The 57671-nt window shown below is 39.8% G+C and carries 48 protein-coding genes, 1 tRNA gene and 1 riboswitch; of the genes, 22 read left to right on the top strand and 27 right to left on the bottom strand.

The annotated features are described in order from the left end of the window. Nucleotides 1-248 precede the first annotated feature (248 nt). The 4 genes from ACTHN6_RS20460 to ACTHN6_RS20445 all read right to left on the bottom strand — a co-directional run bounded on the left by ACTHN6_RS20460 (nt 249) and on the right by ACTHN6_RS20445 (nt 6232). Complete coding sequence (locus ACTHN6_RS20460; RefSeq protein ID WP_440437639.1) at nt 249-2276, bottom strand: M13 family metallopeptidase; 2028 nt, start codon at nt 2274-2276, stop codon at nt 249-251. Nucleotides 2277-2351: 75 nt separating this feature from the next. Beyond that, nucleotides 2352-3053: a 16S rRNA (uracil(1498)-N(3))-methyltransferase gene (locus ACTHN6_RS20455; RefSeq protein WP_440437638.1), complete on the bottom strand. Its 702-nt coding sequence runs from the start codon at nt 3051-3053 to the stop codon at nt 2352-2354. 21 nt (nt 3054-3074) lie between these two features. Next, nucleotides 3075-4970 (bottom strand): eCIS core domain-containing protein, encoded by a 1896-nt coding sequence (locus tag ACTHN6_RS20450; protein ID WP_440437637.1) that lies wholly within the window; start codon nt 4968-4970, stop codon nt 3075-3077. A gap of 11 nt (nt 4971-4981) precedes the next feature. Further along, entirely contained in the window at nt 4982-6232 is a 1251-nt protein-coding gene (locus ACTHN6_RS20445; protein WP_440437636.1) for an eCIS core domain-containing protein, read from the bottom strand. A gap of 193 nt (nt 6233-6425) precedes the next feature. On the opposite strand from ACTHN6_RS20445, the gene ACTHN6_RS20440 reads away from it, so the two are divergent. Then, entirely contained in the window at nt 6426-9479 is a 3054-nt protein-coding gene (locus tag ACTHN6_RS20440; RefSeq protein ID WP_440437635.1) for a ligand-binding sensor domain-containing protein, read from the top strand. A 10-nt stretch (nt 9480-9489) separates the two neighbouring features. Here the strand turns inward: ACTHN6_RS20440 and ACTHN6_RS20435 are convergent, their stop codons facing one another. Next, on the bottom strand, nt 9490-11844 hold the full coding sequence (locus ACTHN6_RS20435; RefSeq protein WP_440437634.1) for a TonB-dependent receptor: 2355 nt from the start codon (nt 11842-11844) through the stop codon (nt 9490-9492). 60 nt (nt 11845-11904) lie between these two features. Further along, nucleotides 11905-12004: riboswitch (TPP riboswitch) on the bottom strand. 109 nt (nt 12005-12113) lie between these two features. Between ACTHN6_RS20435 and ACTHN6_RS20430 the strand changes: the two genes are divergently transcribed. The 3 genes from ACTHN6_RS20430 to ACTHN6_RS20420 all read left to right on the top strand — a co-directional run bounded on the left by ACTHN6_RS20430 (nt 12114) and on the right by ACTHN6_RS20420 (nt 13416). After that, the gene (locus ACTHN6_RS20430; RefSeq protein ID WP_440437633.1) at nt 12114-12944 is read left to right on the top strand and encodes a head GIN domain-containing protein; all 831 of its coding nucleotides are present in this window, start codon (nt 12114-12116) and stop codon (nt 12942-12944) included. 89 nt (nt 12945-13033) lie between these two features. Continuing rightward, nucleotides 13034-13105: transfer RNA gene (locus ACTHN6_RS20425), tRNA-Met, on the top strand. A gap of 53 nt (nt 13106-13158) precedes the next feature. Beyond that, entirely contained in the window at nt 13159-13416 is a 258-nt protein-coding gene (locus ACTHN6_RS20420; RefSeq protein WP_440437632.1) for a GIY-YIG nuclease family protein, read from the top strand. A 193-nt stretch (nt 13417-13609) separates the two neighbouring features. On the opposite strand, the gene pgi is transcribed toward ACTHN6_RS20420, so the two are convergent. Together pgi and ltaE are read right to left on the bottom strand one after the other, a co-directional pair. Further along, nucleotides 13610-15262: a glucose-6-phosphate isomerase gene (gene pgi, locus ACTHN6_RS20415; RefSeq protein ID WP_440437631.1), complete on the bottom strand. Its 1653-nt coding sequence runs from the start codon at nt 15260-15262 to the stop codon at nt 13610-13612. A gap of 27 nt (nt 15263-15289) precedes the next feature. After that, a complete protein-coding gene (ltaE, locus tag ACTHN6_RS20410; protein ID WP_440437630.1) occupies nt 15290-16309 on the bottom strand; it encodes a low-specificity L-threonine aldolase in 1020 nt (339 codons plus the stop codon). A 240-nt stretch (nt 16310-16549) separates the two neighbouring features. On the opposite strand from ltaE, the gene pfkA reads away from it, so the two are divergent. From pfkA to ACTHN6_RS20380, 6 genes are all read left to right on the top strand, one after another. After that, nucleotides 16550-17554, top strand: coding sequence for a 6-phosphofructokinase (gene pfkA, locus ACTHN6_RS20405; RefSeq protein WP_090656413.1), 1005 nt, complete (start codon nt 16550-16552; stop codon nt 17552-17554). A 35-nt stretch (nt 17555-17589) separates the two neighbouring features. Then, nucleotides 17590-19083 carry a pyruvate kinase gene (pyk, locus tag ACTHN6_RS20400; RefSeq protein WP_440437629.1) on the top strand — a complete coding sequence of 498 codons (1494 nt, stop codon included), beginning with the start codon at nt 17590-17592 and terminating at the stop codon, nt 19081-19083. Between the two features lie 137 nt (nt 19084-19220). Then, nucleotides 19221-20855 (top strand): beta-N-acetylhexosaminidase, encoded by a 1635-nt coding sequence (locus tag ACTHN6_RS20395; RefSeq protein ID WP_440437628.1) that lies wholly within the window; start codon nt 19221-19223, stop codon nt 20853-20855. 51 nt (nt 20856-20906) lie between these two features. Further along, entirely contained in the window at nt 20907-22805 is a 1899-nt protein-coding gene (gene nagB / locus ACTHN6_RS20390; RefSeq protein ID WP_440437627.1) for a glucosamine-6-phosphate deaminase, read from the top strand. A gap of 289 nt (nt 22806-23094) precedes the next feature. After that, complete coding sequence (gene cysS / locus ACTHN6_RS20385) at nt 23095-24603, top strand: cysteine--tRNA ligase (RefSeq protein WP_440437626.1); 1509 nt, start codon at nt 23095-23097, stop codon at nt 24601-24603. A gap of 99 nt (nt 24604-24702) precedes the next feature. Then, nucleotides 24703-26274, top strand: coding sequence for an FAD-dependent oxidoreductase (locus ACTHN6_RS20380; protein WP_440437625.1), 1572 nt, complete (start codon nt 24703-24705; stop codon nt 26272-26274). 116 nt (nt 26275-26390) lie between these two features. Here ACTHN6_RS20380 and ACTHN6_RS20375 read toward each other — a convergent pair whose 3' ends face one another. Then, a complete protein-coding gene (locus ACTHN6_RS20375) occupies nt 26391-27263 on the bottom strand; it encodes a cell division protein FtsX (protein WP_440437624.1) in 873 nt (290 codons plus the stop codon). Between the two features lie 258 nt (nt 27264-27521). On the opposite strand from ACTHN6_RS20375, the gene fbp reads away from it, so the two are divergent. After that, nucleotides 27522-28544: a class 1 fructose-bisphosphatase gene (fbp, locus tag ACTHN6_RS20370; RefSeq protein WP_440437623.1), complete on the top strand. Its 1023-nt coding sequence runs from the start codon at nt 27522-27524 to the stop codon at nt 28542-28544. A gap of 9 nt (nt 28545-28553) precedes the next feature. Next, nucleotides 28554-29573 carry a zinc-binding alcohol dehydrogenase family protein gene (locus ACTHN6_RS20365; protein WP_440437622.1) on the top strand — a complete coding sequence of 340 codons (1020 nt, stop codon included), beginning with the start codon at nt 28554-28556 and terminating at the stop codon, nt 29571-29573. 108 nt (nt 29574-29681) lie between these two features. Here the strand turns inward: ACTHN6_RS20365 and ACTHN6_RS20360 are convergent, their stop codons facing one another. Both ACTHN6_RS20360 and ACTHN6_RS20355 read right to left on the bottom strand, forming a co-directional pair. Continuing rightward, nucleotides 29682-30602, bottom strand: a complete 921-nt coding sequence (locus ACTHN6_RS20360) for an alpha/beta fold hydrolase (RefSeq protein ID WP_440437621.1) — start codon at nt 30600-30602, stop codon at nt 29682-29684. 220 nt (nt 30603-30822) lie between these two features. After that, nucleotides 30823-32163: an NAD(P)/FAD-dependent oxidoreductase gene (locus tag ACTHN6_RS20355; protein ID WP_440437620.1), complete on the bottom strand. Its 1341-nt coding sequence runs from the start codon at nt 32161-32163 to the stop codon at nt 30823-30825. A 149-nt stretch (nt 32164-32312) separates the two neighbouring features. Between ACTHN6_RS20355 and ACTHN6_RS20350 the strand changes: the two genes are divergently transcribed. Further along, complete coding sequence (locus ACTHN6_RS20350) at nt 32313-33365, top strand: N(4)-(beta-N-acetylglucosaminyl)-L-asparaginase (protein ID WP_440437619.1); 1053 nt, start codon at nt 32313-32315, stop codon at nt 33363-33365. A 2-nt stretch (nt 33366-33367) separates the two neighbouring features. Next, nucleotides 33368-34150, top strand: a complete 783-nt coding sequence (locus ACTHN6_RS20345) for a copper homeostasis protein CutC (RefSeq protein WP_440437618.1) — start codon at nt 33368-33370, stop codon at nt 34148-34150. Between the two features lie 289 nt (nt 34151-34439). On the opposite strand, the gene ACTHN6_RS20340 is transcribed toward ACTHN6_RS20345, so the two are convergent. The 5 genes from ACTHN6_RS20340 to ACTHN6_RS20320 all read right to left on the bottom strand — a co-directional run bounded on the left by ACTHN6_RS20340 (nt 34440) and on the right by ACTHN6_RS20320 (nt 38216). Continuing rightward, nucleotides 34440-35207, bottom strand: coding sequence for an alpha/beta hydrolase (locus ACTHN6_RS20340; protein WP_440437617.1), 768 nt, complete (start codon nt 35205-35207; stop codon nt 34440-34442). A 362-nt stretch (nt 35208-35569) separates the two neighbouring features. Next, the gene (locus tag ACTHN6_RS20335; RefSeq protein WP_090660228.1) at nt 35570-35797 is read right to left on the bottom strand and encodes a helix-turn-helix domain-containing protein; all 228 of its coding nucleotides are present in this window, start codon (nt 35795-35797) and stop codon (nt 35570-35572) included. Nucleotides 35798-35893: 96 nt separating this feature from the next. Further along, nucleotides 35894-36133, bottom strand: coding sequence for a hypothetical protein (locus ACTHN6_RS20330; protein WP_440437616.1), 240 nt, complete (start codon nt 36131-36133; stop codon nt 35894-35896). A 356-nt stretch (nt 36134-36489) separates the two neighbouring features. Further along, nucleotides 36490-37185, bottom strand: a complete 696-nt coding sequence (locus tag ACTHN6_RS20325) for a LytR/AlgR family response regulator transcription factor (RefSeq protein ID WP_440437615.1) — start codon at nt 37183-37185, stop codon at nt 36490-36492. Then, a complete protein-coding gene (locus ACTHN6_RS20320; RefSeq protein ID WP_440437614.1) occupies nt 37185-38216 on the bottom strand; it encodes a sensor histidine kinase in 1032 nt (343 codons plus the stop codon). Before ACTHN6_RS20320 ends, ACTHN6_RS20325 begins: the two co-directional genes overlap by 1 nt. Nucleotides 38217-38414: 198 nt before the next feature. On the opposite strand from ACTHN6_RS20320, the gene ACTHN6_RS20315 reads away from it, so the two are divergent. Continuing rightward, complete coding sequence (locus ACTHN6_RS20315) at nt 38415-39212, top strand: hypothetical protein (protein WP_440437613.1); 798 nt, start codon at nt 38415-38417, stop codon at nt 39210-39212. A gap of 83 nt (nt 39213-39295) precedes the next feature. Here ACTHN6_RS20315 and ACTHN6_RS20310 read toward each other — a convergent pair whose 3' ends face one another. Together ACTHN6_RS20310 and ACTHN6_RS20305 are read right to left on the bottom strand one after the other, a co-directional pair. Beyond that, nucleotides 39296-40165, bottom strand: a complete 870-nt coding sequence (locus ACTHN6_RS20310; protein WP_440437612.1) for an SDR family oxidoreductase — start codon at nt 40163-40165, stop codon at nt 39296-39298. Nucleotides 40166-40476: 311 nt separating this feature from the next. Continuing rightward, nucleotides 40477-41346, bottom strand: a complete 870-nt coding sequence (locus ACTHN6_RS20305; RefSeq protein WP_440437611.1) for an alpha/beta fold hydrolase — start codon at nt 41344-41346, stop codon at nt 40477-40479. Between the two features lie 736 nt (nt 41347-42082). Here ACTHN6_RS20305 and ACTHN6_RS20300 point away from each other — a divergent pair. Further along, the gene (locus ACTHN6_RS20300) at nt 42083-42583 is read left to right on the top strand and encodes a hypothetical protein (protein WP_440437610.1); all 501 of its coding nucleotides are present in this window, start codon (nt 42083-42085) and stop codon (nt 42581-42583) included. Between the two features lie 212 nt (nt 42584-42795). Further along, complete coding sequence (locus ACTHN6_RS20295; protein WP_440437609.1) at nt 42796-43122, top strand: hypothetical protein; 327 nt, start codon at nt 42796-42798, stop codon at nt 43120-43122. A gap of 162 nt (nt 43123-43284) precedes the next feature. Here the strand turns inward: ACTHN6_RS20295 and ACTHN6_RS20290 are convergent, their stop codons facing one another. From ACTHN6_RS20290 to ACTHN6_RS20255, 8 genes are all read right to left on the bottom strand, one after another. Further along, a complete protein-coding gene (locus ACTHN6_RS20290; RefSeq protein ID WP_440437608.1) occupies nt 43285-43590 on the bottom strand; it encodes a hypothetical protein in 306 nt (101 codons plus the stop codon). A gap of 15 nt (nt 43591-43605) precedes the next feature. Next, a complete protein-coding gene (locus tag ACTHN6_RS20285; RefSeq protein ID WP_440437607.1) occupies nt 43606-46626 on the bottom strand; it encodes a type I restriction endonuclease subunit R in 3021 nt (1006 codons plus the stop codon). Continuing rightward, entirely contained in the window at nt 46607-47833 is a 1227-nt protein-coding gene (locus ACTHN6_RS20280) for a restriction endonuclease subunit S (protein ID WP_440437606.1), read from the bottom strand. Before ACTHN6_RS20280 ends, ACTHN6_RS20285 begins: the two co-directional genes overlap by 20 nt. Further along, a complete protein-coding gene (locus ACTHN6_RS20275; RefSeq protein ID WP_440437605.1) occupies nt 47794-48864 on the bottom strand; it encodes a toll/interleukin-1 receptor domain-containing protein in 1071 nt (356 codons plus the stop codon). Before ACTHN6_RS20275 ends, ACTHN6_RS20280 begins: the two co-directional genes overlap by 40 nt. Beyond that, on the bottom strand, nt 48864-49766 hold the full coding sequence (locus tag ACTHN6_RS20270) for a Kiwa anti-phage protein KwaB-like domain-containing protein (protein ID WP_440437604.1): 903 nt from the start codon (nt 49764-49766) through the stop codon (nt 48864-48866). Before ACTHN6_RS20270 ends, ACTHN6_RS20275 begins: the two co-directional genes overlap by 1 nt. Beyond that, entirely contained in the window at nt 49753-50325 is a 573-nt protein-coding gene (locus tag ACTHN6_RS20265) for a hypothetical protein (protein WP_440437603.1), read from the bottom strand. The genes ACTHN6_RS20270 and ACTHN6_RS20265 overlap by 14 nt, the downstream gene beginning before the upstream one ends. Next, nucleotides 50312-52021 carry an N-6 DNA methylase gene (locus tag ACTHN6_RS20260; RefSeq protein ID WP_440437602.1) on the bottom strand — a complete coding sequence of 570 codons (1710 nt, stop codon included), beginning with the start codon at nt 52019-52021 and terminating at the stop codon, nt 50312-50314. Before ACTHN6_RS20260 ends, ACTHN6_RS20265 begins: the two co-directional genes overlap by 14 nt. Nucleotides 52022-52088: 67 nt before the next feature. Further along, nucleotides 52089-52505 (bottom strand): energy transducer TonB, encoded by a 417-nt coding sequence (locus ACTHN6_RS20255; RefSeq protein ID WP_440437601.1) that lies wholly within the window; start codon nt 52503-52505, stop codon nt 52089-52091. Nucleotides 52506-52595: 90 nt separating this feature from the next. Here ACTHN6_RS20255 and ACTHN6_RS20250 point away from each other — a divergent pair, with 90 nt between their 5' ends. The 4 genes from ACTHN6_RS20250 (at nt 52596) to ACTHN6_RS20235 (ending at nt 54438) form a co-directional block, all read left to right on the top strand. Next, entirely contained in the window at nt 52596-52937 is a 342-nt protein-coding gene (locus ACTHN6_RS20250; protein WP_440437600.1) for a hypothetical protein, read from the top strand. Nucleotides 52938-53160: 223 nt separating this feature from the next. Beyond that, on the top strand, nt 53161-53472 hold the full coding sequence (locus ACTHN6_RS20245) for a hypothetical protein (protein WP_440437599.1): 312 nt from the start codon (nt 53161-53163) through the stop codon (nt 53470-53472). Beyond that, nucleotides 53466-53660, top strand: coding sequence for a hypothetical protein (locus tag ACTHN6_RS20240; protein WP_440437598.1), 195 nt, complete (start codon nt 53466-53468; stop codon nt 53658-53660). The genes ACTHN6_RS20245 and ACTHN6_RS20240 overlap by 7 nt, the downstream gene beginning before the upstream one ends. A gap of 142 nt (nt 53661-53802) precedes the next feature. Beyond that, entirely contained in the window at nt 53803-54438 is a 636-nt protein-coding gene (locus ACTHN6_RS20235) for a DUF6266 family protein (RefSeq protein ID WP_440437597.1), read from the top strand. Nucleotides 54439-55106: 668 nt separating this feature from the next. Here the strand turns inward: ACTHN6_RS20235 and ACTHN6_RS20230 are convergent. Then, a complete protein-coding gene (locus ACTHN6_RS20230; protein ID WP_440437596.1) occupies nt 55107-55511 on the bottom strand; it encodes a hypothetical protein in 405 nt (134 codons plus the stop codon). A 214-nt stretch (nt 55512-55725) separates the two neighbouring features. Beyond that, nucleotides 55726-56148: a VOC family protein gene (locus tag ACTHN6_RS20225; RefSeq protein WP_440437595.1), complete on the bottom strand. Its 423-nt coding sequence runs from the start codon at nt 56146-56148 to the stop codon at nt 55726-55728. Between the two features lie 482 nt (nt 56149-56630). Between ACTHN6_RS20225 and ACTHN6_RS20220 the strand changes: the two genes are divergently transcribed. Then, the gene (locus ACTHN6_RS20220) at nt 56631-57164 is read left to right on the top strand and encodes a transposase (protein ID WP_440437594.1); all 534 of its coding nucleotides are present in this window, start codon (nt 56631-56633) and stop codon (nt 57162-57164) included. The last annotated feature ends 507 nt before the right edge of the window (nt 57165-57671 follow it).

Raw genomic sequence — 57671 nt, 5'->3', positions numbered from 1 at the left:
AATCATTATGTATTTTCAATTGCAGATGTAATGCTATAATAAATATTCTTAAAGGCTATAGCATTTCATTTTGCTGCGCGAAAGTAATGTGTTAAACAAATACGCCAAAATATTTTTTGAATAAATGACCAATGCTTAATTATTTTATCAGCTAAATGCACCTTCCATTGGGTGTTTCAAATAATCAATAGCCAGCATTCAATTTTAAAGAACAACCCAATCCCAATTACTCATTCCCGATTCTATTTTTACCAGATCCTAATCCGCTTATCTTCCGGTATAAACATTTTATCGCCGGGCTGCACATTAAATGCTTTATAAAAAGGATCAAAGTTAGCCAGCGGCCCGTTTACCCTGAATATGGCTGGAGAGTGGGGGTCAACATTTGCATAAAAGCGCATGGTTTCAGGCTTTAATTTTTCGCGCCATATTTGCCCTAAAGAAATAAAGAATCTTTGATCTGGCGTAAAACCATCAATCCGGGTTGTATCCTGGCCTTGTTTAGTCATTTTAAAGGCATCGTAAGCAATAGCGACGCCGCCAATATCTGCCATGTTTTCGCCCGTGGTTAATGCGCCGTTTACATGTATGCTGTCGATTATTACATAGCTGTTATATAAATCAATAACCTGTGTTGATTTTCCTACAAATTTTACACTGTCCTCTTTGCTCCACCAATTCTTAAGATTGCCGTCTTTATCATATTGTGCGCCCTGATCATCAAAACCATGCGTCATTTCATGGCCTATCACCATTCCAATGCCGCCATAGTTAATGGCATCATCAGCATCCGGATCAAAGAACGGGAATTGTAATATGCCTGCCGGGAAAACAATCTCATTAAATGTTGGGTTATAATAAGCGTTAATGGTTGGCGGCGACATTTCCCATTCTGTTTTATCAACCGGTTTGCCAATTTTATCTATTTGATATTGATATTCATTCTTGGCGCATGACAAAAGATTTTCAAAATATTTGTTGCGGGTTACGGTCACCTTGCTGTAATCCCTCCATTTATCGGTATAACCTATTTTCTTTAAGAATGCATTCAGCTTATCTTTTGCAACAGCTTTGGTGCTGTCGCTCATCCAGTCGAGGTTATCAATTCTTTTGGCAAATGCTTTTTGAAGATTGTTAACCATATCAAGCATTCTTTGTTTGGCATCTTCTGTAAAATATTTTTTTACATAAAGCTGGCCCAAAGCATCACCAAGCGTATTATCTGTATTTACTACCATGCGCTGCCAGCGTGGCCTTAATTTTTGCTGGCCGCTTAAGGCCTTACCGGCGTATTCAAACTTTGCATTTACAAAATCGCTGCTGAGCGCACTGGCTGCATCATTTAAAACATGGAACTTAAAATAAGACTTCCATGCATCAAGCGGTATTGATTGTAATAACTGGTTTAATTTACTATAATATTCAGGCTGGCTAACATTTACGGAATCTGCATGCACGCCAATGGTGGTTAATGTATTTTTCCATGCAAACACAGGCATTTGCCTATCTAAATCAGCCACCGCCATTTTATGATAATTACTTTGCGGGTCTCTTAACTGCACATTGGTTTTATGACTGGAGGCCAATTGTTTTTCCAGCTCATATACCTGCGCCACTTCTATGGCTGCTTTTGCAGAATCGCTGCCCGTGAGCATGAATAACTGCTTCATATAATTTTTATAAGCAGCCACTACTTTTGCATTGGATGAATCCGTTTTAAAATAATAATCGCGGTCTGGCAAACCAATGCCCGCCTGCGTATAAACGGCAATATTTATAGCACTGTTTTTTTCATCGGGGCTAACACCCTGCCCATACAGCGGGTTGCTGTTTTCCATTTCCAGTTTGTTTGCAAAAGCCATTATGCCGGCTGCATCTTTAATAGAATCAATCTGCTGCAGGTAAGGTTTTACGGGTTCATAACCACGTTGCTCAATAACAGCAGAATCCATTCCTGAGGCATAAAAATCAGCAACCTTTTGCTCAATGCTACCTGCTTTTTGTTCAGTTTTCGATACAGAATCCAGCAAGTCGTGCAGCTTGTCGCGTGTTCCATAATAAAGGTCATCAAACGCACCGATGCCGGATTCTGTTTCAGGAATGTGAACGGTGTCAAGCCATTTGCCATTGATAAATCGGAAAAAATTATCGCCGGGTTTTACGGCTGAATCCATATAACCAGTTTCGATAAACTTGCCTGCGATATATTCTTTGTTGCTGTTGCAGGCAGAAAAGATTATTAAGAAAGAAGCTGCATAAAGCAGTTTATTCGCCATAGAAAAAATTTTAAGCGCGTAAAATAAGTATTTACAAAATAGGCATTGCCATTATTTGATGAATGAAGTATAAGATCAACCCATATTAACCAGCAATGCAGCGGCAACAATACCGGCAGTTTCTGCACGCAATCTTGTATTGCCAAGTGTTACAGGAACAAAATTTTTTTCGAGCGCCTTGTTAATTTCTCCAACTGAAAAATCGCCTTCGGGGCCAATCAGGATTAATTTGTTTTTAGAAGCGGCCGTTATTTGATTAATTGATTTTTTCTCTTCTTCAACGCAATGTGCCATCAGCTTTATACCATCAAAATCTTCATTAATAAATACATTGAATTTTTTGGGTTGATGTAAATGTGGCAGCCATGTTTGCCGGCTTTGCAGCATAGCTGAAATAAGAATATTATGCATCCTGTCGTAACGAAAATGTTCTTTTTCCGTATGATCGCAAATGAGTGGTGTAATTTCATTAACGCCTATTTCAGTTGCTTTCTCTAAAAACCATTCAAAGCGCGCTGGATTTTTTAATAAGGATATGGCAACAGAAATGGTTGTAGTTTGTGGTTGATATTTTGCAGTTGATTCAATTCTTACGCCACAATGTTTCTTATCGGCATTAATAATTGTTGCTGTAAACAAACTCCCTTTTCCATCGGTGAGCTGTAGTTGTTCGCCTGCTTTCATGCGCAGTACCTGCACGCAGTGCTTGCTTGTTTCTTCGCTTAAAACATGTACAGGCTGCTGAATATTTTCTTCGTAAAAGTATGGAAGGTTCATGCGCCATAAATGTAAACAGAATTATGGAGTTGTTGGATGCGATTGCCTGAACCTCATGTCGCTGTCTATATGTTCCTGTGCGCTGGTTGTGGTTGGTTGCGGAATTAATTCATTGGTCATGTGACGTGCGCCTTCAGCATATTGCAACGCATCTGCAAGATTGAAACCTCTTACAATCCACGACGGCCTTCCAAGCATAAAAGCTGCAAATACTGTTTTAATACGGTCATCAGCGGAGAGCGTAAACCAATCGGTGCAAACAGTAAGTGTATGTGCTGTGCGCAATTGCCTCAAGGTTACTGACGAGGCGGATACTTTACCTTCGCTGGCATAAGCAACAGCGCCGGAGCAATTGCGGTCGCCGGAACCGGCACAGGACAAATCCCAGGTATTGTTAAACCCATTATTTTGTAATGACTGAAAAGCATTATTCAAAGCAACCAGTTCTGCTGTTGTGGTTACCGAAGGAAATGAACGGTTCAGTAAATCAAGATTGCCGGAATTTAAAGTATTGAGTGCTGCCCCGTGCAATAATGTAACATCGGTTTGCAAGCCATTTTGTGCAAATGCTGCCCATTGGGCTGCCCTTGCAAAAGCTTCCAGTAAAATATCCGGCTGGCTGCAACCTGCGGTAGTATCAGCCTGCGGCGTAACAATTTGCGTATTAGCCCTGGCATGAAGCAGTTCTGCAAGAATGCCATAAGAATCTGCGTTGTCTAAGGTTTCTTCCGGCGACAGATGTTGGAATATCCTGTCTGTTCTGTATGCCCTGTCGTTTACACCTGTATTTTGCGTAACTGTATTACTTATGCCAACCTGCGGTATGGTTGCATGCATTAGTTCGTGAATAAATGTTGCAACCGGCCTGCTGCCTGCAATACCCACTGAACACATAGTAAGCGCATACGGACCTATTACATAAGCTGCAACAAAAGAAGATCCGCCGGATGTACAATGTGTGCGATCGCAATTAATGCTGATGCGGCCCGGGCTGCGCAGCAATTGTGCAACGTGTAAAAACCTTCTTCTGATCACCTCAGCATACTGTACATCATTCGTATTAAATGCCTGTTGCAAGGCGCCTGCAATTCTTGCATAATTGCCACGCGGCGCAATTGCATCTTTAAACACTTCATCTGTATTAAACTCCAGCAATTGCTGGTAAATATCATCAAGCCAGGTGAGTGTTTGGTTAACAATATCTGTTATATCTGTCTGATTACAGTTGGCTGCTATATTTACTGTTGATGATGTTGGTGTTGTTGAACCTGTAGTGCCGGTGGTTGTAGTTGTTGAAGTTGTGGCTGCAGTCGCGCCTGCAACATCATCGCGTTGCAGTATGCCTGTTAGCGCATTATTGGTTTGCTGAACAACATGCGTTAATTCATGCGCTATTAATTTTTTGCCTTCATTGGTTTTGGGCTGGTATTGGCCGGCGCCAAAAACAATATTGTTTCCGTAAGTATAAGCCCGCGCATTTATATTTTTTGCTGATTGGTTAGCTGCATCATTTGTATGCAATTGCACATTTGAAAAATCATATCCCAACCTTGACTCAAAGAATGCCTTTTCATTTCCACCCAAGTTTTTGCCGCCTTGTAAAGAAGATAAATAATTCTCCGTATCTGCTGTTGTATTTGCATTGTTTTCATCATTCTCCTTACGTTGTAATTTTTTTTCTTCCTCTTCGCAGTGTGCACATTTTCTTTGAACAACCGGCGGCATAAAAAAACTTTTGGCTGAAGCAAAGTTTTGCATGGGTATTACACCTTTTTCAATCGCATTTTCATCTTTATAATTATCTGCTTCACCTGGTTGCGTAAAAATGGTCCTGGGTTGAAAAAATGAAGGCCTTCCGGCATTTTGTAAATTACCGGCAACTGTTGGTTTTGTTGTTATATCTGCTTTTGCAGTCATTAATATTTATTTTACCAGGCGCGTTTCTTTCTTCTTTCAACAAAATTTTTCATCACCTTATATTGTTTTGTATCCGGGTCTTTCATGGTGATGGCTGTTCTTAAATACCTGTTCCTTACCGCATCTTTATTGGTGCACCAGTTTTCATTAACGAAGCTTACAAAATCTGAGGGAAGGCTGCCTACGTGCGCCGACAAATCTACCATCGCATCAAATTCAGCCTGGTTAAGATCAACCTTTATTTTATTATGCACTTCGTTCATGTGCGTTTGCATATCCTGTTTTAATAATTCAACAGCGCGGTCCTTGGTGATGGCATTCCATGGCGAAGCGCAGGCGCAGGTTTTTTTGGTTTTGCCATCATCTGTGGTTTCTGTATTTATTGTGCAGGATGATTTTGGAAAGATGACATGCCCGTAACCAATAGTGCACTGCCCTTCCGAAGCTACATACGGTGTAAGAAACAAGCCCTCACCAGGATCGCCGTCAACTTTTGCATACTTGCCTGTAATACGATCAATCAATGTTTGCCCAACTTCCTTGGGCTGAGCCGGCGATGATTTTATGCACCTCTTTTTCAATTCTTTTTCAAGCGCATTGAAATATTCCATATTGCCTTCTTCCGAAGGATAATCTTCAGGTTGAATGGTATGTATATATTCATTGTAAGCATCATACTCACTTTGTAAAACATCGTCGCTTAATTCTGAAGGGTCTTTGTTGGTTTCCCTTTGAACAAGCGGCGAAGAAGATGCATCGCTGCTTTGTTGCACCACATGCGTTAATTCATGCGCCAGCAGCTTTTTCCCTTCGTTTGTATTGGGCTGATATTGATTTGAAGCAAAAACAATATTGTTGCCGGAAGTATAAGCCAGGGCATTTATATTTTGCGCCGACTGATGTGCGCTGCTATCATTATAAATGCGCACATTTGAAAAATCATAACCCATTTTTGATTCAAAAAAACTTCTTTCTTCTTTTCCTAAAGATTTGCCGCCTGATAAATTGCCGATGTAGTTTTCTGTTTCAGCAGAAGTTCTTGGCACCTTATCATTATTTGGTTTACGCTGAATGGATGCGGGTTTAAAAAATGCATTGGCTGCAACATTATCCTGCTGAACTATTTTATCGGCAACCGCATTGGCTTCCTGCTCATAAACATCATTAGGTTGATTTATTGCAAGTTTTGCCTGGAAGAAAGCAGGCTTCCCTGTTTTGCTTCCGGCAACAGAATTTTTGTTCTTTTCAGCGAGGCAGTACATAATAGGTTAGCTGTATTTGTAAAATTAATCATCCGGTTAATATTCCGGTTGTTTATTTTTTTGCACGTTCAATCGTACAATTCATCCTTCATAATAGCAATTCATGCATTAAATTATGCAGGTTATGTAATTCGCAGAAAGTAAAAAGCATAATAGGGTTATTGCTTTTTATATTTGAATACCAAATTTATTCATGCGCCGCTGGTTACTCTTGTTTTTATTACTTTGTTTTTTGCTGCCTGTATTTTCACAACAGGCAAAACAATATGCTTTTACACATTACAGTACGGCTAACGGGCTTGTTTCAAACACCGTTTACAGTATAGTGCAGGACAAGCAGGGCTATATCTGGATGGCCACCATTGATGGCCTGCAGCGGTTTGATGGCAAGCGGTTTATTACATTCAGGCATTCGAGCACAAACCCACATTCAATACCTTCAGATTTTGTGCCGCAGCTAAACATGGATAAAGATGGAAATCTTTGGTTATACACCGGCAACAAAATTGGTTTTTTTAACCCGCATACTTTTTTATTTACCGCTGTGCCTGTAGAAGATGAAGACCCTTCAAATCCATATGATATTACTTTTTATGGCAACGCTTACAACGGCTATATGGTTCTGCATGCCAGGAATGTTGGTTTTTTTCTGTATGATCCTGCCTTAAAGAAATTTAAACGAACGATATCTTTTAAAACACCTGAAAATAAACGGCTGTATGGAATAACTGACATTAATGGGGTTGAATTCTGGATATCCATTGATGGCGGTGTAATTGTTTATAATCTTAAAACCGGTAACCTTAATTACAGGGGTCACAACCCTGATAAAAATATCTACATTAATGCTGTACAGAACGACACGGCAGGAACCGGTTTTTTTGCCCAGGTGAATGATACATTATGGTACAATAGCTGGCCGTTAATTTCATGGGCGCCGTTTATACACAAGCTTAGTTTGAAAAGTGGTGCGAAAGAAACATACAGCATAAACCGGCAATTCAATTTTGGTTATACGGAAATAGGAGGAAACCTGTTTCTGCAAAATGGCCGCAAATGGTTTTATGGGCGAAGTTTTATTGCAGAATATACGGGCAATAAACAGGGCCCCTTTGAGCTTATACAAAATGCATATAATGGCGATCAAAGCATAACCTTCGATCATGTATATAAAATGATGGAAGACCGGCAGCATAACATATGGATTGCTACCGACAATGGTGCATTTGTGTTTAATCCTGACATGCAGGTTTTTGACGTTCATAAAGTGCAGCGCCCTACAGATGCACAACCGCATGAAGCACCGGTTTCCGAGGCCTGCGAATTGAAGAATGGTAATATTCTTATAAGCACATGGGGCAACGGATTGTTTTGTTATGATAGTAATCTTAATGTAATATCAATGTTGCCCGGCCTGCAGGAACTTACACGCAATTACATGATGTGGTGCCTGCATGAGCATAGAAGAACAGGTTTAATATGGATGGGTTTCCAGGGTGGTGGATTGGGTATATATGATCCAGTGAAGAAGCGTTTTGAAATGCTGAATGAAAAAACTTTTGGCGGAAGCACGATAAGAAAGGTTACTGAAGATAGATTTGGCAATCTATGGTTTGGGCTGCAAAGCGGAGGCATTGTTAAATGGAATATGGATGCCGCTAACGGAGATTTTCATAAAGGATATGAAATTATTGACGGCAGGAAAGGATATTATATTCAGAAAATGTACACGGGTAAACATGGCGCAGTTTGGGTGGGTTATATAAATGGCGGCCTGAGTAAGTATGATGCCGCAACCAATAAATTGCTATTTCATTACTCAAAAAACAATCTGAACAATGAAGGGCTCTGGTCAAATAATGTGAACGATATATATGCTTATAACGACAGCCTGCTATTGATAGCAGATGAAGCTTTGGATATACTTAACCTCAATACCAACAGAATAACACACATTAGTACAGAAAACGGTTTGCCCTCGAATACAGTGGTAAGTATAGAAGCTGACGATAAAGGTATTCTTTGGCTTGGCATGGCTAACCAATTATGCAGGTTCGACCTTTCCAAAAAAATATTTTCCACTTTCGACAGGAAGGACGGTATTACGTATGACCTTTTTGTTCCGGCGGGAGATTATAAATTGAAAGACGGAAGGCTTCTTTATTTAACTGATAAAAATTTTGTTGTTTTCAACCCGCTTACCGTGGCTTCTGCGCGCCTGCCGGATAAGGTGATGATAACAAATTTTAAAATGGGCAACAGGTTTTTGTCAATCGATTCTTTAAACAGCCTGCATACAATTACGCTTCAATATAATAACACTTCTTTTTCCATTGAATTCAGCGCCCTGAACTTTACGCCTCAAAACAAGCTGAATTATTATTATATGCTTGAAGACATCGATAAAGCTTATCAGCCTGCTTCTTCACTCAATGAAGCAGTTTATAATTATCTGCCTGCAGGCAATTATACTTTTAAAGTAAAAGCAGAAAACACAGAAGGCCGGGAAACTGCTGTTACAGAACTTCATATAAAAGTAGTTCCGCCTTTTTGGCTTAGCTGGTGGTTTTTTGGATTGATAATCCTGCTGGTTTTTGCTGTGTTTTACTGGATTGACAAAGAGCGGATAAAAAAGATTCAGGCTTTGCAAAAAGTGCGCACGCAAATAGCCAGGAACCTGCACAACGATGTAAATACAACATTAAATCATATAAGCCTGCTGAGTGAAATGGCCAGGATCAAAGCTGATAAAGATCTTGATATGTCAAAAGATTTTATTGAGCAAATAAATACCAAAAGCCGCAGCATGATCGATGGCATGAATGATATGATGTGGACTTTAAACCCTCAGAATGACAGCATGGATAAAACAATCCTGCGCATGAAAGAATATGCGGAGGCCTTACAAAATACTTATCCAGTACAGATACAAATGGAAGTGGATGAAGCCGTTCGTTTATTAAAAACAGATATGAAACTGCGGCATGAAATATTCCTGATATTTAAAAATACCTTGCGCAGCATAGCAGAAACCGGCACCACTACTCCAACATTGATTAATATTGATTATCAAAGCAGGAAAATCTTACTGAAAATTTATAACGGTACGGCTTCATTTAAAAATACAGACACAGAACAAACCATACAACAAATACATGAACGTGCCGGTATTTTAAATGCTGAACTTGATGTTCAAACCGATAAAGGCATATCACTTATACTGCTGGCGCCGGTGCACCAGCAGTAAGTAATAATTGTTACAGCTTTATATTTAACCCGATCAAAAAATTTGTTCCGGCCGCCGGGTAATAATAATTATCGTTAATTAAACCATCCTCATACATATAAGGATAAGTATAGCCATTCGGCTCATACAGTTTATTGAATATGTTGTTTACGGCAACTATAAAATCAATTTGATTAAATAATTTTTTATACAGCGAATAATTCAAACGAAAATCTTCGGTAAAATAATCATTGAGTTTTCGGTTTTCATTTTGGGCATTATCCATGTATTGTTTGCCAACATATTTGCTCACAAAATTCAGTTGCATATTCTTTACAGGAATAAACGTTACAGTTGCGGCCGCAATAGTGTTAGGAGAGAAGGATATATTGGTATTGGAATGTTTAACTGTTATTTGCCCGCCGTTATCCCAATCATCAATATATTCTGTAAAGTGTTTTATTTTATTGCTGCTGAAGGTAATATTACCGCTTGCATTTAACCAGTTGTTAATGGCAATGCCACCCTGCAATTCAATGCCGGCGCGGTAACTATTGGGTACATTTATTCTTGTATAACTGCCTACATCATTTATCTGCCCCGTTTGAACAAGCTGGTTTTTATATAACATGTAATAGAAAGTCGCAGACAAATTATATTTATTCTTTTTTCGTTCTATAGCAGCTTCAAAATCATGCAATGTTTCTGCGGTTGGCTGTTGCTGCAGGCTTGCTTCAAAATCATCGCGGTTAGGTTCTTTATGTGCCAGGGCATAACTCAGGTAAGCATTCCAGCCGTTATAATTATAATTAATGCCGGCCTTGGGATTAATAAAGTTGAATTTTCTTTTTATAAATAGATCATGATTGTCTTCAAAACCTTCCATGTTATGCATTACATGGCGATATTGAACATCGGCAAACGTGTTCCATTTTGTATCAAGGCTATGCATCCATTTCGCATAGATATTGGCATCTGTTTTCCTTGCAGGTAAATTATAATATTTATAATCGTTTGGAACTTTTGCTTCACTCCAGGTTATTTTGCCATAATGTTTGCCATCATATATATTCCAGCTTCCGCCAATGGTTAATTCATCTTTTTGCGTTTTATATTGAAGTGAAAGTATCTGTCCGTAAAAATAATTATCGAGCCAGCGCTGCCTTACAAGATCGGTAACAACTGTATCACTCAATCCATAATCGCCGAGGTTTTCACCCGCTTTATATTCTTCATAATAACCTTTGCCACGAACTAAAAAGAATGCAGTATTGAATTTTAATTTGCTGCTGAATGAATGATCATAAAATAACTGGTAATGTGTTTGCGTATAATTATCTGTTTGGTCGCTGTAAGGCGTTCCCGGTTTTTCCATGCCTGCGGGATTATACCGCCTGTTGGTTTTTAAGCTATCCTGCGGCACACCATACCATGCCTGGTATGTTTTTTCTTTGCCTGAAAAAATATTTAAGCGCAAACTGTTTTTATTGCCGACATAGGCCGCCGATGTATAAAAGGAAGTAAGCTTGCTTGCTGCCCTGTCAATATAGCCATCGCTTGCAATGCGGCTCAATCTTGCATCAAGCGTAAAATGATTGCCAAGCAAACCGCTTCCTAAACGTATTGTATTTTTCCATGTGTTAAATGAGCCAAAGCCGTTATCTGATTCAGCATAAGCTTTCCTGTTTACTTCATTGGTGCTTATATTGATCGTTCCACCAAAAGCACCGGAGCCATTGGTGGAAGTGCCCACGCCGCGTTGTATTTGTATTGAATTGGCCGAGGAAACAAAATCAGGCAGGTCAACGAAGAAGGAGCCCAGGCTTTCCGCATCATTAAAAGGAATGCCATTCAGTGTTACATTTATTCTTGTTGCATCCGTTCCGCGTATGCGGATGCCTGTATAACCAACGCCATTACCCGCATCAGTTGTGGTGGTTACTGATGGCGTTTGGTTGAGTATAAAAGGTAAATCCTGCCCGAGATTAATTTTGGCTATCTCATCTTTCGTAATATTGGTTTTGGTGAAGGGCGCTTTGTCTGATGCTCGCACAGCGCGTACTTCAAGCGGTTCAAGATAGGCGGAAGCTTCGGCAAGCATAATATGCAGCCTTGTATTTTGCGGTGCCGTAATAATTGTATCAAACGTTTGTTTGCCCACATATTCAATAACCAGCTTATAATTCAAAGAAGGGTTCAGGTTTGAAAAATTGAATGATCCGCTTTCATTTGTAAGCGCTGATAGCCTGGAATTTTTTGTACTGATAATAACTGTAGAGCCATTCAGCGGGCTGTTGTTTTTATCGGTCACTGTGCCGCTGATGTTCTGCGCCGATGTTGCAAAAAGGATGTTTAAGAATGCAACTGTTCCCAAAAATTTTTTCATTTTCTTCAAAATTTAATTTCACAGATGGGAACAAGGAATAATGCTATAGGATGTGCAGCTGTAAGTGAAGCTCACCTTCCCTTCGCAGGTATTACCCTGTTCAGGTTCAACGGGTGTAATCTCAGCCTTCCTGTTTTGGAAAGCACCCCGGGATTTTATAAAGCCTTACGGTTTTAAACCGTAAGGTATTGAGCCGCGAAATTATAGAGAAATTTTAAATTAGTGTGTAACCTTTTTGCGGGATCTTCGTTTCATTCAAAAACCAAATCATGCAAAAGATAATTCTTTGCCTGCTCCTTGTGGCAACAGGCTTTACTTTAAATGCGCAGAATGTAGTGCGCGATGCAAATGCGCAGGTCAGGAATGTAGGTACTTTTACAAAGATTGATATTTCAAGCGCTATCAATTTATATCTCTCCCAGGGTAGCACGCAGGGTGTTGCTGTAAGCTCAACCGACCCGGATGCAATAGGTAAAATAAAAACAGAAGTAAGGAATGGCGTGCTTAAAATTTTTGTGCAGAACGGCGCCTGGAACGGCTGGAACTGGAGTAATAAACATTTAAAAGCCTATATAACTTTTACCACGCTCGAATCGCTGAATGTGAGCGGTGCCTGTAACGTGGAAATAACCGATCCTGTTAAAGTGGGTGATTTAAAGCTGGAGCTTTCCGGTGCCAGTAATTTATATGGGAGCATAAAAGGCAACAATATAAAATTTGAGTTAAGCGGTGCTTCTAATGCAAAAGCGAATTTTACGGCAGCTTCATTTGATCTTTCTCAAACCGGCGCCAGTAATTTTAAAGGCACAATAAACAGCGGCAAAACAAGTTTGGATATGAGCGGCGCATCTGTTACAGATGTTAATGGTACTGCCACTGATCTTATAGTGGATGCAAGCGGCGCCAGTAATTTCAAAGGCGGTGATTTAACGGCTGAAAACTGCCGGATTGAAGCAACAGGCGCATCATCTGCCAGCATTAATGTAAACAAAGCCATACAGGCCACGGCAAGCGGCGGCAGCAGCATTCGTTATTCCGGGGCGGCTAATATTACTAATCTTGATGTAAGCGGCGGATCAACTGTAAAAAAGAAAAGCTAATATCTTAAATAAAGTTTTGCCCGATAATAATACCGTCTTATATTTGCACCCCGATTTACAAGTTCTTAGATTTAATTAAACTTATATATCGCGAGGTAGAGCAGCGGTAGCTCGTCGGGCTCATAACCCGAAGGTCGGAAGTTCGATCCTTCCCCTCGCAACTTTTGAAGCCTTACAGCAATGTGAGGCTTTTTTGTTTTAGATAAACCCAAACATGTATACTGTATATATTTTATATTCTTTGCAGCACAGAAAAATATATATAGGTTTTACAACAGATATTGCTGCAAGGTTTTTATCACATAATCAACTTGGTAAAAAGGGCTGGACAATAAAATACCGGCCCTGGCAGATAATCCACACAGAAGTTTTCAACACAAAACAGCAAGCACTTTTAAGGGAAAAAGCGTTAAAGACAGGCAGAGACAGAGAATGGATTTGGGATGAATTTATTGCCAATCTGCAATTATAATAATTGAGATAGGGCTCATATCCGCCGTGGCGGACGGAAGTTCGATCCTTCCCCTCGCAACTTTTGAAGCCTTACAGCAATGTGAGGCTTTTTTGTTTTAACGAAAACCAGCACGGGCAAAGAAATCCTCGCCTGGTTCAATTTTATATATTAATTGAGCCAGGCGGGGATAAATTATATGCTTTTGACTTAATTATTTCATCGCCTTCCAGGCATTGATCAAGCCATTGGTAGAAGAATCATGTGAAGTGATCTTATTATTATTTTCCAGTTCTGGTAACACTTTTGAAGCAAGCTGTTTGCCTAATTCAACACCCCACTGATCAAAACTGAAAATATTCCAGATAATACCCTGAACAAAAATCTTATGCTCATATAAAGCAATAAGATTGCCCAGGGTTTTAGGCGTTATCTCTTTTATTAAAAATGAATTGGTGGGTTTATTGCCTTTAAACACTTTAAAGGGAAGAAGCCTTTTTATCTCTTCAGGCGATTTGCCTTCTTTCGTTAATTCTTCCCGTACTTCTGCTTCATCTTTTCCTTTCATCAAGGCTTCTGTTTGCGCAAAAAAGTTACTTAACAATTTCACATGGTGATCGCCAACGGGATTGTGCGAAATAGCAGGTGCAATAAAATCGCAGGGTATTAACAATGTTCCCTGGTGTATAAGCTGGTAAAAGGCATGCTGCCCGTTGGTGCCGGGTTCTCCCCAAATTACAGGGCCTGTGGCGTAATTGGTTTCGCTGCCATTGCGGTTTACATACTTGCCGTTACTTTCCATATTGCCTTGCTGAAAATAAGCGGCAAACCGGTGCATATATTGATCGTAAGGCAGAATGGCTTCCGTTTGGGCTTTGAAAAAATTGGTGTACCATATACCAATCAATGCCATCAATACAGGTATATTTTTATCAAAGGCAGTTGTTTTAAAATGCACATCGGTTTCATAGCCGCCTTTTAAAAGTTCTTCAAAATTATTGTAGCCGATAGTTAGGGCAATGGATAAACCGATAGCGCTCCATAAGGAATACCTGCCGCCTACCCAATCCCAGAACTCGAACATATTGGCAGTATCAATACCAAATTTTTTTACCTCCTTTTCGTTGGTGCTTAAGGCTGCAAAATGTTTTGCAACATGCTGCTCATCTTTTGCAGATTGTAAAAACCATTCACGCGCTGTATGTGCATTCGTCATGGTTTCCTGCGTGGTGAATGTTTTGGAAGCAATTAAAAACAGCGTTTCTTCCGGCGTAATTTTTTTAAGTGTTTCAACTATATGTGTGCCATCAATATTGCTTACAAAATAGGGTTGGATGCCTTCAATCCAATAAGGTTTTAATGCTTCGGTAACCATTACAGGCCCAAGGTCGCTGCCGCCAATCCCAATGTTTACAATGTATTTTATTTTCTTGCCTGAATAGCCTTTCCATTCGCCACTGTGTATCTTTTCACAAAATGCTTTCATCTGTTGCTGTACACGCAGCACATCAGGCATCACGTCTTTGCCATCGCTTAAAACAGGTTCACCGCTAAAATTTCTTAATGCTGTATGCAGCACCGAGCGGTTCTCTGTTTCGTTTATCTTGTCGCCATTAAACATTTCGGTAATGGCTTCTGTTACTTTACAATCGTCTGCAAGCTGCAGCAATAATTGTAAAGTTTTCTGTACGATTATATTTTTAGAATAGTCGAATAAAATATCTCCAAATTTTATTGAGAATTTATTAAAGCGGTCTTCATCCTCAGCAAAAAGACGCTTCATAGTCATATTACGCATTTCTTCACTCTGGTGCTTGGTAAGTAACAGCCAGGCCTGCGTATTGGCCGGATTTATTTTCGGTAACATTTCGTGTTAATTTAATTTATCATTTAATTATAAATGGTTGATTATTTCAACCACTTCATCTATCATTGTTCGATTTATATCCAGGTGGGTAACCATCCTTACCTGCGTTTTTGAAATTGCAATAGCAAGTATATTATTTTTTTTAAAATGCGCCGATAATGTTTCTGCGGTATACCTGCCTTTCACTTCAAAAATTACGATGTTGGTTTCTACGGGAAATATTTCACTAACAAAATCTTTTTGCCGCAAAGCTTCCGCTATTTTTTGTGCATGCGTATGATCATCCTTTAATCTTTCAATATTATTTTCCAATGCATAAATACATGCTGCGGCAAGATAGCCTGCCTGGCGCATGCCGCCACCAAATACTTTTCTTACTCTTCTTGCTTTTGCAATAAAATTTTTTGTGCCAATGAGCAGGCTGCCAACAGGAGCGCCTAACCCTTTACTTATACAAATGGAAATACTGTCAAAAATTTCTCCATATTCTTTTGGCGAATTTTCTTTGGCAACAATTGCATTAAACAAACGGGCACCATCTAAGTGTAACATTAAATTATTGGCATCACATATTTTTCTTATGGCTTCAATATCTTCAAAGTTGTAGCAGCTTCCTCCGCCGCGGTTAGCTGTATTTTCAAGTGAAACAAGTTTTGTATAAGCCTTATGCAAATCGTTCCTGTTGTTAATGCAGCCTTCCACTTGTGCTGCTGTTATCCTGCCATAGTTGCCGTTAATTAAATTAACGGAACAGCCTGAATTAAATGCAATGCCACCACCTTCGTATTGATAAATGTGTGAAAGTTTATCGCAAATAATTTCATCACCGGGCTGCGTGTGGCATTTAATGGCGATTTGATTGGTCATGGTGCCGCTTGGACAAAAAACCGCAGCTTCCATATCAAACAAAGCGGCTGTTTTTATTTCAAGTTCATTAACGGTTGGGTCTTCGCCAAAAACATCGTCGCCAACTTTTGCATGCATCATAGCATCGAGCATTGCAGGTGTTGGTTTGGTTACGGTATCGCTTCTTAAATCTATCATCATCAGCGAAGATAATAGCAATACATTTTATTTAAAGCATATTTGATGCTGCATATAAACGTTGAATAACTATAGATTTATAAATTATTGCTAAAACATTATACGGTAAACTGTAATCAATATATGCGAATAATAATTTAAGTGAAGCGGAAATAAACATCTGTAAAAAACGCTTACTTTTGGCGCTTTGAGCAAGAGAATTAGACTACGAAAATTATTAATTAGAACAAACTGATTGCATTAATGTCAACGAAAGTTAACAAAATAGGCGTTTTAACATCAGGTGGGGATTCTCCGGGAATGAATGCAGCCATCAGGGCTGTAGTACGAACAGGAATTTATTATGGTCTTGAAGTTTTTGGCATCATGCGCGGGTATAGCGGCATAATAGAAGATGATATGTTTCAGATGTCTTCCCGCTCGGTCGCCAATATCATACAACGTGGCGGTACAATTTTGAAAACAGCCCGCTGCAAAGAGTTTTATAATGAAGAAGGCCGTAAAAAGGCCTTTGCTAATTTACAAAAAAGAGGTATCAATGGTTTAGTGGTAATAGGCGGTGATGGCAGCTTTACAGGCGCTTATAAACTAAGCAAAGAATTTGGTATTCCCTGTATTGGCATTCCCGGCACCATTGATAAAGATCTATATGGCACTGACTTTACATTAGGTTTTGATACGGCAGCCAATACTGCGGTTCAGTCTATTGATAAAATCCGTGATACGGCAGACTCCCACGACCGGCTTTTTATTGTGGAAGTAATGGGAAGGCATGCAGGTTATATTGCGTTGCATAGCGGTATTGCTACCGGCGCTGAACACATATTAATGCCGGAAGTAAATACCACAATTGAAGAAATAATTTCGTCCCTGTCTGAACAGGAAAAAAGAAAAAAGCTTGTTAATCTTGTTATCGTTGCTGAAGGTTATATGCCCGATCCTTCCAATCCTAAAATAAAAGGCGCAAACGAAGTAGCGCGTCTTTTGGAAGAAAGATTAAAGGGCCTTGAAATAAGGGTAACAATATTAGGTCATATTCAAAGAGGCGGCCCTCCATCCTGCATTGACAGGCTGATTGCAAGCCGTATGGGTTATCATGCTGTAGAAAGCCTGCTGGAAGGGAGGTACAATGTTATGGTTGGTATCCTGAATAATAATATGCACTATACTCCACTCGAGATTGCTATTCGTGAAAAACAGAAAATGGGCGAGGACTGGCTTGATATTGTAAAGATACTGGCAAGCTGATTTTTGCTATATGAACATAAACTACCGAAATTTATATGTCAGATAACATAACAAAATACCTGCATAAAGAAATGGATCGCCAGGCAGGTATAGAACATACGTTTCACCGTACTAAAATAGTGGCAACCATAGGCCCTGCCTGCGATACATACGAGAAAATGCTTGAGCTTGCAAAAGCCGGTGTTAACGTTTTCCGTTTAAATTTTTCGCATGGCACACAGGAAGATAAGGCAAGAATACTCGGCCTTATTGAAAGAATGAATGAAGAAGAGCCTTTTAATATATCTTCCCTCGCCGATTTACAGGGACCTAAATTAAGAGTGGGTGAAATTCAAAATGGTTTACTTGAAATTAATAACGGTGATATTTTAACCTTTACTTCCAAAGAGAAAGTAATTGGTACTAAAGAAAAGATTTATGTATCCTATCCCAATCTTCATGAAGATGTAAAGGTGGGCGACAAAATTTTAATTGATGACGGTAAACTGGAAGTGGTTGTAATTGAAATTACGCCTGAAGATGATGTAAAAGTTGCCGTTAGTTATGGCGGTATTTTAATGCCGAAGAAAGGTGTAAACCTTCCCGATACAGATATTTCATTGCCGGCTTTAACGGAAAAAGATATTTCTGACCTTGAATTTATTTTGCAACATAATGTTGACTGGATTGCACTGTCTTTTGTGCGCAAGGCAGAGGATATTATTGACCTGAAAAAAAGGATTGCAGAGAAAAACTCAAGCAGTAAGGTGATTGCAAAAATCGAAATGCCTTCGGCTTTAAAAGACCTGCGTAATATTATTCTTGAATCGGATGCTGTAATGGTGGCACGTGGTGATCTTGGCGTGGAATTACCGGTTGAAAAAGTGCCGATGGCCCAGCGGGATATTATTCGCAAATGTATTCATCGTGGTAAGCCTGTAATTGTAGCCACGCAGATGATGGAAAGCATGATCGATCGCATTAAACCCAACAGGAGCGAGATTACCGATGTGGCCAATGCAGTACTTGAAGGTGCCGATGCCGTAATGCTTAGCGCTGAAACTGCAACCGGCAAACACCCTGCATTGGTGGTTGAAACCATGCGCCGCATTATTCTTGAAGTTGAAAAAACAGAATACCGTTATAACAGGGAAGAAGATTTAAAACCCTTGTCGCATTCACCTACTTTTTTAAGCGATGCTATTTGCTACAATGCCTGTAAAATAGCGAAAGATGCTAATGCCGATGCCTTGATTGGTATGACACAAAGCGGCTACACGGCATTTACATTAAGCAGTTACCGGCCCAAAAGCCCTTTATACATTTTTACCAAAGTAAAAAGCCTGGTTAACCAGTTAAGCTTAAGTTGGGGCGTACGCGCTTTTTATTATGATGAAGAAATAAGTCTTGACGATATTATTTTTGACCAGATAAATATTTTAAAAGAACGGGGCTTTATAAAAACAGACGATGTGGTCATTAATACAGGCAGCACGCCGATTAACCTGCATCTGCCGACAAACGTCTTAAAAATTACAAAAATCGAATAAAATCATCCCCCCAACCAGCGGGGGATTTTTATTTTAATATTATGCATACGATTGCTTTACGCATCATTTGCAAACATTTCTTTTCTTTACGTTGCTTTAGTTACCAGCTTTTTATTACTATTAAATTGACTAATATAATGAGTAAATTCCTGAGTTTAGTTTTCTCTTTTTTAATGATTGCCTCACTTGCCCAATCACAAACATTAAATATTATTCCGGCGCCCGTAAAGGCTGAAGCAAAGCAGGGTACATTTTCAATTACACCTAAAACAAGCATTGTGGTAACATCTGCAGCCGCTGATAAAAGCGCTGCTTTTTTTAATGATTACCTGGAAAAGTTTTACGGATTTAAATTAAATGTTTCAAAAAAGAAAACAACAGGTGCAATTGAACTTGTGCTTGCTCCTGGCAAACAAAATGCTACCCCGGGCGGGTATAGCATAAATGTAAACGCAAATAATATTGCCATTAACAGTAATAATGAAGAGGGTATTTTTTACGGCATTCAAACATTAATACAATTATTACCGCCTGAAAAATCAAATAACCTTGCTGTTCAGCAATGCAGTATTGAAGATGCGCCACGATTTGCTTACCGTGGTATGATGCTGGATTGCGGCCGCCATTTTTTCCCTGTAGATTTTGTAAAGCAATTTATAGATTTTCTTGCCTTGCATAAGCTTAATACATTTCACTGGCATTTAACGGAAGACCAGGGCTGGCGCATTGAAATAAAAAAATACCCAAAGCTTACTGAAGTAGGCGCATACAGAAACGGTACCATCATTGGCCACCATCCCGGCACCGGTAATGATAATACAAGGTATGGCGGTTATTATACACAGGAGCAGGTAAAAGATATTGTAAAATATGCGGCAGACAGGTACATCACCGTTATTCCCGAAATTGAAATGCCGGGCCACGCCTCTGCAGCCATTGCTGCCTATCCGCAGTTAAGCTGTTTTCCTAACGAAAACACGCCCATAGCAAAAGGTGTGAAATGGAGCGGCGATTCAACCGGAAAATATGTTCAGCAAAGCTGGGGTGTTTATCCTGATGTATTTGCGCCAACAGATTACACATTTAAATTTCTGGAAGATGTACTGGATGAAGTAATAGCTTTATTTCCTTCAAAATATATTCATATTGGCGGCGATGAATGTCCTAAAATTTATTGGAAGCGTTCTGCGTTCTGCCAAAATCTTATTAAAGAAAAAGGGTTAAAAGATGAACATGGTTTGCAGAGCTATTTCATCAGCACAATTGAAAAATATTTAAACAGCAAAGGCCGCCAGATTATTGGCTGGGATGAAATTCTTGAAGGCGGTCTTGCACCTAATGCTACCGTAATGAGCTGGCGCGGGGAAGCCGGCGGTATTGAAGCGGCCAAACAGCATCATAGTGTTATTATGACGCCAACCACTTATTTTTATTTTGACTATGCGCAGTCAAAGCATGAAGACAGCCTTGTTATCGGCGGCTACCTTCCGCTTGAATCAGTATATAATTATGAGCCTTTCACACCAAAGCTTACGCCGGAAGAACAGTTGTATATAAAGGGTGTTCAGGCAAATGTTTGGACGGAATATATGGACAATGGGAAAAAGGTTGAATACATGGTTTTTCCACGCATGGAAGCTTTAAGTGAAATTGCCTGGAGCAGTAAAGACAAAAAGAACTGGCAGGATTTTCAGCAGCGTCTTCAAAGCCAGTATAAGCGATACGACTTTTGGAATGTTAGCTACAATACAAAGGGCATAAATAAGGAATAATCAGGCCTTGTTTAAAACACTTAATAAAACATAAACTATAATTATAAAATCATGGTAGATTCTTTTGAAAAAATTCCGGTTGAAATTTTTCCAACATCCAGCGAAGGCTCTCACTATGCAGCCGGTGAAATTGCAAAGCTTATCAGGCAAAAACAAGAAACGAACAAACCTTGTGTTTTAGGGCTCGCTACCGGTTCCACACCTATCAGCATGTATAAAGAGCTTGTGCGCATGCATAAAGAAGAAGGCCTGAGTTTTAAGAATGTTATCACCTTTAACCTTGATGAATATTTTCCCATTTCCAAAACGGCTTTTCAAAGCTATTGGAGCTTTATGCACAGGCATTTGTTCGACCACATTGATATTAAGCCGGAGAACATTCATATACCTAATGGAGAATTATCAAAAGAAGAAGCCAAAAAGCATTGCATAGAATATGAGCAAATGATTGATGAGGCCGGTGGTATTGACCTCCAGGTTTTAGGCATAGGTAATAATGGCCACATCGGTTTCAATGAACCCGGTTCAAGCATCTTTTCAAAAACACATATCACCAACCTTGACAATAGCACACGTGTAGCCAATGCAAGGGAATTTCAGAATATATCCAAGGTTCCGCGCCTGGCACTTACAATGGGTATAAGCACCATAATGAAAGCCAAAAGGGTTTTGCTGATGGCATGGGGTTTTAAAGCGCCCATTATTGCAAAAGCCGTTGAAGGAAACGTAACCGAGCAGGTGCCCGCCAGCATTTTGCAGCAGCATAATAACTGTACTTTTATTTTGGATGAACAGGCTGCATCAGAACTTGCACGTTTTAAATCACCGTGGCTTACGGGCGAAATTGAGTGGACGCCGAAAATAATAAAACGGGCGGTGGTAAACCTTGCCTTAAAACTGAATAAACCGGTTTTAAGTTTAACCACGCTCGATTATAATGAAAATGGTTTGGGCGATTTATTGGTAGAAAAAGGTGATGCTTACGAAATAAACCTGCAGGTTTATTATTTGCTGCGCGATAGTATTACCGGCTGGCCCGGCGGAAAACCGAATGTGGATTTGCCCACGCATCCTGAGCGCAGCGAGCCTTATCCAAAACGCGTAATTATATTTTCGCCGCACCCCGATGATGATATTATAAGCATGGGCGGTACGTTCATGCGCCTGCACGACCAGGGCCATGATGTGCATGTAGCCTACCAAACCAGTGGCAACATTGCAGTAACGGATGAATTTGTAACCCGCTTTTTAGATTTCGCCGTTGGCTTCCAGGACCTTTTTGATATGGATAATAAGAAGAGCATGAAAATACTGGAAGATGCTCAAAATTATCTTGCTTCTAAAAAAACCGGCGGTATTGATACACCTGAAATACGCGCTATTAAAGGATTGATAAGGCGTTGTGAAGCAAAAGCCACCTGTAAATATGTGGGTTTAACAGAAGGCCACTGGCATTTTCAAAACCTGCCATTTTATGAAACAGGCACCATAGAAAAAAAGCCGATGGGCGAAGAAGATGTAAAACTTACCATGCAGCTATTACGTGAAATAAAGCCGCACCAGGTATATGCCGCCGGCGATTTGGCTGATCCGCATGGTACCCATAAAGTTTGTCTCGATATAGTGTTTGAAAGCTTAAGAAGAATTAAAGCCGAAGGCGATGAATGGATAGACGATTGCTGGCTTTGGCTGTATAAAGGCGCATGGCAGGAATGGGATATTGCCGATATTGAAATGGCCATACCGATGAGCCCCGACCAGGTTGTGAAAAAACGCTTTGGTATTTTTATTCACCAGAGCCAGAAAGATGCAGTGCCTTTCCAGGGAACTGATACCCGTGAATTCTGGCAGCGCGCTGAAGACCGCAATGCCAATACGGCCAGCCTGTATTCTGAATTAGGCCTTACAAAATATGCAGCCATGGAAGCATTTGTAAGATGGATGTATTAAATAACTGATATGCATATAAAAGGTGCGGCTTACAATTATTGCCGCACCTTTTTTGTTATGTTTTTATGTCGGCTACGGCAGTATGTTTTAAGTATGTTACAAAAAGACATAAACGTTTGCAATAAGTGTTTCTTTAAATTTATATTGCTGAATTAAAAAAATGCCTTGATTTTTGCAGCCACATGCATCAGCAGGCCGGAGCCGGCATACCATTCAACAGCCGAAGTGTTGCGACGCAAGGGACGATGCCACAAAACTGGTAGCTCGTCACCCAAAAAATTATTATTAAATGAGCGAACTAAAAGTTTATAATTCACTTACAAGAGAAAAAGAAGTTTTTACGCCCATAACACAGGGCCATGTGGGTTTATATGTGTGCGGGCCAACGGTAAGTGGTGAAAGTCATTTGGGCCATGCAAGGCCATACGTAACATTTGATATTGTTTTCAGGTGGCTTACGCATTTGGGTTATAAAGTTCGCTATGTGCGCAACATTACCGATGCCGGCCATTTTGAAGAAGAAGGACGTGCTGCAGAAGATAAGATTTCCAAAAAAGCGGTGCTGGAGAAGCTGGAGCCAATGGAACTGGTGCAGAAATATACCAACCTGTACCATTGGGGTATGAAACAACTGAATAACCTCGACCCAAGTATAGAACCCACAGCAACAGGGCACATTATTGAACAAATAGGCATGATTGAGAAAATTATTGCTGATGGCTATGCTTACGTGGTAAATGGTTCTGTTTATTTTGATGTAGAAAAGTATAATAAAGATTACAGCAAAAAAGGCGAGCCTTACGGTATATTGAGTGGCCGTGTGCTGGATGATATGATTGCCACTACCCGCGAGTTAGATAACCAGGAAGAAAAACGCAATACCAACGATTTTGCCTTATGGAAGAATGCGCCGCCTGAGCACATCATGCGCTGGCACAGTCCCTGGGGCGAAGGGTTTCCCGGCTGGCATATTGAATGTTCTGCCATGAGCACAAAATATTTAGGCGGTCAGTTTGACATCCATGGCGGTGGTATGGATTTGCTGTTTCCGCACCATGAATGTGAAATTGCGCAAAGCAATGTATGCAACGGCCACATTCCTGCCCGTTACTGGATTCATAATAACATGATTACCATCAACGGTAAAAAAATGGGCAAGAGCTATAACAATGTTATTACGCTCACGCAGTTATTCAGCGGCGATAACCCTGTACTGGAGCAGGCCTATCATCCCATGGTTATACGATTTTTTATTCTGCAAACGCACTACCGTTCCACGCTTGATTTCAGCAACGAAGCTTTACAGGCATCGGAAAAAGGATTGAAGCGTTTGTGGGAAGCGTATGATAACCTTAAAAAACTTTCATCTGCTAACGGCACTGCAAACATAAACGGCGAAATTGATGAACGCTGCACCCGGCTGCTGGGCGAAATGGATGATTTTATGAATGATGATTTCAGCACCGCTAAAGTGCTGGCAAATATGTTTGAATTAGTGCCCGTTATTAACGGTTTGAAAGATAAACACCTTGCTGCGGATGCTATTAACGCATCCACCATTCAATTGCTGCAGGAAAAAATGAAACTATACATTGAAGATATTCTTGGCCTGAACGTGCAGGTTGGTTCAGACAATAATAAGTTAGATGGCCTTATTCATGTGCTCATCAATATGCGAAAAGATGCAAGGGCCAAAAAAGATTATGCCACCAGCGACAGGATACGCAATGAACTGCTTACACTCGGCATACAGTTGAAAGATGAGAAAGATGGGAATATGAGTTACAGCCTTTCTTAAGCCTATCCCTAAATCTTGCCAAAAGGAAAAGGACTTAATAGTCTCTGAATTTTCATGCATTTCTATTAACGTTAGAAAGAAATGTAAGTTAAAATCTATATGAGCAATACAAGTTTTTTGGAAGGTGAAAGCCCTTCTCCCGGGGAAGGGTTTGGGATGGGTTGCCGTTCTTCCATGTTAGCGCAGCTTGATGAAAATAAAACATGGGATGTAGTTGTTATTGGGGGTGGCGCAACAGGCCTGGGCGTTGCAGTAGATGCTGTAACCCGCGGGCTTTCAACACTGCTTATTGAAGCGGATGATTTTGCCAAAGGCACTTCAAGCCGCTCTACTAAACTGGTGCATGGCGGCGTACGCTACCTGGAACAGGGCAATCTGAAATTAGTGCGCGAAGCTTTGCGGGAGCGGGGATGGCTGCTTAAAAATGCACCTAATTCTACACAAAGACTTGGATTTGTTATTCCGGCTTTTTCACTGGTGCAGAAAATTTATTTTGGAACCGGCCTGAAATTTTATGATGTGCTGGCAGGTAAATTAAGCCTGGGCAAAACGAAAATTTTAAAAAAGAAAACAACCATTGATTTTTTACCCGGTATCAACCAAAACAATTTATCCGGTGGCATTGTTTATTACGATGGGCAGTTTGATGATGCAAGGCTTGCTATCTCACTTGCTAAAACAGCCGTTAAGCATGGCGCTGTTTTAATTAATTATTGCGAAGCCATATCGTTATTAAAAACAGAAGTGCCTGCCGGCAAACAGCCAAAGGTTTGCGGCGTTGTAGCGGAGGACGTTCTTACCAATAAAACCTTCGAAATAAAAAGCAAAACGGTTATTAATGCTACCGGTGTTTTTGCTGATGATATTTTGCAGATGGATAATAAAAATGCAGAAGATATTATAACACCATCACAAGGTATTCACCTGGTAATTGATAAAAAATTTTTCCCGGGCAATCATGCTATGATGATACCCAAAACAGATGATAGGAGAGTTTTGTTTGCAGTGCCCTGGCATAATAAAGTTATACTGGGCACCACGGACACCGAAGTGAAAAATATCAGCGACGACCCGGCGCCATTGCAGGAAGAAATTGATTATATTTTAAAACATATCAACCGGTACCTCAGCACCAATATTACATTGAATGACGTAACCAGTATGTATGCAGGTTTGCGCCCGCTCGTAAAAACAAAAGGCGTTACCAATACATCTTTATTAAGCAGGGACCATATAATAATCGTATCGCATTCAAATCTTATTACCATAACCGGCGGCAAATGGACAACCTATAGAAAGATGGCTGAAGATGCCGTTAACAATGCAGTATTTGTTGGCAAAATAAAATGCGGAGCGTGTATAACGCATAACCTGCCGATAGAAGACAATGCACCGGCCAACCCGGATTATGATGACAGCATTGAAAACATTTATTCCTTAAACAATATCCTCGGTTTTATTGAAAATGAAATGGCTGTTTGCGTTGAAGACATACTGGCGCGCCGAACACGGTTATTATTTCTTGATGCCCGCAAAGCCATACAGGCTGCGCCTTTGGTAGCTAAACGAGTGGCTGCTGTTTTACATAAAGATGAAGCATGGATACAAAGCGAGGTTGAAAGCTTTACAGCTTTCGCTAAACAATATTTGCCCGCCGCAAAATTGAATTGAGCATAAGAAAAAGAAGACAGCTTTGTGTTTGGCTACAAATACGCAGGTTTATGCGTGCATCTGTGGCTGATAATCTGGTTTAATTGTGGATGGTTCTCTCTGAATTTTAATTCCCGCTAATACAAATCATCAAGCTTCATGCGCAGGTATTTAAGAACGCTGCGGTGTGTGCTGAATAGTGAAATGCTAATGCCGATTATTATTAAACCGCCAAATAAAGTAATCATCAGGCCGGTATTATGAATGGCTTTTAATTGGGGAAACTGGCTTTCGGCCCATTGCATTAAACTGAATAAAATAATGATTGCTATAACGGCGCTGATTAAACCGTTTATAATGGCACGTATATTCATTGGCCTTGCAATAAAGCTCCGGGTTGCGCCCACCATCTGCATGGTTTTAATTAAGAAGCGGTTACTGAACATGGCAAGGCGTATAGTAGTATCAATACTTATTATTACTATTACGCAGAGCACTATAGTTACTACCAGGAATATTACGCCAAGTTTTGATGCGCGTTCGTTCAGGTTGTTTACGAGGCCGGAAGGATATTGAAGATCGGTGATCTGGTTACTGTACAGGCGCATGATGTCGTTAGAAATTTTATCAAGACTGTCTTTATTTACATAAGCGGCCCTTGCATAAAAATCAATACTTTCAGGCAAAGGGTTTACATCAAGAATTTTATTCCAGTCTTCATTATTGTCTTTATTCCATATTTCTTTCGCTTTCTCTTTATTTACATATTCAACGTTTTTAGCGTAAGGCTGGCCGGAAATATATTGCTGTATCTGCGTAATGCTGTCTTTGTTCATGGTGCGCAGATAGGCGCTTATGCGAATGTCTTCTTTAAATGCATTGCCTGCCTGGGCAAGGTTTAAAAACATCCAGCCCATTATACCAAGGATCAACAGAACTAATGCAACGCCAACAATGCTGTAAATATAATTAGGCTTGCTGCGCCTTAAAGATTTGCTTTTAACTGCCATAGTGCAAAACGCTTTTACAATACCGGCAAATTTATAAGATTAAGCCGCTTTTGATGAAAGAATAATTTGGTTTTCAAGTAACGAAATAAATCTTGTAATTATTATAACAATTCTGTTTATATACGCTAAAGAAATGCTGCTGTTGGTATAACTATATTGTTATAGCTGTTAAAACATAACCAGGTTTAATTCCCGGCCAAGCCAAAATTGTTGCAAAAAATCTCATGAACAATCGTTAGTGTTTATACATTCGTGTTCATGAATATAAATCGGCAATATGCCACGCTGGATGAGTTTACCATTAAGCAATACAGGAGCATACCTAACGCCACGGGCGAGCTCAGCGCCTTATTAAGAGATATTGGCCTCGCCGCCAAACGCATTAATGTGGAAGTTAATAAAGCCGGCCTTGTAGATATTTTGGGTGATGCAGGCTCTGTAAATGTGCAGGGCGAAGAAGTAAAGAAGCTCGACATTTTTTCCAATACTCAACTCATTGGTGTTTTAAAACACGGTATTAGCTGCGCCGGCATTGCCAGTGAAGAAATGGATGATATCGTTGTGTTTAATGATGAAATAAGCAACGATAGCAAATACGTGGTAATGTTCGATCCGCTGGATGGCAGCGCCAATATTGATACCAATACTTCTATCGGCACCATATTCGGTGTTTATCGCCGCGTAACTGAATTGGGCACACCATGCAATATCAACGATTTTCTGCAGGCCGGTTTAAGGCAGGTTGCAGCCGGTTATATTATTTATGGTTCATCCACTATTTTGGTATATGCTACGCGCAGGGGCGTAAATGGTTTTACGCTCGATCCTTCCATCGGCGAGTTTTGCTTAAGCCATCCTGATATAAAGGTTCCGGAAGATGGAAAAATTTATTCTGTAAACCACGCTAACTTCTTTTTACTTAGCAGGGGCATGCAGGAATATATTACCAATTGCCAGCATAAAAACGAAACAAACGGCGGGCCTTATACAAACCGTTATATCGGCAGCATGGTGGCTGATGTGCACCGCACTTTAATCAAAGGCGGCATTTTTATTTATCCCGGCACCCAACAAAAACCTGCGGGTAAGTTAAGGCTGATGTATGAATGCAATCCCTGCGCATTTATTATGGATGTGGCAGGTGGAAAATCAAGCAACGGCAGTATGCGCATATTAGATATTCAGCCAACAAAACTGCATGAAAGAACGCCGTTTATAACAGGCAGTAAAAATATGGTGCAGGAATGCCTGGATTATTGTAATGGTATTTTAAAACTCTAAAAAAATTTCGTGAAATCTCTTCTTTGTGTTGAACCGGGTTTGATAAAATTTTCAGATGAAACTATAACTGCCTTACAACCCGGTTATGCTTTATTAAAAGTAAAACGTATTGGTATTTGCGGCACCGATCTGCATGCATTTGAAGGCACACAGCCTTATTTTAAATACCCGCGCATTTTAGGCCACGAGTTATCGGCGGTTGTGGAAGAAGTGGATCCCGCTTCCGGTTTTGCAAAGGGTGAAGCCGTTACCATTATTCCTTATTTTAATTGCGGACATTGCATTGCCTGCAGGCGAAATAAACCTAACTGCTGTGTAAACATTCATGTATTTGGCGTGCACATTGATGGCGGCATGCGCGAATACATTCTCGTGCCGCAGGATAAGCTGGTAAAAAGCGGAGGGCTAGGTTTTGATGAACTGGCTTTGATTGAACCTTTGTCCATAGGCGCCCATGCCGTAAACCGCGCTGCTATTGAACCGGGCGAATTTGTATTGGTTGTTGGCACCGGGCCGATTGGCATGGGCATTATAGAATTTGCACGTATTGCTGGTGCTGAAGTTATTGCCATGGATATGAATGATGACAGGCTGCAGTTCTGCAGGGATTATCTTCATGTAAAATATACCATTAATCCTTTGAAAGAAGATGCGGTGGCAAGCCTGCGGCAAATTACCAATAACGATATGGCCACTGTTGTATTTGATGCCACCGGCAATTTAAAAGCCATCAATAACGGCATCAATTATTTGGCACATGGCGGCAGGTATATTTTAGTGGGATTGCAGAAAGAAGATTTTCATTTCAATCATCCTGAATTTCATAAACGCGAAAGCAGTTTAATGAGCAGCCGCAATGCCTTAAGAACGGATTTTGAAAATGTAATTAGTGCACTAAGAACAAAATTGATCAACCCAAAAACTTATATCACCCACCGCATAAATTTTGATGCCGTAAACAGTGAAGCATTTAGATATTGGTTAAACCCGGAGCATAAAGTGATAAAGGCAATGATAAGTATTGATTGATGCACGCGGTCAGACGCTTCAAAGCGTCAGACCGATTGTAACCTCTGCCTATAACCATCATTATAAGCACCCACTTACTCAAAATTGCCCACTCACTATTTACTTATATCATTCCTGTTCCCCATCGCGGATGATCAATGGTTCATTGCCGGGCAATATATCATACCCTTCTTCCAGAATATCATTTATATCAATTATGCCGGAGGCTATAAAAGATACTATGTCTTTATTCAGCAAATTTTTATGGGTAAAGAATAAGCCATGCGGCGCATTGGGATAAACCTTATACAACGAGTTCTTAATTAGTTTGGCCGCCATGTCGCCAGATGCTTTTATCGGTACTGTTTTATCGGCATCGCCATGAATAATCAGTGTGGGCACATTAATAGCCGGCAACTCACTTCTGAAATCAGTTTGGGAGAAAGATCCGGCGCAACTGAGCATGGCTTTTTGAGAAGCGGTAAAGGCAAGCGAATTTGTCCATTCCAGGATGCCAGCACTTACCGGATGGCTTAAAAAACCAACTCCATAAAATTGTTTGGCAAACCCGGCGAGAAAACCCGGCCGGTCTTTTCTTATCTTCTCATCAAATTCCTCAAATACTTCCAGCGGTGTTCCATCCGGGTTATCATCTGTTTGCAGCATATAAGGCACAATGGAACTGATTAAAATTATGCGGTTTACCCTGGCAGCGTTGTATTTGGTGCAATAGCGCACCACTTCGCCACCGCCCATTGAAAAGCCAACGAGTGTTATATTATTCACATCAAGAGTATCCAGCAGGTTTTTAAGATCTTCTGCCAGCGTATCATAATCATAATGATTGAGCGACTGGTCTGACTTGCCAAATCCCCGCCTGTCATAAGCAATGCATCGGAAACCGAGCTCACGCAAAGGCGTTAGCTGGTACTCCCACATTTGATGCGTTAACGGCCAGCCGCCAACAAATACAATGGTGTCACCGGTTCCAAGATCTTCATAAAATAGCTGAAGTTCTTCATGGCCCGTTTTGCTTTTAAAATATGGCATAGGTAAATTTCTTTATGAGGTTTTAAAATAAAACAACTGATGGCGTGCAGGCCGCCTGTTTAAATTTCTGCGGGTTCATTTTCCTCTTTGCCTTTAAAATCTCCCCTAAAACTCAATAAACTCCCCTTTTTTCCGTAATAATTCCCTCTTTTTCTCAATGAATTCCTCCTTTTCCCGGAATAATTTCCCCCTTTTCTCAATAAACTACCCCTTTTTTGAATTAATTCACCCCTTTTTTGAGTAATTCTCTTCCTTTTTCCGCCAAATCTTCCGGTAATCTCGGGCTATTCATCCTGTCTTCTTCCCTGAGCGTTGTACGTATCAGCAACCTTAAATTCTGATCGTATGTAAAATATTTATACAACCAGTTTATAAATATCTGCATCTTATTCTTCACGCCTAATATCAGCATCAGGTGAAGGCTCATCCATATAAGCCAGGCAATCCATCCGCCAAAATGTAATTTAGGTTTGGGAATGTCGACTACAGCAAGGTTTCTGCCCACAGTAGCCATTGTGCCTTTATCGTGGTATTCAAATTCCTGTTGCAAATGCTTATTGCCATTAACCTGGTGTATTAAATTGCCGGCCAGGTTCTTTCCCTGGTTTATGGCCACGTTGGCTAATTGCGGATGCCCGTGCGGATATTTAGGCGTTTCCATATAAGCTATATCGCCAATGGCATAAATATTTTCTGTGTCATCAACTTTATTATGGCGGTCAACTTTTATGCGATTGCCTTTTACAATAAGCGAGGCGTCAATACCGGCGGGCACATTGCCTTTTACACCGGCGGCCCATAATAAGGTTTTGGTCTTTATAGTTTCACCGTTTGATAAAACGGCCGTAGTGCCATTATAATCTTTTACAACCGTATTGGTTTTTACGGTTACGCCCAGCGCTGTTAAATATTTCTGGCTTTGTTTGCTGCTTTGTTCGCTCATTACCGCCAGTGTTTTGGGGCTGCCTTCAACCAGTATAATTTTCATCTCCGAAAAATCGAGTTCAGGATAATCTTTCGGTAAAATATACTTGCGCATTTCTGCAATGGCGCCACTAAGTTCAACGCCTGTGGGCCCGCCACCAACTATTACAAATGTCATGTATTGCGCCCGTTCCTGCTTATCCGTTACGAGCAAAGCATCTTCAAAGTTTTTAATTACATGATTGCGTAATTGCAGCGCTTCCAGGGTGGACTTCATGGGCAGCGCATTTTTCTCCAGCTTTTCATTACCAAAGAAATTGGTGGTAGCGCCGGTGGCCAGTACCAGCACATCATATTCAAACTCGCCTATATCCGTTACTATTTTATTTTCTGCCTGTTTTATTTCAAGCAATGAGGTTAAACGAAAATGCACATTCCTGGCTTTCTGGAAAATTTTGCGCAATGGAAAGGATATGTTGCTGGCATCAAGCCCGGCGGTGGCTACCTGGTAAAAAAGCGGTTGAAACTGGTGATAATTATTCCTGTCGATAATTAATACCTCTATATCTTTTTTATTTACAAGGCTGCGGGCAAGTTTTAAACCTGCGAATCCGCTGCCAATAATAATTACACGCATAACTATATTTTAGTTTACTTAGAATGTTAACGAATAATGCGTAAACTCAAAATATGCATTATTTTTTATCAGCCTGTTTTACGTCAATTTCCATGCTTGAATTTATTTTAAGACATAATGGCTTTGTATCTTTCACGCAAAACTACATCATGTTAAAAAGAAGACGCCTGCTGCAAATGGGCGCTTTAGGCCTGAGCGTTTCAGTAGCGCCAAAACTGCTTGCCGCCAATAGCCGCATGGCTTTTGTAAAAAATGTAAATGCTAAAAAACCATTGGTAATATCCACCTGGGATGCAGGTATAAGTGCCAATAAAGCAGCCTGGGAAATATTGAAAAAGAATGGTCGTGCACTGGATGCCGTTGAAGCAGGCGTAATGGTTACAGAAGCAGAATTGCATAACTGCTGTGTGGGATTAAATGCCTATCCCGATCGTGATGGCCACGTAACCCTGGATGCATCTATTATGGATGAATATGGCAATGCCGGCAGTGTTTGTTTCCTGGAAAGAATAAAACATCCCATATCCGTTGCAAGGCGGGTTATGGAAAAAACGCCCCATGTAATGCTCGCCGGCAGCGGTGCGCAGCAGTTTGCTGTGGAGCAGGGTTTTCCGCTGGAACCGGATAAACTGAGTGAGGATGCGCAGAAAGCTTATAAAGAATGGCTTAAAAAATCTGAATACAAGCCCGTAATCAATATAGAACATACAAGAGGAGAAAGTGCTTTTACCGCGCCGCCCATGCGTTTAAGCAATGGTGCTTTTAATCATGATACAATCGGCATGATTGCCATTGATGCGCAGGGAAATGTAAGCGGCAGTTGCACTACCAGCGGCATGGCTTTTAAAATGCGGGGCCGTGTGGGCGATTCGCCAATTATTGGGGCTGGTTTATTTGTTGATAACGAAGTGGGTGCTGCTGTTTCCACAGGCCTCGGCGAAGAAGTAATAAAAACCTGCGGCACACACATGGTTGTGGAAGCCATGCGGCATGGCGCATCGCCTGAAGACGCCTGCAAACTCACGGTAGAGCGCATTGTAAGAAGGCATACGCAGGAAGAATTAAAAAATATACAGGTGGCATTTATTGCCATTGATAAACAAGGAAACTACGGTGGATATGCTATCCAGAAAGGGTTTAATTATGCCGTTTGTTATGCTGATGATTATAATAAGCTGGCTGATTCAAAGTTTTTAATGTAGCCATGAAGTTAAGTTTTATCAACAGCCTTCAATACTTCCCTTCAGGGGATGGAGGTTTTACACTTGAAATTGCCGTATTTAATATTCAATCTGCGTTGCTTGCAGAGAAAGCCGGGGCCAACAGGATCGAGTTATGCGAAAATCCTGTTGATGGCGGTACAACACCCTCTTATGGAACTTTGAAAACAGTAAGGGAGAAAATATCCATTCCCGTTTTCCCGATTATCCGTTGCAGGGGCGGAGATTTTTTTTATACGGATGATGAGTTTGCCGTGATGCAGAAAGATGTTTTGTTATGCAAAGATTTAGGCTTTGATGGTGTTGTGGTTGGTATGTTGAACAGAAATGCAGGCGTAGATAAAGAGAGAACAAAGCGTTTGGTTGAATTAGCTTATCCGCTTGATGTTACTTTTCACCGTGCATTTGACAGGGCGAAAAATCCATTGCAATCACTCGAGGATATTATTGAATGCGGCTGCCAGCGCATACTTACCAGCGGGCAGGTGCCCAATGCTTTTGATGGAAAGGAACTGTTAAAACAACTAATTGAACAGGCGGATGAAAGGATTATCATTATGCCCGGAAGCGGCGTAAGAAGCAACAATATAAAACAGCTTGCAGCTTATACGGGTGCTAAAGAACTGCATTCATCGGCGAGAAAAAATATTGCTTCTCAAATGGAGTTTGTGAATGCCGGGATGGAAGAAACCTTGTATAATATTTCTGTTGATGAAGATGAGGTGCGGAAGATGAAGCTGGAATTGGGGATTGGTGAAGGAGGTTGAGCGGTTGAATAGTTGATAAGCTGATTGGTTGAAAGGTGAGGAAACCGGAAGTATAATTGGGATTTGATAATTTGTAATTGAGATGAACATCCGTGCAGAATTATTGAAAGAATTCATACCAGGGTTTTAAAGATTAGCACCTGTGCCGCTTCATCACCGGGATATTTTAAAAAGCAAATCAAATACCGAAACTTCGCAAGGTGAATTAATGAATAATTATTCTGAATTGATTGAATCACCTCCAACACTGGTGGCTATAAAAGCATTTTCAGTAACTGCTTTATAAGCCTCAATCCTGCCTGCCTTCAGATGCAAGCATTATCAGTTCGGAAACCTTGTTGGCCTGGGAAATATAAATGGAATGGCTTCCCCCATCAATTTCTACCGTTTTGCTCTTTGCTCTTTTCGCATAAAACCGCTCGAGGTCGGGATTGATTATGCGGTCGGATTTTGCCACCATATACCAGCTTGGCTTGCTTTTCCAGGCCGGATTGTGCACTGTGGCCTGGAACACTTTATCGGCTGTTGGCATTTGTGAAGCCGCCATAAAGCGTGCCTGTTCGGCTGGAAGGTCGCCGGCAAAATCATCAGGAAATTTTTCAGGGTCTATATAATCCAGGCCATCGCTTCCTTTAATCAGCGATTGATAAGCCGAAGGATAAGTCTTCACCAGGTCGGCTCTGTGCTCACCGTCTTGCGGTGCATGAGCCGCTATATACACCAGGCCGGTAACCCTGGCATTATTGCCCGCCTGTGTAATAACCACGCCTGCATAGCTATGCCCAACGAGAATGCATGGGCCATCCTGCTGGTCAATGATCCGGTTTACTTCGGCCACATCCTCGTCAAAATCCTGAAGTTTATGTTGGGTAACCGAAACTTTGTAGCCGTGCTGTGTAAGCAACTCATACACGCCCTGCCATCCCGATCCATCTACGAAAGCCCCGTGAACAAGTACCACATTTTTAACGGTGTCTTTCTGTGCAGGCGCATTGCTGCCAATAAAGCAAAAGGCAAAAAGCAGTAATGCTGATTGTAACCCAGGCCTTATATTCATGCTGAAAAAATTAGAGATTTAAAGATAATGGATTTCAATGGGCCGCGTATTACAATTTCAATGTGTGCTGTTTGTTTTTCTGAACTCCAGGGGATTCATTCCTTTATCTTTTTAAACACACGGTTCAGGTGACTTTTGCGGTGAAACCATATTCGTAAGCAATTCTATTTATCGGGCATATAGCTGTGCAATAACCTTGTTTTTATGAATGTTAATTTGTAGCGGCAGTATAGCTTTGCCAGGTTTGAAATGCTTAATCAATACTGCCTTTATAATGTTATTGACTGCATTACAGAGGCAACACTATCGGAAAAAGCAATGAGCTACTTGCAGGTACATGGTTAGGGGGTATTATTACAGTTTTAAACAGAAGATAAGCCATCTTCCTTAAAAAGTTCTTCTATCGAAATTTCTAATGCATCACAAATTTTAAACAGCGTAAGAATGGTAGGATTGCCTTGCCCCGATTCAAGCCTTGACATATTTGCTTTTTCAATTTCGCACATCAGTGCCAGTTCATTTTGAGATATATTCTTTTTTGTACGGATTTCTTTAATTCTTGCACCCAATTTACTAAGTCTGTGTGGCATAGTTTAAAATCAATTATCTTAAAGATAGGCTTAAGGTTAGCCGTCATACATAATACTGGTCGTTTCACTGTATGAATCCTCTTATTTAAAATGAAATTATTCGGTTAATTCACGACTGCTTTCTATTGAACCTGCAGATAAATTATTGCTGTTGCCCATACCGTCTTTATTTAACAAAACCTGTAGCTGTTCTTTTAACGTACGTATGGATAAACGTTTTTCCTTTAACTCATTAAATCCTGCACAATGTTTCACCGCAATGGTATAACGCTCTTCTTCCTGTGCAATTTGTGTTTGTATATCCCTTATTTGTTTTTGCAATGGCGCATTATCCATGAGCGGTAATTAACAGATACAACAGTGTTTTATTGCTACAAGACTTATGCTAAAATCGTTGTAACAGGCATTTAGGCAAAAAAAGGATATTCTTTATAAATCCAGTTAGTATAAAAACCAACGCAGGAAGTTTTTTGAAAGATATCTTTTGCAGCACTTCTCCCAAATCAAAGGCCTGCTGTCAACTCCCGCAAAGAATGCTGCAGTAGAAGTGAATTAACACATCAGGAGATAAGGTTGAATGTTGAACGTATTATCCCTGGCAGGATGGTGGCATACACATAACGTTTAATATTGTAAACATCAGCAGCGCATGAACATTTTGCCGAGCCCGGAGCATTGCAGCCAACAATATATTACAACTTCTTTAAAAACTCATTCTTAAAAACCCTTCCAATAGGTAAGGTGGTATTTCCGATGGTCACTTCATCAGATGTATGCTGTATTATACCGGATAAGGCAACGATAAACGACTTATGAATTCGCGCAAACTTATTTTCAGGCAGCCTTTGCTCCATATAACTTAAACGTTCACTTGCCACCAGCATTTTACTATGCGTATGTACCTTTACATAATCCTTTAAGCCTTCGATGTACAAAATGTCTTTTAAAAAGATTTTCGTTTGCCGGTTACCTGTTTTAAGAAATATATAAGCTGTATTAAAATCATCAACCGTATGTAAGTTACCCGCTATGTTTTTATGATAATGATTCAACTTAGAGATGGCCCGCATAAACCTTTCCTGCGTTATTGGCTTTACCAGGTAATCCAATGCATCTGCTTCAAACGCTTCCGCCGCATATTCCCGGTAAGCTGTGGTAAAAATAATTTTAGGTGCTGTGCGCAACGACTGTATAAATTTCAACCCAGATATTTTGGGCATTTGTATATCGAGAAATATCAAATCAATGGTATGCTGTTGCATCCAGTTGAATGCATCCACTGCACTCTCAAAAGATGCCATCAGCTTAACATCTTTCAACCCTGAAAGATAATGTTGAATTAATTTTCTTGCCGGCTGCTCATCATCAACAATAATGCATGTTATCATTATAACATTTCAAGTTTTAATATTACAAGATACGAATGCGGTTCCTCCAGCACCTTAAATTCATGGCGGCCGGGATAAATCAATTCAAGCCGCCTGCGCACATTGGCAAGTCCCAGCCCGCCTTTACCCGTTTGCATAAGGTTTGCTTGTTTTTCAACACTGTTTTCAATTTTAACTAAAAGCTTAGTGCCTTGTTTTGAAATATCTGCTCTTAACCACGATGGCCCTGTTGAATCGGCAATGCCATGTTTAAAAGCGTTTTCAATTAAAGGCAGCAATAACAACGGTGCAATGGTAACCTCACTGATATCATCATACACATTAACGGCGATGTCTGCTTTTGCTCCATACCGGTTTCGTTGCAGTTCAAGATAACTTTTAATATAAGCAAGCTCACCTGCTAACGGAACAAAATTCTGTTTGGCATCATATAAATTATAGTGTAAGAACGATGATAAATGTGCAATCAGCCTGGCAGATTCAGGACTTGTTTTTAATGCCGTTGAATAGATATTATTGAGTGTATTAAAAATAAAATGCGGCTGCACCTGCAATTTTAATAACTCGAGTTCTGCTGTTGTTTTTTGCTGTATCAAATCTATAACCTGCTGCCTTTGTTTATACCAGTGCTGAACAAAATAAAACAATGAATAAAACCCAACAATAAGGTAAACGTTTACCAGTTCAACAATTAATTTTCCAAAAGAAAAGAAAGGCAAACCTAAAGCAAAAGGAAAAAAATGCGGATAGAAGAAATAGTAGTTTATGCATCTTCGTACAAGCAAAAACACAAGCGTAACCAACACCTGGATTAACCAAAATTTCCATGCCGGCCACGAATCATAATACCGCTTCACTAATACATGAATGGTGATATAGGAAACAGCAAATGATACGGGAAGCGCCAGGCAGGCGTTAATAAAATAACTGCCGTAATTACCGGAAAGTGCAGCAAGGCCAAGCCATTCATATAAAAAATAGAGCAGCCAGAAAACCACATTAAACAGTAAAGAAATTTTTTTTTGTTGCATCGCTGGTGCATGAAGTAACTTAAATTAAAGCGTGTTGCATAAACATGCTGCTTCCATTTGCTTTTATTAGACCAACTGCAATTATATCCGTCCAACTGCATTTGCCGGAATTATCCGTCGCTTGCCGAAAAACACTGCAAAAGTAGTTAACCTAAAATAGTTTTGAACTTTCTTTTATTCGTCATCAAAATTATTACCATGAACTTGTATGCAGCAACAGGCCGTATATTTTTAGGAATATGCCTCACCGGAATTGGTGTTTTACATTTCTTTTTCCCGGGCATCAGGCCCATTATATTGCCCAATTCAACAGCAATAACCCCATCACTGTATTGGATAGTTTATGCGACTGGGATTGTATTAACGGGCAGTGGTATTTTTATTATTATCAATAAAAAAACAGCAACCATCTCACTCATTATGGCAGCCGTTTTTTTTATATTGTTTTTTGTTGGCCATTTGCCTGCATTTTTATCTGTGCAAGGTTTGGAAAAACTGAAATACTGGACGAACCTGAATAAAGTGCTTGCGCTCTCCGGCGGCTTTTTAATATTAAGTTTCATATATGTAAGAGAAGACGGCAACATAAAACCAATTGCTTTCTTTAAGGTAATATCTGTAATTGGCAGATGTTTCTTTGCCTTAATGCTGTTATTGTTTGGCATCGGGCATTTAACCAGTACTGCTTCCCTAAGCACTTTGGTTCCGCCTTATATTCCGTTTGGCAGGTTCTGGACGTTTGCCGGTGGTATTATATTAGTGGGTTCAGCTATCAGTTTCTTTATAAATTTTAAAGTACGTATAAGCGCTTTCATTCTTGCAGGCACGTTATTTACCTGGTTAATAACACTGCACCTGTATTATGCATTATTTTTCCCGGCATGGCAGGAAGGAGAAAACTTTATCGGCTCACTTACCTGTATGGCTTTTTGCGGAATTGCGTTGCTGATAGCGCAAAATTCTTCAGCATACAAAAGCATTCCGCAACCTACATAGCAGTGGCTTAATAAATGAAGAAATATTTTTTGATGTCAGGCATCGTCTCCCGCAGAGGACGATGCGCTAAGAAAACATTCCTGTCAGTGGTGCGGGCTTTCCTTATTAAGTTCCTCAAAATATACTTTCAAAGTAAGGGTTCCATATTTGGGCGCAATCAGGTCCATTGATAAAACGGTCATAAAAAACTCAAGCGGGCCGTAAAACCTGCTGTTTGTAAAAGTTCTCAGCAGCCATAAAATTGTTTTCCTAACCCAATTGGGAATATGTGTAATCTTCACTTTCTTGCCGGTTACCGAAAATGCAGTTTCAGCCATTTGTTTATAGGTTAATACCTGCGGCCCGCCTGCACTGATTTCTGTATCACTGGCTTCAACGGCATTGATGCAAACTGCGGCAAGATCGCTTCCGTGAATAGGGTTCATTTTATTTTCTCCCTGGCCAAATAACATCACCCTTCCTTTCTTTGCCATGTGATAAAACTCTGTCATGTCTGAAAAATAACCTGTGGGGCGAACGATACAATAATCCAATCCGGAGCTTTTAAGTAATGCCACAAACCGTTCTTTTGCCTGGCAAATTTTTAGGTGCGTTAATTTATTCCCTTTGAGAATAGAAACGTAAATAAACTTTTTAACGCCATTCCGTTTGGCTGCTTCCAGTAAATTGAGGTTGGCCTGGTAATCTACATCCATATAGGTTAACCCGTCTTTTTGCCGCGTTATGCCAACTGTTGAAATAACAACATCTATATCCTTGCAGCAATTTGCAATAGATGCCGGGTTGGTGATTTCAGCTTTTACAATTTCTGGTTTATTGTTTGCAATAAAAGATGCAGGCAGTTTATTTTCATTTCTCACCACCACTCTTGTTTCAAAACCTTTCTCCAGAAGCTGGTTAAGAATGAAGCTTCCCAAATACCCTGTTGCGCCTGCTAATAGTATTTTATTCATAGCATTTGTATTAATATATGCGGCAGGCGGGTTTAAGATTTTGAAGGAAGTGTAACTATTGTGTGTGGGCTTCCTGTTTTCAGTAGGGTTAAAAGTAGGATTTTTTAAACTTTAATGTCAGGCATCGTTTCTCGCAGAGAACGATGCGGTATAATTGATTATCTCTGCGCCTTTGCTGGTCTTGTGACCGGCAAATTTGATTCTACACCTTTGTGGTTCTCTGATCAACAAAGATTTTATCCCGGGAATGTATTAATGTGTTTGGAACCCCTGGTGGTGACAACACCAACAGGGGCGGAGTGCTATTGTCTTTAAACTTGCGTTATAAAATTACGTATCGCCGTAGCAACTTTTATTGGCTGTTCTTCCGGCGCAAAATGTCCACAGCCAGGAATTGATTCACCTTTTATATTATTGATTCCACTTTTCTTAAATCCTTCAATATATTTTTCTATGGTTCCAAAATCCTTTTCACCCCTTAAATATAATACAGGTATGTTGGTTGGTGACTTGTCAGCGTTGATTTTTTCATCCTGGGGAAATGCTCTGTACCAATCGAAACTTGTCTTCAGCGAAGACTGCTTTTCGTAAGCTTTCGTATATATATTCCGTTTGCTTTCAGTTATTGCATGCTTGTTGGCGGATATTGTATCATAAAAGTAATCAAATAGTACTCGTTGTTTTCCGGTGATTAAAGCTTCGGGCAGAGACGGAATAGCATAAAAAGCAAAATGCCATATGTAGGGGTTTCTTTTCACTTCTTCCCAAGGTTCAACACCGGGAACTGCAGTATTCATAATAATGGCTTTAGATAAACTTTCAGGGAAATATTTCAGAAAAGTATAAGTTATCATTCCACCTATGTCATGTCCTGCTAATACTATCCGCTCTAAGCGTAACGACCGAATAAAATCATTAATAAACCTGGCGAGTGCGTAGGTATCATTGGCTGCAATTTTTTCTGATTCTCCGATTCCCGGCAAATCAATCGCCAAAAGATTATAATTGTCGCTTAGTTCGTTCATTACCTCCCCGAATGCCTGCCAATTTTCAGGATATCCATGTAATAACAATATAATTTGATTGCCTTTATTTCCTGTTTCTGCTAAATGCACAGAAATATTATTTACAATAACCTTTCTATGGCTTATGGAATTGGAAGCGGTTTTTTTTGTGTTCATTTTACTACAGTTTGATTGTTCGGCCAGCATTACGGGCAACTTATTAATATGCGTAACTCCTCAAAAAATAATCTTTCATTAATGTCGGGCATCGTCTCTCAAAGAGGAGATGCGCTTTGATGCCGGGTATCATCTCCCGCAGAAAATGATGTGCCAGAATTGTGAACGTGTAACGCATCGTCCTTTAGCAGGAGACAATGGTGGACAGCGAAATGGATGAACATTGATGTCAAGCATCGTCTCTCGCAGAGGACGATGCGCTAGAATTGATTATTTTTATGTATGCCAATCAAACTGACCCAGGAAGAAACTATACAAGCTTACTTCTGCACTTTTACCTGTAAAAATTGGCTTCATTTATTTTAGATAACAAATTTATATGATTGATGTCAAGCATCGTCTCTCGTAGAGGAGATGCGCTTTGATGCCGGGTATCATCTCCCGCAGAAAACGATGTGCCAGAATTGTGAACGTTTAACGCATCGTCCCTTAACAGGAGACGATGCTGGACAGAGAAGAATAATAAGATTTATATAAGTTGCTGTTGCGTTGCACTTAGTTAATTTTTGATGCTGATGTCAAGCATCGTCTCTCGCAGAGGACGATGCGCTAGAATTGATTATTTTTATGTATGCCAATCAAACTAACCCAGGAAGAAACTATACAAACTTACTTCTGCACTTTTACCTGTAAAAATTGGCTTCATTTATTTGAGATAACAAATTTATATGATGAAGTGTATAAATGGTTTAATATCCTCGTTGATAAAGGAAACGAAATTGAAGCATTTGTAATAATGCCGAATCATTTGCATGTATTAATTTTTGTAAATGCAGGAAGTATAAATACTTTACTGTCTAATGGCAAGCGATTTTTAGCGTATGAAATAGTGAAGCGACTTGAAAAACAACAGCAGCATGAAATACTTCATCAGCTTGAGTCAGCAGTTACTGTAAAAGAAAAACAGCGAAAGAAAAAGCACAGGGTATTTGAAGTTTCATCCGACATAAAGCCATGTTACAATGAAAAGTTTCTTTTACAGAAATTAAATTATATACACAATAACCCTGTTACCGGTAAGTGGAAATTAGCTAATCTGCCTGAAGAATATGTTCATTCCAGTGCATGTTTTTATTTATTAAACAAACAACATGCTTTTGTGAAATTAACTTATTGGAAAGATGTGGGTGAACGTTTAACGCATCGTCCCTTACCAGGAGACGATGCTGGACAGTGAACCCTGTTGCCGGTAAGTGGAAATTTGATGTCAAGCATCGTCTCTCGCAGAGGACGATGCGCTTTGATGCCGGGCATCATCTCCCGCAGAAAATGATGTGCCAGAATTGTGAACGTGTAACGCATCATCCCTTGGCAGGAGACGATGCAGGACAGTTCGATTTTAATTATCGGTTGGCGCCAGGTAATTTTACCAAACTAACAACAACTAAAATGAAAAAGGTATTATTAGTAGGACGACAACTGGTAAACGTTCCACCATTAAATCAGCTAATAAAAAATGTTGAATATTTTGCTGCTGCCAACTTAGCTGATGCGCAAAAAGTGTTTGAAGCGAATAATAACGCCATAGATGTTGTAATAATGGGTGCGGGCATAGAACTGGAAAAAAGGCTTGAAATTGTAAGGTATATATTTAATACGAGCCATGTAACGTCAGTTCATATGAAAGACTGGATAACGGGTCCTGAAGGATTTGTGCCTTTTATCAATCACGTGTTAAACGGATTATTGCATAGCGGAGACAACGCTGCGGCATAAATATTTTTGATGTCAAGTATCGTTTCCCGCAGAGGACGATGTGCCAAGGTTGATTATTGATGTCGGACATTGTCTCCCGCAGAGGACGATGTGCTATAATTGTGAATGTGTAACGCATCGTCCCTTAGCAGGAGAGGATGCTGGACAGTGAGATGTGGTTTATTATTTATAATCATCTTTTTGTAACAAGTGTAGCAAAGAATGAACAGGGCTTGTTATATGTGTAATACCAACCGCTCGTAATGCAGTTGGTCCTTCGTTATATAGTTCATTATTCTTTTTGTATGCATCAATTGAAATCAACAGTTTTGAAAAAGGGATAGGTGTATCCTTCCCATCTTCCCTTGCAACCTTAACAGCATTATCGGTGTGTGAAATGTATCCAAACTTATTATAGTCTTGATACTTTGAATATCCTTTATCAATAAACTTTTGAAGAATCCTTCCTAAAATAATTTTACTATCCATGATTTCATTTCTTTTTTACGCCACCTCTCCCCACCACTCCTTATATCTCGCTTCAGCTTGTTCCATAATTTCATTTAAAATGTCTTGCAATTCCTGGCTTACACCTTTGCGTTGCAGTACACGCTTTACAGCAAGCATTATTTGTGCTCTTGCATCCGGCTTTTTATACCAGTCTATTTGCAAGCTCTTTTTTATAGCTGCCGTAACGTCTTTTACAATCTCTTTTATTAATGCATAATCACTGATGGCATTTTTATGCTGAACCAATATTTCATAAAATGCTTCTTCCTCATCTGTTAAGCCTAAAACTTTTCTACGTTCATCTTCCTCCTGCATTGCCTTTGCTGCTCCACGCAATTTTTGTAAAGCAATTAAACTGTCAAAGAAATGATTGTGGTAGTCTTCAATAATCTTTTCAACTTCTTCTCTCAATTTTTTATACTTTACTATATTCTTAAACTGCCGCAGTTTTATTTCTTCATTCAATATTTTTCTTACCAGTTCCAGCTTTAATTCATAACCTGATTTTTGTTCTTTAGCTGTTGCTAAAAAATCATCATTGATAATTGAAATATCAAACTTTGGAATACCTGCCATTGTAAATACATCCACTACTTCTTCGCTTTCTATACTGCGGTGTATTAACTCTTTTATCTGCCCTTCTTTCTTCCTGATATTTACGGAAGGGTTCTTTATTTTTCTTACAGCAGCACCTACATGTTGCAGGAAAATAATATCTAAAGCAATCGTTTGAATATTTGGGTGACCTTTTATTACGGAAGCAAGCCCGCTCATCTTTAATTCATTCAGCATAAAATCTTTACTCGCTTCTTCATCACTCACAATATGATTGGTTGCATCACTTACTAATTTTAATTGATTGCCTTTTGATAAACCAAGCCATTTGCTGTAATCAAAATTTGCAGGAAGACTTTTTTGTAAAGCAGCTATAAATTCTTTGGCGGTTTCAAACGCTTCATCCACATCAATCACCACATCGCCTTTGCCACCCGAACCTGTATATTTCTTCGTTGCATCTCTTAGTTTATCACCAATGCCAATGTAGTCAACAATTAATCCGCTGGGTTTGTCTTTAAATACTGTGGCAACACGATTAATTGCCTGTATTAAATTATGACCGCTCATTATTTTATCTACATACAAAGTATGCAATGGCGGATTATCAAAACCTGTTAACCACATATCTCTTACTATCACAATTTTTAACGGGTCATCAGGGTCTTTGAATCTTGCTTTAATGGCTTCCATCTTTTCTTTCGTGCAGATATGCGGATTCCATCCTTTCGGGTCTTTTGCAATATTGCTTGTCATGATAACAGCAATTTCAGGACAGCCTTCTAATTTCATCAATGCGTCATACATCTTTACACAATTGCGACGGCTCATGCAAACAATCATTGCTTTGCCTTCCAGTGTTTTTGAACGTTCTATGTAGTGATGCAAAATATCTTTTGAAACTTCTGCTACACGTTTATCTGCACCGGCTGCATCTTCTGCTGCAGCCCATAATATTTTATTGCGGTCTTTGTCTGTTACTGCACCAACAATTTCCTCTGCTTCTTCTTCAATCTGTGCATTGCCTAAATGCAGTTTCGCAAGTCTTGGTTCATAATAAATAGGCACCACAGCGTTATCTTCTGTTGCCTGTTTTATATCGTATGTATGAATTACTTCACCAAACACGGCAACCGTATCTGCATCTTTTGTATCAACAGGCGTACCTGTGAAACCAATAAATGATGCATTGGGTAAAGCTGTGCGAAGATTAGCAGCAAACCCCTGCAACAATCCATATTGCGTGCGGTGACATTCATCCGCAATCACAATAATATTGTCTCTTGTACTTAAAACAGGATGCGAGGCTTCTTTACCTTCTTCTGTTTTTTGTAAACGAAACTTTTCAATCGTACTAAATATCACACCGCCACCTTCACCGCTTAAAAGGCTGCGCAAATCATCTGAATTATCAGCCAGCGACACATCGCCAACTAAATCTTTTGTAGCAATAAAATCTTCATACAATTGTTTGTTCAAATCAAAGCGGTCAACTTGTACAACTATGGTTGGGTTTTTTAATTCAGGCATTTGTCTGAGTATACCTGAATAAATTGCCATCGTAATGCTTTTACCGCTGCGTGTGGTATGCCATATCACACCAATGCGGCCATCGCCAAAAGGTTTAATCGCTTTCTTTGTTTCTTCCAATGCATACTGCACACCAAAGAACTGGTGATACTTTGCACCTTTCTTTATCAACTGCCCTTTATCTAATTCATGAAAAATATAAAAGCGGATGTATTGCAGCAAACGTTCAGGAACAAGCAAACCTTTTATCAATGTTTCTAAAGCAAAATCATTTTGTACCACGTTAATGCCGTCAACGCTTTTCCATGCAGCAAACCATTCCATACCGCTGCTGAACATTCCATGTAAAGTTGTTTGTCCGTCGCTGATAACAGTGAGTGCATTGTATTCAAATACCTGCGGTATATCTTGTATATAATGCTGTATTTGATTAAAAGCAGTTTCAACATCAGCATCTTTATTAAACCAGTCTTTAAATTCAAACAATACCAGCGGCAAACCGTTAATGAAGACAATTAAATCAGGTCTGCGTTTGTTTTTACCATCAATCGTGAATTGGTTAACAATTAAGAAATCATTGTTACTTATCGTTTCAAAATCTACTGCATAAAAATGTTCTGCATAATATTTACCATTATCATCTTTCCATTCTTTTGAAAAGCCTTTACTTAATTTTTTATGAAACTCATGGTTGCGTGTATGAATATCCGAACCACTGTTGAATAGAAATTCCTGCTTTACTTCTTCCAGCACTTTTGCAGGTACATGTTTGAATTTGTTTTGAAGAAATGAAGTGAATATGTCTTCCAGCACTGCTTTATTAAGCGGACGATGAATATCCTCACCATGTTTGTAATGATAAGGCTTGATTTCTTTCAGCCATTCAATCGCAGCTTCTTCTACTGCACTTTCAGATAAGTACTTCTTCATTTAATGGTTCGTTTTGGTTGATAGCAGTTACATCTATTTCGCCGGACATAAGTTTGGGAAGAAGTGAGTCTCTTGTTTTTTGTAGAGTTCTTATTTGCTCACTGTTATTTCTAATAAGAGAAAATAAACTGTTTATTTCAGTATCAAATTTACTGTTTGTCTCTTTGCTTGGGATAAGCACTTGTAAACTATTCAAATTGCCTTGACTGATTTTTGGCTGAACTGCACCTGTAACTAAATGTGCAATAGGAGAATTTTTCAAAATCATGTATAAATGATTTGTTGAAATTCCTTTTCCTTGTAAAACATGGGCATGATTATTTACCCAAAATCTTCCCCAAGCATATTGTAAAACAGGAAATCCTTTTTCATCAACTACAGTTCCATCTTCACCTAACAGAATATATAAACCATCGAACAAATAATCATCAACATAATCCATGATAGATGCTGCTCCGTAATAAGGATAAATACCTTTTTTTTCTTCGCGTTGACGACTTGATAACGGTATTCGTTTACTGTCAAAATTTCGACACAATTCTATAAGTTTTCCCCATCGCCAACCCTCCGGTAAATTATCCGGGTCAATATCATCAACAAAATATTTTTTAAAGAGCGTTGCCGCTATTTGCTCCAGTGTTTGGTTCATGCGGCGGTTGAGTTCTATTTTGTCGTCGAGAGAAGAAAGGATGGATGCGATGCGTTGTTGTTCGTTGATGTCCTCGGGAATATTAACTTCAATTTGTTCAAATGTTTGTCTTGTGATTGTGTCAAAAACAGAACCGTGGGTTACTGCTTTCAAAGAATCAATTTCATATTTCAGTAAGTAATAAAGAAAATCATTTATTGCTATTTCGCTTATGGCATTCAATCCATAGCACGATTGATTAAATGCCATATCTCTACCAAGCATAGCTAACTCTCCAACAGTTCCCCTTGCTGAAATTATTAGTTGACCTTTCTTTAAAATCTTAGTACTACTATTTTTTAACCCGGCTTCTGTAATTGTTTTTTCTGTTTGATAAACTTTCTTTTTATCACCTGCAAAATCAAAAACAGATAACCAAGGGATGTTACCATTCCAATATTCTGCAACAGACGTTTTAGGAGTTCCGCCTCCAATTATTTCTGTTATTTGCGAAAGCTTATATTTTTTCCAGTTAGTCATTAAGTTAGGAATAAAGGCAATTTTAAAACGGTGTTCCAAAAGGTTTTGTTATCTATTCTGAATGTTGCACTATATTTTTCCTTGTACTTTAAAAGAAAATCTTCCTTTGTCGCACCTTCCATAAATTCATTCAGATGATTCAGTTTTTCCTTTAAAGCTTTCATTTCTAGTGTCGTCTCCCAGTCGATATCAACAGAACCATCCTCTTCATCTATTTTAATAAAATTATTAGCCTCTGCCATTTCCAACTCATATCTGTAACCTTGCTGCCAGTCAACAGTGATTTGTTTGCCATTAAATGATTTGTAAATCATTCCACGAATTATTGGCTCAAAAGGAAACACATCATCGTAAATATCACTGCATAATTCTTCAAATTCTTCAAATAATGCTGAAGACTTATATTTAAATTTAATAGTCTTCACCTCTTTTGCATCTTTGGTTTTTTCGAGTTCTTTAATCTGCTTATTCAATTGTCCTTTTTCTTCTATTAAATTGTCTACAGTGTCATTTAAATTATCGTTTTCTTGTAACAACCTATCATAAAGTTTTCTATCCATTGCTACAGGAAAAGGATTATCTTCTATGTGCTCTTTTACCCTTTTTATAAATTCTCTTTTCTTTTGAGTCCATCTACCACTTGCAATTCTTGATGATGGGATTGCCAAGGCTGCTTGTACACTATCACGTAAATCGTCTAAATGAATTTCATCAAGCAGCTTTTTCACTTGCGTCACTTCAGGAATAACTCCGACAGTTCTGAATGTTATAGGTTCAACTATTGTAGGCAATACATGTGAACTCAAAAACCACGCTGCACCCATTTCATTCAAACACATTTCACTTTCTTTATAATTCGGAGTGATAATCAAGAAAGTAACCTTTGCTTCAACTAAGGCATCTTTAATAGTATCCCGCCAATTTTCCCCAGATTTTATTTTAGTTCCTTCTGTGCTTGTACAAAAAATGGTTGACAACTCGATACTCATTGCTCCATGCAATATGATGTCAATAAATGCATCTGCAATCTCTTTATCTTTTATGGCGTGGCTAATAAAAATATCTATCATTAATTTTTCTTTTTTCTACTGTTAGCAACATAAATTTCAACAACATCGTTCGTCATTAAATCGTATTCATAAGACCTTCTATCAAGCACTTCAAGTAAATCAACAATTTTGTCATCAGGTACAACTAATCTTCCATCGGCTTCTACTAAGGCAATGCCCAAATGTGCGCATTTTTCAACCACCTTATGTTGGTCAGTAAGATGCAAATCTTCTCTTGTTTTAATCGATGCCAGCAATTTTGCTGCTCGTCTTGCATTATTATTTGTTACGTAGTTACCAATAACCTCAAAATTTAAGAAAGGAATTGATTGGGTTAATTGAGCGATGGTATTTGCAACACCTAACAGGATTTGGTCTTCTAAATCTGATATAAAAACAAAACCTGCTGGATGTAAAATTTCGACATAAGTGTCATGTATAAGAATATCAAAGTCGTTATCCAATTTGAACACATCATCTTCCACAGCTTGCAAAGTGTCATCAACAAAAGCAAAGATTTTCTTTTTCAATAATGCTTTAAACTGGTTAGGTCTTTTAACACCAATTGTTTTTGCATTATTGTTATGTACAAACTCAGCAAAATAATATTCAACCACTGGTAAATATTCTGATAAATCAACATTATTCACTGGATGGTTTTGATGATGGAACAAATCATTCATTGAATGTAAATACTCAGCATTCAAGTTTGCCCTTAACTTTTCTGTGGATGCATATTTCTCTGTCGGCGAAAAGTTTTCAATCTCTGCATTGATGTTATCATATAGCTCAGTAAAAGTATTTCTCATTTCAACCAAAGCTTCTCGAACTGTATTATCTATCGGAATCAAATAATGATAGATTTGGTTATCGATTCTAAAACAAACGCCAAAGGTTATGGATTGAAAATCATTTATTGTCATAAGAGTAGTTTTTAAGTTCAATAAAAACCGAGTTGCTCAAACGATGAGCTTTAATTGATTGAATGTTATTAGAAAGGTTTTGTCTTGTAGTAAGTAATACTGCACCGTTCTGATTGGGTAGTGTGAAAACGCGATAACCTCCAAATGCAAAAAAGATATTTATAAAGTGCATATTCATATTCCAAAGCACAAAAATTACAAATGCAATTGCACATATAACTGCGTAAAATTCATTTAGTGAGCTAATTGAAACACTATATAAAGGCAATAAAACAGTAAATAAATATGTGAATAGATATTCCTTATTCAGAGTAGCTTCTTGTACATTTAAGGGATATATATCAGAAGCCTTCTTAGAAAAATATATGCGAAATTTAATGACTAAATAAGGAATGACGATTAAACAAGCAATAGTTGTCCAAGTATGTTTGGGTGATATTAAAAGATTATCTCCATCTTTTATCTGAATGCCTCTAATACCGACTAAAAGAAATAGAGGAGTCATGCTTGATAGAAGCATCATAAATTTAATAAATGGCAATCCTTCATTTTGTTTCATTAGAACCAATACTTTTTAGATTCTCTTTTATCAGCAGTTCAAGCCTATCACCTTCTTTAAATTGCAGCATTAATTCTGTAGTTAACTTGTGCATCTTTTCTTCGAAGGAAATACCATCATCTTCTTCTGCTTCTGTACCTACATAACGTCCGGGAGAAAGCACATAATTATTTGCAATTACTTCATCTAAAGTGGCTGCTTTGCAAAAGCCTTCTACATTTTTGTACACCCCCCTCTGCAAATTGGTTGAATTTGAAGAGGGTTCCTTCCCCCCTGACAGGGGGGAATACACGCTGTTTACAGTTTGAGAACCCGCAAGGGGGGTGTTTACATTCCGCCATTCATGATAAGCGCCGGTAATTTTTTGTATGTCACCATCACTAAACACACGTAATCTGCGGTTTACCATGTGTCCAAGCTTTCGGGCATCAATAAACAGTATTTCATTCTTGCGTTCACGGTGTTCACCATCTTTACCGTCACGGTTCTTACTAAGAATAAATAAACAAGCAGGTATGCCGGTAGTTAAAAATAATTTATCAGGCATTTGTACAATGCAGTCAACCATCCCTTCATTTATCATGTATTCACGTACATTCTTTTCACCTGCACTACTTGTTGTCATAGCGCCATTTGCCATTACTACACCAGCGGTTCCTTTTTCACTTAAATGATACCACAATGTTTGAAACCACATGTAATTAGCATTACCGTTTGTGGTAAATTGTTCTTTCGGTCCAAATAATCTGGGGTCATTATCCGGCAATTGTTCATTATGCCAGTTGGAGATATTAAACGGCGGGTTCATTAAAGCATAATCTGCTTTTAAATCAGGAAACCTGTCATGCAATAAAGAGTCGCCTAACTTCAAATCAAAAGAAAGATTACGCAGCAACAAATTCATTTTGCATAAACGCAGTGTGCCTTCATAACGTTCCTGCCCGTAAATAGAAATATCTGTTTTATCACCACCATGCGATTGTATGAACTTTAAGCTTTGCACAAACATGCCACCACTGCCACAGGCAAGGTCAACAATACGCCCATGTAAAGGCTCTAACATTTCAACCAGCAAACGCACTACACTGCCCGGCGTAAAGAATTGCCCTGCACCACTGCCCTCAGCCTGTGCAAACTTGCCGATGTAATATTCATACACACGTCCGTAAATGTCGCTTTGCGGATTATTCGTTTCTGAAAACTTTACATTGGAAAACAAATTAATTAATCCTGCAACCTGCACAGCAGATAGCTGGCTCTTTACAAATATGGGTTCAAGCACACCTTTATAATCGGGATTGCGCCCAGCAAGTATTTCATCAATCAATACAAAAGCTTTATCAACTTTTACTTTTATATCATCCTGCTCTGCATTGTTGCGCAGGTAAGTCCATGTAGCTTCTTCAGGCAGTTTGTAAACATTCTTCACCTGGTATTCCAGTTCATCTTCCAGAAAAGAAAGCTGAACCACTTTATCAGAAGTAAAATAATCCGAGTCAGGATTTATAAATTCTTTCTTTATTTCTTGCTTACGGATTTCATAACGTTCAGAAAGATGTTTTACAAACAAAAGTGAGAGCACATAATTCTTGTATTCATTTTCTGCAACAGCACCACGCAGTTCATTCGCAGCATTCCAGAGTTCAGATTCAAAATCAATATCCGCTTTCGGTTTAGTAGTTTTTTCTTTTGCCATTTGTGTAAGCAGTGTTAGAAGTAAGAAGTGCGTAAAGCTAATAAATCAATATAAAACACACAAACCCTCACCGTTCCGTAACCCGGTAGGTAATGTTTTGCTTTTGCCGGTAAAGAACCGGCTTGCCGTTCTGCGTGGCAGGTATCCAGTTGGGTGTATGTTTAAAAGCTTTCAATACATCTTCTGCAGTGCCATAACCGGGGTCTTTTAATACCTGTACGTTAGATACCTTGCCTTCTTTATCCACTAAAAAGCTAATCTCCACCGTGTACTTACCCGGCGGTGCTTTGTGCCTGGCAGGTACTTTGGGATGAATATGTTCTTCAAGAAACGTACGCCATCCATCCTGTCCGCCCGGGAATCCTGCCTCTACCTGAACAACGGTAAAGCTGTCGGTATTTATAGTAATAGTTTGTTTTGTGCTATCCTGCGCACGCAGGCAAACGGTCAGTAATAAAAAACAGGCAGCCAGTAAGTATTTCATACAACAGTTTAGCGGTTAAAATGATAGCGCTAAGCTAAACAATCAACATAAAAATACCAACATCAAAACAGCAGGTAACCGCATCATCCCTTGCAGGAGAGGGCAACTGCCTGCAACATCTATCATACAAACACCTATCCGGCAAACCGGCACCTGCCTGCTTACCGCCCCCAAACCCCTGCCTTGTTCGTCTTTTCTTCGTCCCATCTTCGATTGCGGGGTAAGCAAAGACGAACATGGTACGAACATGGTACGAACAAGATACGAACAAAAGGTATCCGGGACAGGCCTGTTTCAGGGGTGTTGTATGCTCAAAAAACTTTGCAGGTCCAGGGCTTATTACTAAACGGGCTTTACAGTGGTTCTGCGTTTTACAGGTACATTTTACAGTTGTTTTTATTTCCCGGTAAAAAAGAAGCGGCTTACGGTTAGCGCCTGGTAACAATTATCCTTTATACGGGGATAGCCTCAGGCTTTTAATTGCCCGGGATGGGTGCCCGGATGTTGTGTGCCAGCCATTGTTCCCTGTTGCCGGCACGGCCACCATAAAAAAAATTGCCCGCAGTTGCTTTATATGCCGGGTAAATACTCTAAATTAGTTGCCGCTTTCAAAAGAAAAACCTATTGTAGCAACCTCAATTAAACTCTGACTAACATGAAATCCCTTAAACCACACACGGTAAAACCTGCCAGAAAAATAAGTGCACCTGCTAAGAAACCTGTTGCAGCACCTGCTGCAAGACCCGCCAAAGAAACGGTGGCCGCTAAAAAAGCACTACCGCCATTGCATTCCAAGCCAACAGACTGGGTGGATAAACAGGATGTGATGCAGTGCTTTCACCTGAGCAGCCGCACCCTGCAAAACCTGCGCAGCCGCAAGGCGATCATCTGGTCCAGGCTGGGCAAGAAGATATACTATAACCTGCCTTCTTTTGTGGCCGTGCTGGAGAATAACCGCGAGTGCTGAAGCAATTCCTGTTATCATCCTGGAACAACATCTGCTTTTATTCTATAAGACTTACGGCAGCGTTATACCCGGGCATGTATAATCCTGTAAAGCATAACAATGCTTATTGCAGCAAAATGATACCGGTGGTTACACCTGCAGGCAGTTTGCACCCAGGAGGCAGCATGGCCGGGCAATCTGCGGCATAACGGCGCAAAGCGTTTGGGCGCTGCATATTGTGTTGAGGGCTTCTTTAATTTCAACCTGTAAACAACCCCGTGCATATACTAGTAACCTGTGCGGGTGTTTGCGACGATCATTATTTTTTTTCACTATTAAAATGTGTTTATTATGGGAACATTTAGCAAGGGAATCCTGGGTGGGTTCTCCGGTACGGTGGGTACTGTGATTGGCGGAAACTGGAAGGGCATACAATACATGCGCAGCCAGCCAAATAAACGATCCGGTTCTTCCACACTCAAACAATTAATGCAGCAGGCAAAATTTGCCAGCGTGATTGCATTTGAAAGCACCATGACCGGTCTCCTGGAAACAAGCTTCCGGGATTATGCGGTAAAGATGAGTGGCTATAACAATGCGGTAAGCTATAACCTGAAGAATGCCGTGAGCGGCACTTACCCCGACTTTGTTATTGACTACAGCCTGGCACTGGTAAGCCGCGGTTCTTTGTCCAATGCTACTGCGCCTGCAGCCACCACTACAGCGGGCAAAGTATTTTTTACCTGGACCGACAACAGCGGTGTTGGCAATGCATCTGCAGATGATGCGGCTATACTGGTGGTATATTGTGCTGCCGTTAAAACCACCGTTTATACGTTGAATGGCGGTACGAGAAGTGCCGGTGCCGGCAGTATAGAGGTGCCGGGTTTTGCCGGGAATACCGTGCAAACATGGCTGGGCTTTATTGCTGCTGACGGAAAGAAAATCGCCAACAGCTTTTTTACCGGCGCACTAACGGTGAGCTGATGCTTCCTTTCTTTAGCGAAGGAATGCCGGGATGTTTAAGGCTGTGTGCACGCAGCCTTTTTAATGGAGATAAGGTGGATGAGTTATTTAAAATTTGGGAAATGCGTTGAAATTGATATGCTGTCGCTTGACGGAAACGCCAACCGATGGAAAATTTCGGTAGGTGAGGACACCAACCGGTAGGAAATTTGAGGAATGCGTTGAAATTGATGCGCTACTGCTTGATGGAAACGCCAACTGATAGAAAATTCCGGTAGGTGAGGACACCACCGGCAGGAAAATGGTGAAGGAGGTATTTGGAATGAGGGGAATACGTTGAAAGATACGCTGCCACTTGACGGAAACACCAACCGATAGGAAAATTGATGATGAATTTCATTTAGCCATGTACTAATTTCGGTAGGTGAGGACACCAACTGGCAGGAAAATGGGTGAAGGAGGTATTGGAATGAGGGGAATGCGTTGAAATTGATACGCTGCCGCTTGACGGAAACGCCAACCGATAGGAAAATTGATGATGAATTTCATTTAGTCATGTACTAATTCCGGTAGGTGAGGACACCAACCGGTAGGAAAATGGTGAAGGAGGTATTTGGAATGAGGGGAATGCATTGAAATTGATGCGCTACCGCTTGACGGAAACACCAACCGATAGAAAAGATGGCATGTCAGGTTTTATGAAGCCATTGAATGGCTAAATCAAGCAGCCATTTGGAGTCTGTGCCTGGATTGTGGACAAAACCGATGAATTTATAATCCTGTTTTGATATAGTTTCAATCATCTTTATCCGGACCTTGTTTTGAAAAACGGTTAAGGTTCTGTCCTGTTGTTCCGAATCAAACAAATCCTTTATGGCTTTAACAAGTTCATTCCCTGTTTTCCCGGGCAGTTTTATGGGTGCAGTGACTGTGAGCAGGACAGTTTTGTTTTCCGGCGCGGTTTCTTCTGCAAAAGTTCTGAGATTTCCCAATAACCGCACAACAACTTTGTCGAATCGCAAACCGAGTTTGGCTATGCTTAATGTATGCGCATTGGCAATGTCCTCCGCTATTTTCCTGTCGATATTGATCATTGACTGATATGGATTACAGAATGGTTATAAACATGCAGGGCTTATACGGGTTTGCATTGGCGCTATGGTGCTGATTTAACGTGAATGGGAGCGCTGTGCGGGAAGGGACATACCGGGCGCTAACGGGCAGGGAAATTAAAATGGCTTCAAACTGATTAAACACATTTCCCCATCTGCCTTTGCTATAGATAAGTTGTGTAATGAAGCACATGCCTTACAGTTTAACATTGCCGTTTTCGTCAAATTCCCAAAACGGATTGTAAGCAACTTCAAATAAATGTCCGTCCGGGTCTTTGAAGTAACCGCTGTAACCGCCCCAATAAACTTTCTGTGCAGGTTTCACGATCGTTGCACCAAGCTTTGCAACTTTTTTTAAAATTTCGTCCACTTCTCTTTCTGATTTGGTGTTGTGCGAAATTGTTAGTCCCGAAAATGTTGTCGGTTGATATTTTAAAGTTGTATCGTCCGCAAGTTCGTGCCGGGGGTGTAACGCTAAAATAATCCCGCCCAGGTCAAACAGGGCGAAATTATCCATGCTTTTATCTGACTTTTTCCAACCAAGTCCTTTTTCGTAGAAGTCTAACGACTTTTGTAAGTCGTCAACTCCAAGTGTTATTAAATGAAGTTTTTGCCGCATTGGCCTGTCGTTTTTAAATTGTCCGTTTACACTTGCATCCAGCCGTTCGGGCCTGGCACCGTGGTGGCTTTATCGCACTACCATTGATGCGAAGCATCAAAGTTCAAATGTAGCAACAATGTTCATACAAAGAACTTCACCGCCATTACGCCAATTAATTCCGGCTGGTGAGGACACCAACCGGTAGGAATTTATAATCCTGTTTTGATATAGTTTCAATCATCTTTATCCGGACCTTGTTTTGAAAACGGTTAAGGCTCCCTTTATCGGTTGGTGTCTTCACCAACCGAAATCAAAACTTTTTAATTTATAACCGTAAAGCAAATATGTAATTGTAATATGAATATCTTTCATAAACGACAGGGACAGGTAGCTGTAAATTTCTGTTACTTTTATATGGATACCATATTCCGATTTCGTTATTCTTAATTCCGGTTGGTGGGGACACCAACCGGTAGGAAAGCAAATATGTAATTTATAATATGAATGTCTTTCATAAACGGCAGGGACAGGAAGCTGTAAATTTCTGTTACTTTTATACGGATACCATATTCCGGTTTCGTCATTTACTGGCGGATGATGCACTAAAGCTGGAAGTTATTTCCGCTCTGCAATACCTTGTTCAAAAACAACTGGTAACATTATATGGCTTCGTCATCATGCCGAATCATATTCATTTGTTGTGGTACATACTTAAGCAGAATGGTAAAGAAAGCCCTGCAGGCAGCCTTGCTAAATTTACAGCACACCGGTTTAAGAAGCACCTGGCAGCAACCGGCCTGTTACATTTGTATAAATCTGATAAGGATGACAGAAGTTATCAATTTTGGAAACGGGATCCGCTGGCCATTGAAATAAGCACAGAAAAAATTTTTATCAGTAAGCTAGAGTATATTCATAATAATCCTGTGAAGTGGGGATTGTGTGAATATCCGGAGGCATATCGATGGAGCAGTGCGAGGTTTTACATGGAGGGTAAAGATGAATTTAATGTACTCACACACTATAGGGAGTAGTTTCGGTTGGTGAAAACACGATCGATAGAGAATTTAGTCACACACTATAGCGATTAATTCCGGTTGATGGGGACACCAACCGGTAGGAATTTATAATCCTGTTTTGATATAGTTTCAATCATCTTTATCCGGACGTTGTTTTGAAAAACGGTTAAAGCTCCCGCTATCGGTTGGTGTCCTCACCAACCGAAATCAAAACTTTTTAATTTATAACCGTGAAGCGAATCTGTAATTTGTAACATGAATGTGTTTCATAAACGGCAGGGACAGGAAGCTGTAAATTTCTGTTACTTTTATACGGATACCATATTCCGGTTTCGTCATTATTAATTCCGGTTGGTGGGGACACCAACCGGTAGGAAAAACTTTTTAATTTATAACCGTGAAGCGAATATGTAATTTGTAACATGAATGTGTTTCATAAACGGCAGGGACAGGTAGCTGTAAACTTCTGTTACTTTTATACGGATACCATATTCCGGTTTCGTCATTATTAATTCCGGTTGG

Origin of the sequence: Parafilimonas sp. (assembly GCF_051953455.1) — a bacterium.
In the GTDB taxonomy this organism is placed as follows: Bacteria; Bacteroidota; Bacteroidia; order Chitinophagales; family Chitinophagaceae; genus Parafilimonas.
This window is presented reverse-complemented; position numbering and strand designations above follow the sequence as displayed.

Bases quoted from the DNA above. Each gene is read 5' to 3' on its own strand.
- ACTHN6_RS20255 (WP_440437601.1), bottom strand. From the start codon at position 52,505: ATGAAATACTTACTGGCTGCCTGTTTTTTATTACTGACCGTTTGCCTG.
- ACTHN6_RS20235 (WP_440437597.1), top strand. From the start codon at position 53,803: ATGGGAACATTTAGCAAGGGAATCCTGGGTGGGTTCTCCGGTACGGTG.
- ACTHN6_RS20455 (WP_440437638.1), bottom strand. From the start codon at position 3,053: ATGAACCTTCCATACTTTTACGAAGAAAATATTCAGCAGCCTGTACAT.
- ACTHN6_RS20355 (WP_440437620.1), bottom strand. From the start codon at position 32,163: ATGCGTGTAATTATTATTGGCAGCGGATTCGCAGGTTTAAAACTTGCC.
- fbp (WP_440437623.1), top strand. From the start codon at position 27,522: ATGAATATAAATCGGCAATATGCCACGCTGGATGAGTTTACCATTAAG.
- pgi (WP_440437631.1), bottom strand. From the start codon at position 15,262: ATGTTACCGAAAATAAATCCGGCCAATACGCAGGCCTGGCTGTTACTT.
- ACTHN6_RS20445 (WP_440437636.1), bottom strand. From the start codon at position 6,232: ATGTACTGCCTCGCTGAAAAGAACAAAAATTCTGTTGCCGGAAGCAAA.
- pfkA (WP_090656413.1), top strand. From the start codon at position 16,550: ATGTCAACGAAAGTTAACAAAATAGGCGTTTTAACATCAGGTGGGGAT.
- ACTHN6_RS20395 (WP_440437628.1), top strand. From the start codon at position 19,221: ATGAGTAAATTCCTGAGTTTAGTTTTCTCTTTTTTAATGATTGCCTCA.
- ACTHN6_RS20325 (WP_440437615.1), bottom strand. From the start codon at position 37,185: ATGATAACATGCATTATTGTTGATGATGAGCAGCCGGCAAGAAAATTA.
- nagB (WP_440437627.1), top strand. From the start codon at position 20,907: ATGGTAGATTCTTTTGAAAAAATTCCGGTTGAAATTTTTCCAACATCC.
- ACTHN6_RS20375 (WP_440437624.1), bottom strand. From the start codon at position 27,263: ATGGCAGTTAAAAGCAAATCTTTAAGGCGCAGCAAGCCTAATTATATT.
- ACTHN6_RS20270 (WP_440437604.1), bottom strand. From the start codon at position 49,766: ATGACAATAAATGATTTTCAATCCATAACCTTTGGCGTTTGTTTTAGA.
- ACTHN6_RS20430 (WP_440437633.1), top strand. From the start codon at position 12,114: ATGCAAAAGATAATTCTTTGCCTGCTCCTTGTGGCAACAGGCTTTACT.
- ACTHN6_RS20260 (WP_440437602.1), bottom strand. From the start codon at position 52,021: ATGGCAAAAGAAAAAACTACTAAACCGAAAGCGGATATTGATTTTGAA.
- ACTHN6_RS20290 (WP_440437608.1), bottom strand. From the start codon at position 43,590: ATGGATAGTAAAATTATTTTAGGAAGGATTCTTCAAAAGTTTATTGAT.
- ACTHN6_RS20305 (WP_440437611.1), bottom strand. From the start codon at position 41,346: ATGAACACAAAAAAAACCGCTTCCAATTCCATAAGCCATAGAAAGGTT.
- ACTHN6_RS20285 (WP_440437607.1), bottom strand. From the start codon at position 46,626: ATGAAGAAGTACTTATCTGAAAGTGCAGTAGAAGAAGCTGCGATTGAA.
- cysS (WP_440437626.1), top strand. From the start codon at position 23,095: ATGAGCGAACTAAAAGTTTATAATTCACTTACAAGAGAAAAAGAAGTT.
- ACTHN6_RS20310 (WP_440437612.1), bottom strand. From the start codon at position 40,165: ATGAATAAAATACTATTAGCAGGCGCAACAGGGTATTTGGGAAGCTTC.
- ACTHN6_RS20225 (WP_440437595.1), bottom strand. From the start codon at position 56,148: ATGCGGCAAAAACTTCATTTAATAACACTTGGAGTTGACGACTTACAA.
- ACTHN6_RS20420 (WP_440437632.1), top strand. From the start codon at position 13,159: ATGTATACTGTATATATTTTATATTCTTTGCAGCACAGAAAAATATAT.
- ACTHN6_RS20460 (WP_440437639.1), bottom strand. From the start codon at position 2,276: ATGGCGAATAAACTGCTTTATGCAGCTTCTTTCTTAATAATCTTTTCT.
- ACTHN6_RS20230 (WP_440437596.1), bottom strand. From the start codon at position 55,511: ATGATCAATATCGACAGGAAAATAGCGGAGGACATTGCCAATGCGCAT.
- ACTHN6_RS20350 (WP_440437619.1), top strand. From the start codon at position 32,313: ATGTTAAAAAGAAGACGCCTGCTGCAAATGGGCGCTTTAGGCCTGAGC.
- ACTHN6_RS20380 (WP_440437625.1), top strand. From the start codon at position 24,703: ATGAGCAATACAAGTTTTTTGGAAGGTGAAAGCCCTTCTCCCGGGGAA.
- ACTHN6_RS20315 (WP_440437613.1), top strand. From the start codon at position 38,415: ATGAACTTGTATGCAGCAACAGGCCGTATATTTTTAGGAATATGCCTC.
- ACTHN6_RS20245 (WP_440437599.1), top strand. From the start codon at position 53,161: ATGAAATCCCTTAAACCACACACGGTAAAACCTGCCAGAAAAATAAGT.
- ACTHN6_RS20275 (WP_440437605.1), bottom strand. From the start codon at position 48,864: ATGATAGATATTTTTATTAGCCACGCCATAAAAGATAAAGAGATTGCA.
- ACTHN6_RS20340 (WP_440437617.1), bottom strand. From the start codon at position 35,207: ATGAATATAAGGCCTGGGTTACAATCAGCATTACTGCTTTTTGCCTTT.
- pyk (WP_440437629.1), top strand. From the start codon at position 17,590: ATGTCAGATAACATAACAAAATACCTGCATAAAGAAATGGATCGCCAG.
- ACTHN6_RS20220 (WP_440437594.1), top strand. From the start codon at position 56,631: ATGAATGTCTTTCATAAACGGCAGGGACAGGAAGCTGTAAATTTCTGT.
- ACTHN6_RS20450 (WP_440437637.1), bottom strand. From the start codon at position 4,970: ATGACTGCAAAAGCAGATATAACAACAAAACCAACAGTTGCCGGTAAT.
- ACTHN6_RS20345 (WP_440437618.1), top strand. From the start codon at position 33,368: ATGAAGTTAAGTTTTATCAACAGCCTTCAATACTTCCCTTCAGGGGAT.
- ltaE (WP_440437630.1), bottom strand. From the start codon at position 16,309: ATGATGATAGATTTAAGAAGCGATACCGTAACCAAACCAACACCTGCA.
- ACTHN6_RS20435 (WP_440437634.1), bottom strand. From the start codon at position 11,844: ATGAAAAAATTTTTGGGAACAGTTGCATTCTTAAACATCCTTTTTGCA.
- ACTHN6_RS20360 (WP_440437621.1), bottom strand. From the start codon at position 30,602: ATGCCATATTTTAAAAGCAAAACGGGCCATGAAGAACTTCAGCTATTT.
- ACTHN6_RS20440 (WP_440437635.1), top strand. From the start codon at position 6,426: ATGCGCCGCTGGTTACTCTTGTTTTTATTACTTTGTTTTTTGCTGCCT.
- ACTHN6_RS20335 (WP_090660228.1), bottom strand. From the start codon at position 35,797: ATGCCACACAGACTTAGTAAATTGGGTGCAAGAATTAAAGAAATCCGT.
- ACTHN6_RS20295 (WP_440437609.1), top strand. From the start codon at position 42,796: ATGAAAAAGGTATTATTAGTAGGACGACAACTGGTAAACGTTCCACCA.
- ACTHN6_RS20330 (WP_440437616.1), bottom strand. From the start codon at position 36,133: ATGGATAATGCGCCATTGCAAAAACAAATAAGGGATATACAAACACAA.
- ACTHN6_RS20320 (WP_440437614.1), bottom strand. From the start codon at position 38,216: ATGCAACAAAAAAAAATTTCTTTACTGTTTAATGTGGTTTTCTGGCTG.
- ACTHN6_RS20265 (WP_440437603.1), bottom strand. From the start codon at position 50,325: ATGAAACAAAATGAAGGATTGCCATTTATTAAATTTATGATGCTTCTA.